Genomic DNA, 57,671 nt, shown 5'->3' on the forward strand with positions numbered 1-57,671 from the left:
GAAATTTGAGAACTCAAAGGTGCATCAAGAGGAAGGCCTGAAACGATGATAAATGATAAAAAAACCTGTTGACAAATGATAACAGAACCAGCGGGGGAAATGAAGAAATGTAAAGCAGTGATTTTTATTTTTTTGCTGCCTGATGGCGAACCCGGCTGAGGGTTTCCTTAGTAATGCCAAGATAAGAAGCAATCATATGCTGCGGAAAGCGTTGCAAAAATTCGGGATAAGTATTTACGAAATCGGCATAGCGCTTTTCAGCCGAAAAACTAATTGAAGCGGACAATCTTTTTTGAGCAGCGAAAGCATGATGTTCGTCTAAACTTTGTCTCCATTGAGTCAAAACCGGAATTTGATTAAACAAGTCCATTGAATCGGATTTTGTAATGATCAGCACATCGGTATCTTCCCAGGCATCAATATTATAAACCGAGGGAGTGAGCATCACAAAACTTTCGCGATCCACGGCCAACCAATTTTCAATTAACAAGCGAACAATGTGTTCTACACCTTTGTCATCAACAGTATATTGCCGCATTGCACCTTTAACTATAAATGCACTGTATTTACAGACCTGACCTTCCTGCAAAAAGTATTGTTTTTTCCTTATTTTTTTGGGTACAAAAGTATTTTTAATCAGTTCTACCTCGCTATCAATAAGCGGTGTTGAAGTGTAACTGTTAATATATTTAATAAGCGAATCGTGCATTAATTTGGTAATAAGGATTCTTTACAAAGATAGCGTGCAGGCAGACAACTACTCCCTGAGCAGTAAATCGGTTAAAAAATACTCTTTTGTTTGTAGAAATGGTCATTTCCCATCTAATTTTAATGCATAAGGAGGCAGGTTATATAACTCAAATTGACTTTCCCGGGCGTAAATGACTATAAATGAAAATTATGAAATAAATCATATTTTATTTCAGATCATTCACTCTCTGTCTCACATATTTTGTCGCTTTTATTTCTTCCGCGTTCTGAGGTTTTGCATTTCGGAGATAACGACTATAATATTGTTTAGCCTTTGGGATATTTTTTAAATCTGCTTCATAGATTCTTCCGCTATTGTAAAGTAATACCGGGTTTTTGAAAAGATAGTAGCCCGTATCATATTGCGCAATGGCCGGCTTATATTGTTTCATCGCTTCGTAATTCTCCCCAAGTTTATAATAATATAATTCAGCTGTTTTTGAAATAGCAGAGTTCAGGCAGATTTTTAGCAATTGATTGCTTTTTTCAAAATCAAGCAGTTTAGCATAGGATCTTGCCTTGAAATAATAGATTGATTCCGTAACGATTTCTTCTTTTTCTGTGTATTCGCAAACCCTGATGCAATCCTGGAACCTGTTAAGATTATAATAGCAGAAAATTAAATGTGTGATTGTTGTAATTGAATTCTCACCCAGGCTTAGCAATTTTTCACCGGGATCAACTGCCTCTTCGAACCGGGATACTTCGTACGCAGATTTAACCCTGAGTCGTAAATATGAATCATTCATTGAATCCGCTCTCAAACCAATATCAAGAATGCTGTCTGCCAGCTTATATTCTTTTGTAACAATTAATAATCCCGCGAGCCCTGCTACATTTTTGTAATCAGCGGGGGCCATTGCGTAAGCAGCTTCAAAATAAAAACGTGCAGAATCATTGTTGTTTTTTCTTGCCCATAATTCACCTAAGCGACGGTTATGAGAAGCTTTCTTTGGCTCAAGCTGGCGTAGACGCTGATAAAAGTTAAGCGATTTATCGGCTTCGGTGCCGTAATTTATTATTGCCAGGTATTGGTTAGCGGTAATACTATTCGAATCGAATCTGTGAAGCAGTTCGTAATGGCGCCTGGCCTGGGGATATTCTTCCTGCATAAAATAAGAATAGCCCAGGTAGGTATTAACGAGCTGGCCGGTTGTGTCATGATTAAACAAAGGTTTCAGGTAGGCAATTGCTTCTTCAAATTGCTGATTCTGAAAATAATCGTTGACGGTATTTTTATCAACGGCATTGACCTGGGAGAAAGAACTAATAGAAAACAAGGTTAATAAACAAGAGATAATCAGTGTTTTCTGCATAGATAAAGTGTTGGATTATGGTTTTGATGGTAAAAGCCATCAGCATAGATGCAAACCGGCACTTATTCCATACGCTTCATGCCATTTGATCATAATGGTTATATTTGAAACCTACCAAACGACATCTTTCATTCATTATGAATTGTAAATTAATACTGGCTTTAGTGTTATTGCTTTCAGGCGAAGCTGGAATCAGTCAACAATTGAATCCCGCCCTGGACGTAAATCGTGCACCGCTTCGTAAAAATGCTTACAGCGAACTTCCCATCGGTGCCATAAAACCCGAAGGTTGGTTGCTTGAAATGCTTTTGCGACAAAAAACCGGCGCAACCGGTAACCTCGATACTTTATACCCGCTGGTAATGAATAAACGGAATGGATGGCTAGGTGGCGATGGGGATCAATGGGAACGCGGACCTTATTGGATCGATGGCTTATTGCCACTGGCATATATTCTAAATGACAAAGAACTTATCAATAAGGTAAGGCCCTGGATAGAATGGACAATCAAAAGCCAGCAACCGGATGGTTATTTCGGGCCATCGAAAGACTATCCCCGGGAAAGGGGTTTGCAAAGAAATAACAGTCATGACTGGTGGCCGAAGATGGTAATGCTGAAAGTGTTAAAGCAATATTATTCAGCAACAGGCGACAAACGGGTTATTAGCCTGCTCACGAATTATTTCCGTTACCAGTTGAAAGAATTGCCTTCCAAACCGCTTGATCACTGGTCGTTCTGGGCCAGGTATCGTGGTGGCGATAATTTAATGGTAGTATACTGGCTTTATAATATTACGGGTGACAAATTTCTACTTGATCTTGGTGAATTGATTCATAAACAAACTTTTGATTATACCGATGCATTTCTCAATACAGATTTACTCGCCCGTACGGGAAGTATACATTGCGTGAATCTTGCCCAGGGTTTTAAAGAACCGCTCGTTTATTATCAGCAACATCCGGAACTACGATATCCCGATGCTGCAAAAAAAGGGCTTCGCGATCTGATAAAATATAACGGCATGGCACATGGGCTTTATGGTGGCGATGAAGCTTTGCACGGCAACAATCCAACCCAGGGATCGGAACTTTGCAGTGCCGTCGAGATGATGTTTTCACTGGAGACAGCATTACAAATTACCGGTGACATCACTTATGCAGATCAGCTTGAGAAAATTGCATTTAATGCGCTACCGGCACAAACTTCAGACGATTATATGGGCCGCCAGTATTTTCAACAGGCGAACCAGGTTATGATAAGCCGTCATACACGCAATTTTGACGTGAACCACAGCGGCACAGATCTTTGTTATGGTTTGCTTTCGGGTTATCCCTGCTGCACATCTAATATGCACCAGGGTTGGCCTAAATTTGTGCAAAACCTTTGGTATACTACAGCTGACCACGGAGTTGCTGCCCTGGTTTTTGCACCTTCGGTTTTAACAACTGTAGTTGGCAAAGGCACCGAAGTTTCGATAAAAGAAGAAACCGGCTACCCGTTTCGTGATAATATAAAATTCACTATAAATCTGCCGAAGAAAACCAATTCAATTCAGTTTCCTTTTCATTTGAGAATTCCATCCTGGTGCACGGAAGCGTCACTGACTTTGAATGGAAAGGAATGGAAAAAAGTCAAAGGCAACCAGGTTATCGTTATCGATACATTATGGAAAACAGGAGATGTGATTGATTTGAAATTACCCATGCATCTTTATTCTAATACCTGGTATGAAAACTCTAGATCCATTGAAAGAGGTCCGTTGGTTTATGCTTTAAAAATGGGTGAAGAAACCCGCCCGGTAGTGAATGATAAGGATCCGATAGAATATGGCCGCTATTATTATGAAGTGCGTCCGACTACAAACTGGAACTATGGCTTACCCGCACCTGCGATGAAAAAAATGGATGAAGCTTTTATCGTAGATGTAAAGGAAAACCTGGCTTCATTTCCGTGGAACCTTGAAAATGCTCCCATAATCATAAAAACAAAAGCCCGGCGAATTGATTCATGGCAGTTATATAATGAGATGACGGGCCCGATTCCTTACAGCATGATACACGGACTTGAACCGGAGAAAAATGAGGAAGAAATTATACTTGTCCCATATGGATGTACTCAATTAAGAATTTCACAGTTTCCTGTCACTGGCAGATAGAAAAACAGCGCTTATGGATGGCTGATATCAGTAAATAAATCGAGGTAGATGAAGAGCTGATTCGCAAACAACATGAGCTCCTTGACCTGGAAGAAGAAAAAATATCTGTGAAATTCAAAAATAATGAGCTGAGATGAAGACAGTATTTCAAACACAGTATCATTTGATTTGCTTCAACGCAAGCCTTGTATTAGAAACGAATCTTATCTTTAAATATGTTTGATAAGATCAATGCTCATGTCTCCAGGTGTGCCTCGTTCTCCAATGCCGAACTCGAGGTTTTCAATACTTTGCTTCAGGCAAAATCTTATCCCAAAAAAACGATGCTTTTGCAGGAAGGTGACATCTGCAATTTTGAAGCTTACATAAATAAAGGATGTATACGGAGCTACTATATTGATGAAAACGGGTTTGAATTAACTATGCAGTTTGCCGTTGAGGATTGGTGGGTTAGTGATGTTACCAGTTTTCATGAACATCAGCCTTCAAATATGTTCATTGAAACCCTGGAAGATTGCGAAGTCCTTGTTTTAAATCCTGGAACAAAAGAACTACTCTTACAACAAGTGCCTGCTTTCGAACGCTTTTTCAGGATCCTGATCCAGCGGCATTTGACGGTTGTGCAAAACAGGCTTTTTCAAACAATAGCATGGCCGGCCCAGGAACGATACCTGGATTTTCTAAAACATTATCCGGACATCCCTCAACGGGTTGCACAGCATTATATAGCCTCTTATCTCGGCATATCCCCTGAATTTCTCAGTAAGATCCGTACCAAGCTGGCAAGAGGTTGACCACTGCATCATTCATGTTTATTATTTCAATATTTCTTAATCCAGTTCAATGGACAGGTCTTTGGGTAATCTGATATTTGTGGAGTAAAAAATAAAGATATGAACACAAGGATAAAAGGCTTGCACCACATAACAGCGATTGCGGGTAATGCAAAAAGAAATTTTGATTTTTACACTGAAGTGATGGGCTTAAGGCTCGTTAAAAAAACCGTGAATTTTGATGATCCGGGTACCTATCATTTTTATTTTGGAAACGAAAATGGAACACCGGGAACAATTCTTACCTTTTTCCCCTGGGAAGGTATACGCCAGGGACGCGCCGGTACCGGGATGGCTACTGACATCGGTTATTCTGTTCCCGCCGGCAGTCTCGAATTCTGGCAGGACAGGTTTAAACAGTTCAAAGTAAAAACCGATCCACTGGAAGAAAGTTTTGGCGAGCAGTTTTTGCCTTTTCGTGATCCTGATGGTTTGAAGCTTAGATTAGTTGTTCCAAAAGAGAACGATGATCGTACACCATGGCAATCAAATGAAGTAAAAGCAAATGTGGCTACCAAAGGTTTTCACAATGTGGTTTTAACACTTCAGCGTATCGAACCTACCGCGGAAATATTAACTGATATACTTGGTTATACCTTATTATCGCAGGAAGGCAACAGGTATCGCTATATAACTGATGCCGTAAAAAATGCCTCAATCGTTGACCTCTATGCATCACCGTCTGAACCAGCAGGCATAAATGCGGGTGGAACAAATCACCACATCGCCTTCCGGGTTGAAAATGATGAGATCCTGATGCAATATCGCGAGAAAGTACTTTCAAAGGGACTTGGAATCACACCGAAGATCGATCGCGATTATTTCTTTTCACTTTATTTCCGGGAACCGGGTGGGGTTTTGTTTGAAATCGCCACTGATAACCCGGGATTCACCATCGATGAGCCACTTGATCAACTCGGTTCGGGTCTTCGTTTGCCAAAACAATACGAAAGTGCAAGGGAAAAAATTGCGCAGATGCTACCTGCATTGTAAGAAGTGGACTTTTAGGGTATAGGACTTTTGGAGTATAGCTTAATAAAAGTAACATCATCTATAAAACTCAATCAATGGAAAAACTAGTGGCCGGTATCCATCATGTAACGGCAATTGCCTCTGATGCTGCAAAAAACATAGATTTCTATGCTGGTATCCTTGGATTGCGGATGGTTAAAAAAACGGTCAATTTCGATGCCCGGCAGGTGTATCATTTTTATTATGGCAACAGCCATGGATCTCCGGGAACTATACTAACATTTTTTCCTTACCAGGGACTGACAGGGGGCAGGCATGGCAAAGGTATGTTGAATACCACAACATTTTCCGTCGGCATTGATTCAATAAGCTTCTGGCAGGAAAGACTTGATCGTTTCAAAATCGCGCATAAGCCACCCAGTGAGCGTTTCCGTTCTGAGGTAGTAATATACCTGGAAGATGGTGATGGTCTTGGCCTGGAACTGATTTTCAACGACCGCGACACGAGGCAAGGTTATGCAAATGGAAACATACCTGTTGAACATAGTCTTAAGGGATTTTACAACGTCGAGATCTGGCATGAGGGCTATGAAAGAACAGCTGCTATACTCGAAGAACTGGACCACGAACTGCTGTCACAGGAAGGCAACCGTTTCCGCTTTGCAGCAACCGATCATCCTGGTAACTATGTGGACGTACTCTGTTCACCTGAATCACTAAAGGGCCTGAAAGGCAGTGGAACAGTAGATCATGTGGCTTTCAGTACTCCTGATCTGCAAACACAGGCAGCAGTAAGGGAACGCCTGGTAAACCGAAACATTGAAGTAACACCGGTGAAGGACCGAAACTATTTCTCATCCATTTATTTTCGCGAACCGGGTGGAGTACTTTTCGAGATTGCCACGGCAGGCCCTGGTTTCCTCACAGATGAACCTGAACAGGAACTTGGACTGAATCTAAAGTTGCCTGCTCAATTTGAAAGTGACCGACTTGCTATAGAAGCCGCACTGCCACCGGTAAATTTTAATCCGGCATTATACAGATAAAAGAATCAGTATCGAGTCAGTTGCCGAAACCCCGACAACCATAAGATCAACAACCATAAAATCAATTTATCAGAACACCGGTCTATAAACATAATATCAATCATCAGAACTCTGATCAACAACCATAACATTGATCAATCAGAACTCTGATCAACAAACATAACATCAATCAATCAGAACACCGATCAACAAACACAATATCAACAAATACAACATCGATCAATCAGAACACCGATCAACAAACATAACATCAACAAACATAACATCAATCAATCAGAACACTGATCAACAAATTCAAAAATTCAAAATGCACACAAAAAAAATATTAACAGGTGGCAAAAAATTGTCAGAAGCAAAAAAAGCCCTAATCATGATCCATGGCCGCGGGGCAGACGCAAATGATATACTTGGTCTCGCAAAATACCTGGCAGTATCAGATTTTGCATTGCTGGCACCTGAAGCAACCAATAACACCTGGTACCCGCAATCTTTCCTTGCACCTAAATCTCTCAATGAACCCTGGTTGAGTTCAGCGCTTTCAATGATCAAAGAAACAGTAAAAGAGATAGTAGCGGCTGGCATACCAGAATCATCTATATATTTTCTCGGGTTTTCTCAGGGCGCCTGTCTTACCCTCGAATACGTAGCGCAGAATGCCACAAAATATGGAGGAGTCGTTGCTTTTACCGGTGGACTGATAGGCGATAAAATTGATCGTAGTATCTATAAAGGTGATTTTGCTAAAACACCGGTGTTTATCGGCACCAGCAATCCCGATCCACATGTGCCCGTAGAACGCGTGAATGCCACAGCTAATATTCTGAGCGAAATGAACGCCTCAGTTAGCCTTAAAGTTTATGAAAATATGGGACACACCATCAACAACGATGAAATCCTGCAGGCCAACAGCCTCATATTCGCGGCCTCATCGACTGTCAATAAATAAATAAATAAATTTAATGATCTATTACACAAATAATTCTAAAGCAGTTTGGAAACCAAGTCAGTGGTGTGCATGCTCACAATCCACTCATAACTCATAACTCATAACTCACTCATAACTCATAACTCATAATTCATAATTCTCTTGAACTATTCCATTACGATTACTCGCCCACTCTTAACCTGCGCTTCCCCATCTTTATTTTGAGTATAGGTATTTGCGTTATTTTTTAGCTCCTTTGATGAATATGCTTCCAGGCCATAAGCACCATTGAACTGTATTCGGTTATTGCTGACCGTTATACCGGAAGAACCCTTTGATAAAAATTCTACCATAATACCACTGCGGTCATTGCCTTCGATCAAATTCCCTGAGACCGCTATGTCACTGCTTTCGGCAATCTGAACCCCATAGTACGCATTACGCGCAATTTCATTGTTGCTGATATTAACCTCTTTACTATGTGCAAGCGAAATGCCGCTGCCAAAAGGAGAAGTGCCAAGGCGACTATTCGTTACCGTTACCTTGTCGCAGTGCGTAAGTAATATATTATGTTGCAATTTAGGACCAGGTACGGCATTGCCGCCATTTTCAGACAGATCGCAGGCTTGAATGTTAACATTGCTTGCGCCACTTATGAATAGCCCGTTGTATGTGCAATTAAGCAAGCTCACATTTACCAGGTTTATATTTTTCATATGACCCTCTTTCAATGCACGCAGTATGATACCTCCGCGGTTGTAATTGCCCCGGTAAGATCTTGTACTGTTTGGGTCACTGTGTACTTCCGTGCGGTTGGATCCCTCGATTTTCAAATCCCGGATGGTAACATCATGCATATCATAGTGATCGTTAACCATCGCATCACGCATTCCTTCGGCGGAAGGATCGAGAAAGACAATTGTTTCAATTCCCTCTCCGGCCAGGGTAATTCCTGAAGGCAGTTTCAGGGTAGCTGGTAATTTATGAATACCCGTTTTTAACAATACCCATTTCCCGGTGCCTGCAGACTGGTTCAGGGCAGCCTGCACAGATTCGCCGGGATGCACGATGATTGCATCCTGTTTTACAGTCCCAGGTTTATAAACCTGTGCACCGGCTATATAACCTATACCCACCGGTTTCAACTGCAACTGATTTGTAGTCTTATTCCCATAGTCGCTTCTTACTGCTGTAAGAATGCTCCTGGAACTGCGGGATCTAGCAGAATCAGCAGCCATTTTGGTATATGGCATATCGATGCCCCTGGCTGTATAATGACGGTATACATATTCGTAATCATCACGAAGGGCCTTCGCTCTTTCAGAAATCGGTCCATATGAATGAGGTTTTTCACCCATCAGGAACCTGGCTGTGTATTCGTATCCGAGGGCAAGGCGATTATCTCCCGCAGACAAGAGGTCTTTACCCTGTGTATATGCGATTTGGGCTGCTCCTGCAAATTCTCCCAAACCTAGTTGGACATGCCCCTGATCGCGGGTGCTTTCCTGGCATTGACCGCTTGGATAAACATATTTAAAAACACTTCCGTTTACCGGGCCGTAGAGGTAATGCTCGATGGCGTTATTAAACATCTTCCGGTTGTCTGTAAAAATGGAAATAGCAAGGATAGAATGAATGATTGCCCCATCCCAGTTACCATTGGCCTGCGGATAATAAAAACGGAACAAAGGATAGTAAGCTGTCAACAGCATATTAGTGAAACTATCAACATCCTTTTGTTCCCAGCCAGCATCAGTATATCTTAGTATTTCAGCAGCGTTACATAGTTGGTGACCCGTCCAGGCTGCCAGCAGCTTGGCATCATTGTAATCAAAATCCCATAATACCGGTGACCAGGCATTCAGGATCTCAATGGCTTTCTGTGCATATTTTTTATCACTTGTAAGATACCACATCAAAGCATAGTTGTATGCCATGGACGCGCTTCTTGACAGGTCATCACCGCCGATGTTTGGTTTGCCATAGGGCCCGCGTAATACATGCGTATGTGGATTGACTTTAAAAACAGTATCAGTTGCTGTTTTCAATCGGTTAAATGCACTCTTGTAAGGCTCCTCTCCTGCCTGGACCTTTTTCTTCATCAAAGCAAGATCATTTGAATTCTGATCGATGCCCGGATGTATAAAAGCCTGAGCAGAGCCGGATATTGTGCATAGGTTAAAAATGAAAAACAAAAGGCAAATGGCAATCGCTTTGTTCATATATAATTGATAATTCTTTGAGAAAATCATAAAGCGGTAAATGGAGTCGTGAAGAGCCTCTTTACCGCTTTACGAATAGAAAGAAATTCATAACGCGCCTGGAAAGATAATAAATTACGACGCGATAATCATATGCCGGATCTGGTCGGGATTATACCGGAATTAAAGCGCATATCTTTTAATACTGATTTCGGCTGTGCCAGCTGCGTTTACTGAATTGAGAAATACATAAGCACGGTATTTACCATCGGCTGTTTCCACCCATACACCCGCTTCAGCTCTCAGGTTGATAGCAAAATTTGGCGAATCAGCCAGGTTTATCTCCTGGAAATCCCTGTCGTCGATATAAATTCCGAATTGGAGATTCGGAGCGAGCTGATTATCCTGAAGATTGAACACCTTACGCATTTTTGTGCTGCGGTTTACCCCGACAGGCAAGGTAACACCAGGAAGATAGGCCGGATCGGCACCGGGTGAAACCAAAGCATGGTTGAAAGCGCTGGTAGTGGTATTCCTGAACAAGTAAACAAGATCGATTTTGCCGGCATTTGCAGCTGCATTGACACTATTATATACAGCCATATTTTCAATAGAGATATAAGCCACATTGTTGTTGCTTACTTTCAGGTAATTGACCTTATCCATTTTTGAAATGGTGTAAGGACCAAGATTATATGTTGCCGTCTGACCATTACTACTGGTAACACTGAATTTAAAGGAAACAGTCTGGCCTTTTGCTTCAGGCGGTATCTTATAGTAATACCGAAGTGTGGCGGCCGAGGTATCCTTGTTAAAGGTGACCGTAGTGGTATTGCCAGTGGTAACGGCAGCTGATCCCACAACTACACCCACGTCAGCCCCACTATTACTGGTGTAGAAGGATCTATTTTCCAGGTTTGTTCCTGTAGCCCCGGCAATGGTTGCTTCTACCTGTGCCGAAGCAAGTTTACCCTGTTCAGGCTTAATAGCCATTGCATAGGCGAAATTAATCGTATCCCCGACAATGTTAGGACCCAGTGTTCTTTTGAGCGCATCATTCTGAAGTACGTCTTTTGCAACGGGTAGTTCATAGGTTTGCTTTTTACAACCGGCCAGGATCAACATTGCTGCAATCATAAAAGCCGAATACTTTGAATATATTGATTTGCGTAACATCGCGTCGATTTTAATTGGTGAACTACTATTTGGGTTGAACAGTTATATAAACAGTATAAGGCTTTTTTACCTGGCGGTTTCCGCTTATGACGGTCCAGATTTTTGGATTAGCCAGGTCAGAAAAATCTACTTTCCCGGGAATTTTCGGATCCAGTTTTGCATCTGTGATCAGGGTGAACTGCGGATAAAGATTCTTAAGATCAGTACCGTATTGTACTTCCACCCTTATTGTTTGGGCCAGTGTATCAATGGCTGCTGTTTTAGTTCGAACTGTTACGAAGTCAGCACCAAGCAATTCGAAATTACTAACATAACATTCGGATCTTGTTGTGATGAGCAGGCCATCTTCATCAATCGGCTGGTCTTTTTTACAGGAAGTCCAAACTGTCAGCATCAATAGTGCTGATAACAACAGGCTGGTATTTTTTATTTTTAATTTGTGTTTCATGATTTTTAATTTTTCAGATGGTCAGTATGATTATCTCCACGGAATGTTTTGAGTGAGATTAGGATTGCGGTTCCGTTCACTTTCAGGTATTCTGAAAATATAATTTTGAGAATAAGTGATATCAGAAGTGTTTTGATAATAACGTTGCTGATTCGCACCCCAGGTATCCTGGCGCCAAATTCCAGCGCTGCCTGGTCCACCCCAAACTCTTTCAATTGCTCTCCATCTACGAAGATCATAACCTCTTTGACCCTCTGCAGCCAGTTCGACAATTCTTTCCTGCTCAATCGCATCGAAAAAAGCAGCTTTACCTGCAGTCTTTGCAGCACCAAGTGGTGGCAGATTACCACGATGACGTACCTGGTTCACTAAAGCAATTGCATCTGGTTGAGGACCTGATACTTCGTTGGTGGCTTCGGCATACATCAGATACACATCAGCAAGGCGAACCACTGGCCAGGCAAAATCACCCTCACTTCTGCCTTGCCCCGCGTAATTGCGGACAAATTTCCTGAACACATATCCTGAATTGACACCATCTGTGTTATAAGTGGTATAGGTGACACCGCCAATCACAACCTTGGCGGCCCAGGTCTGATAGATAAATGGAGTCCATCCTGTAGAGGCAAGTGAAATCATACCAATGCTGGTTTCATAATCCCACTGGATAGTAGATTTCATCCGGTAATCCCTGCTCCTGTAACTGTTAGGGTTAACCGAAGAATTTAATGTTGTTCTTGCAGCTGTATTTGTTGTTGGATTCAGCTGAACAAGTTTTGGTGCAAAATCACCGGTTGTTGTCAACTGGTACCTGTCTGCAATCTCATATCTCGGCGCAACCCAGCACTGTGAACCTTCGTGTGAGCGACCTGAAAAGTCACGCATCAGTTCTTCGCCCTGGTCAGTGCCGATACCGCCGTGTGTAAATACCATTACCATCTCAGGATTACCATTCGCCTTTGGCGTAAACAGGTGATAATAATTTGGTAATTTTTCCGCAGCGCCCAGTGAATCAATTTCACCGGGATCACCATTCAAATAAAGCGTGTGTCCATAATCATTTATCACAGATTTGAAGTCGACTGCTGCAGCCGTGAAAGCGGCAGTAGCTTCGGCAGCATTTTGTGCGAAACCTTCCAGCTCGGGCCAGCCATTCTTTTTCCAGCTTGCCCAATAAAGGTTTAATTTTCCTCTGAGCGCCAGTACGGCCGATTTGGAAGATCTTCCCAGGGTTGAAGCTTTGGCAGGAAGTTTTTCGAACGCATAAGCGTAGTCGGCGAGTATAGAATCTCTGACCTGTTTAATTGGCAACCTTGGAAGCAGTGCTACATCATCGTTAGATTCTGCAACCTTTGTAAAGTAGGGAACATCACCCCACATGGAGATCAGTTTGAAATAAGACAGGCCCCTCAGTAAACGTGCTTCGCCCATTATCAGCTCCATGTTTGCAGCTGAACCGGTACCTTCGGACTGCATCTTCTGGGCATTAGTGATAACATAGTTAGCACGGTTAACAGCTCCATACAGGAAACGGTACATCTTGTCGAAAGAACCTCCATAACCTGAAGGATCATAGTTCGCTCCGTTATATGCATCTCCAAGCCTGAGATTGCCACTGGTAGTACTGGTACCACGGACGCGTGTATATTCGCCATGTCCATCCATATAATAGTCACGGTCAAAACATGGTCTTACCGCGGCATAAAGTCCGTTCAAAGCTGCCTGTGCATCTGCCTCTGTAAGCCAGAAATCTGATACTGCCACCTCTGTTGTCGGTGCCTGGTCCAGCAGGTTCTTACGACATGAACCGATGAGTAACACACCTAATCCGCATGCGGTAATAAGAAAAGCGTTTGTTATTATTTTCATTTTTTTCATGATGGCAGCTTTTAGAATACAAGTTGGATTGAAAGAGAATAAGCTTTGTTAATCGGATACATGTTGTTATTGTTTCCGGCTTTTTCTGGATCAAGTCCGCGGAATTTTGTAAAAGTGAGAAGGTTTTCCATCGAACCTGCTATCCGGAGATTAGTAATATGTGCTCTTCTTGTTATTGAAGCAGGAATATTATAACCAAGCTGAATGTTTTTTAAACGGATATAACTCATATCATCCAGCCAGAAAGTAGTAGTGGTAGTGTTATTACCACTTCCACCGAGTCTTGGCCACTCACCTCCCCGGTTTTCCAGGTTCCATGGATTGTTCCAATGTTCCCAGGTAGATGCATATCGGGAAGCTCCGAAATTCGGGTTGTTGAACGCGTTGATCCAGAAATCTTTTCTTCCGGTTGCACCCTGAAGGATGAAGGCAAAGTCAACTCCCTTATAAGAAACAAATCCATTCAAAGAAGCAAATGTGGTTGGCCTGTCTTTTTGAAATTCAGGTACCGCTTTCATATCATTTGCATCGATACGGCCATCGCCGTTAAGATCTTTCCGGATCAGATCACCCGGCTGAATTCCCTGTGGTGTATTTTTATAAACATCTTCCCAGGTTTGGGCGACGCCGATATCCTCATAAGTATAAAGGAAGTTATAAGGCAGGCCGATAAAAATATTATTACCGGAGTTCTGTGCGCCCCTGCCTATGAACTCATTCCACTCTTCAAGCTTGGTCTGGTTATAAGATGCATTAAGTGTAACGCCGTATGCGAAACCTCCGAGATTTTCCTTCCAGGTGATATTAGTTTCAATACCACGATTGCGCATGTTACCGATATTTGTTCTTGGTGCATTAATGGCACCAGTCAGTAAAATGGAGAATTCTGAAGGCCTGTTCATGCCTTCGGTCAAACGATCATAGTAATCTACCTCGACCGTCAGCCTGTTGTTAAGAAATCCAAGTTCAAGACCTGCATTAATAACACTGGTTTCTTCCCAGGTAAGAAATGGATTCACCAATTTACTGTTTACAATACCTCTTGCAACGGCACCGCCAAGCATATAATGATTACCATTGAGCGTTTGTTGTTGCTCATATCTTCCTACTCCACTATTATTACCCAGCGTACCATAAGATACTCTCAACTTACCGTTGCTGAGCCAACTGCTGGTAAGTTCCTTCATGAAATTTTCTTCTGTAAATCTCCAACCCAATGCAACTGAAGGAAACAAACCAAACTGACTACCCTTCAGAAACTTGGAAGAACCATCAACCCGGAAGTTTCCTTCGAACAGGTATTTTCCGAAGGCGGTGTAGTTTATTCTTCCGATATAAGACTGCAGCCCTTCTGTAGTAGAACCACCACCAGTACCCTGAACTCCAGTCAGCGCAGCATCAACTTCACTAAGTGATGGATGCAGGCGATCGTTTCTAGAAGTGAATTGTGTCCGATCGTACCAGTACTCTTCACTATATACAAACAATGCACTAAGATCATGATTGGTTCCAAAAGTCTTGTGATAGTTCAGACGGCCATTCAGCAAAGTTTTATATCCTGTGAGCGTGGTGTTGCTGATACCGGCATTTGCACCCACGTATACACGGCTACCGAATGAGTTTGTCTGGAAGTTAAAAGCCTGGTTAGGTATGTTTGCATTGTATCCAAACTGGTTATAATAGTTAAGACCAAAGTCAACAGTAGCGGTGAGGCCTTCAATCGGAGTCCAGTCCCAATACATAATAGCATTTGCCTCCTGCCTTTCCTGGCGTGTCAGCATGTTCACGTATACGGTATATGGGTTGTAAGCCTGCGGATCTTCACCATAAGCCATCACCCCGCCAAAGTTTTTTGAAGCCGGGTCATAAGGTGTTAAGCCCGCAATGGCATACTGCATATCAAAGCCAGCAGTATTCGTTGGAGCAGGATCGGTAAAACCTTCTTCCAATGCATAGGTAATGTCAGACCAGTTACCGTTGAACTTGATGCCGGTATTCATATTATTCCGGATCTTATAATCGAAGTTGAACCTGGCGTTGTATTGTTTATAGGTATTATTGATCTGTAATCCAACTTCATCTTTCATACCAACTGAAGCAAAAAAGTTCGATTTATCATTGCCACCTGTTGCAGATAAATTATAGTTCTGGAATGATCCGTTTTGCATAATCACGTCCCACCAGTCTGTATTTGGATAACGAAGCGGATCGATCATTCCAAGCGCCATCCACTGATCAACGGTACCATTCTTAAAAAGCTGGTTACCCTGCAATGTATTAACCGCCGCACGACGCTGATGTAAGGTTAGTGCCCGGGGATAATCAGCCATGAACTGATATCCTTTTGTTGGAACTTCCAGTGCCAGGTTGGTTGTAAAGTTTATTGAAGTCTTTTTCTGCCCCCTGCCCGACTTGGTTGTAATCAGGATTACACCATTTGCCGCACGTGAACCGTATACTGAAGCTGAAGTCGCATCTTTTAATACCGAAACTGACTCAACATCATTTATATTGATGCGGTTGATGTCTACATCAGGCATACCATCCACTACCACTAGAGGTCCGCTGTTGTTCACCGTACCCAGGCCACGGATCAGCAATTGCGCATTATTGCGGCCAGCCATACCCGAATTCTGGACAGCAGAAAGACCAGGTACCAGGCCGCTTAACCCCGCCGAAATGTTTGGCAGCGCCCTGCCCGTAATTTTTTCATCAACATTTACGGTTGAAACTGCTCCTACCAGGTTAACTTTTTTCTGCCTGCCATAACCGACCACCACTACATCAGTCATTGACGTCACTTTTGATTGCATACCGATATTGTATTCGTTACGCTCATCTACTTTTTCCGTCGTTGTTTCATGGCCCAGGGAAGAAAATACCAGGGTTGAACCTATTGCAGCGTTAAGCGTGTAACGCCCTTCGGCATTGGTTGTGGTACCAGTTTTGGTGTTTAAAACCGTCACAGAAACGTCCGGGATCGGCGCACCCAATGAATCCTTCACCACCCCTGAAATCGATTTCATTTGTGCAAGTGAAAAAAGAGGGGAAAGAAGGATTAGAAAAACAATGGAAGACACGAATAAAGGGACCTTTATTCGCAGATGGTGAGTCTGTGGCATAAGCAATCAGTTTTGATTTTGTTTAATATAGCAAACTCAAACTTGATAAAAAAAGCTGGAATCGTTTTCATAAACGGAACATTTATTTACTGAAACGTTTTCGTAAATATCCCGGCTTAACATACATATGTAAGATATTGATAGAGAAATGCTGAGTAAAGAGACTAAGTGTTTTCGTTTAAGCTGGAACAAAACGGAAATCTGGCAAGTACCGGCGCCAGGGAGCTGCGAAAAAGTCAGTTTTCAACAGATTGTCAAAGACTGGCAGCAGGAAATTTTAATCTGCTCCGATTGGCATTAATATAGAAAAACTTATATTTTGTGGCTTTCTATTACTGACCCTTCGACCCGGCTCTATGATCATTAAACGTTTGCAGCTGTTTATTGCCTGCCTGTTACACTTATGCACCTCATTTGGCCAGGGTTGCCCTACCAATATAGATTTTGAGATGGGCACATTAGATGGTTGGGATTTTTTTGTTGGAAAAACTTCTCTTGACAGTAATAAGAATGTAATTAGCCTGGCACCTTCCGCACCGCTTCCCGGCAGGCACGAACTTATCACCACTTCATCAATCGGCATAAAAGACAAATATGGCAACTTCCCTATATTATGCCCCTATGGTGGCACATCATCCGTGAAACTTGGTAATGACCTGACAGGTGGCGAGGCGGAGGGGCTATCCTATACATTTACGGTTCCCAACCTGGTGGATACATTTAGTTTTACTTATTATTATGCTGTGGTTTTCCAGGATCCGAATCACGTGGAAGTTTCACAGCCAAGATTTTTTGTAACGGCATACGATGTCGAGAGCGGTGAGTTGATTAACTGCGCTTCTTACGATTACATTGCAACCGGTGGTATACCCGGTTTCAAAAAATCGACTTATCAGACCGATGTCCTCTACAAAGAATGGTCGCCAGTCTCGATCCAGTTCGCCGGTCTTGCGAATCGAAAAGTGAGACTTGAATTTAAAACAGCAGATTGTACATTAGGTGGACATTTCGGTTATGCATATGTCGATGTCGGCTCGGGATGTTCCAATATATTAGCTACTGCCCCATATTGCATTGAATCAAATTCAATCATCCTCAATGCGCCCTATGGCTATAAAACCTACACCTGGTATAATGAAGATTTTTCGCAGATAATAGGCCATGAACAATCACTCACTTTAAGTCCACCACCTGCAACAACCGGGTCGTTCCACGTTGATATTGTTCCCTATCCTGGTTACGGCTGCAGGGATACTGCCATTGCTTATGTGTTACCAAGACCAATTCCCAGGCCGCCGGCCCCTGAACCAACGATCGTATTTTGTCAAAACCAGGCAGCAGATGATTTTAAAACAAGACCCGAGCCAGGAAATGACCTGGTCTGGTATAGCGAAGGAACCGGGGGGATCGGTAAGTTCGGCAACCCCGTTCTTTATACTGGTGCGCCATTGGATACTACATTCTGGGTTTCTCAAAAGGAACTATTTGGTTGTGAAAGCGAGCGCACCCCTGTGAATGTAAAGATACAACCCTCACCAGAAGTTTCATTTACCACGAACGACGAGTTACAATGCCTAAGCAACAATAATTTTACTTTTACCAGCACCTCTGATAACCTTAGCAACAGCAATTATCTGTGGGAGTTTGGCGATGGTAATATTGACACAGTTTCTGGCAAAGGAGTTAATTATAAGTTTGACAATTATGGGAACTATACCGTGAAGCTAACGGTGATAAATGAGCGAACCTGTTCACAAGAGTCGGTCGGATTCGTATCTGTTGGCGCTAAACCTGTGGCTTCTTTCCGGCCCCCGCCCGTCATTTGTGAAAACCAGGCTTCTGTTCAGCTCATCGACAACTCAGCTGTACCGGGCGGCGGTTCATCACTGAATTCCTGGTGGTGGGAAATTGACAAGAAAATATACAACGGGCAAACCCCTGCTGCCTTTTCCACTAAAGGTCCCGGGAACCTGAGTGTAAGGTTGGCGGTTAAGAGTTCTATTGGTTGCGAATCGGATACTATCCTCCGTATACTTCCTGTTCGTTATCTGCCAATAGCTAATTTTAGTTATTCATCACCGTTATGTAACAATGAACCGGTTAAATTTCAGGATCTGTCCCAGATGCCAGCCGCTTCCCCTGACCTTGTATCGCGCTGGTACTGGCAACTTGACAATGGTTTTTTAATCAATAATAAGAATCCCGTGATGCATATCAGCAGCGGTATCCACAATGTGAAACTATTTGCTGAAAGTAACATGGGTTGTAGAAGCAAAGTAACGGATACCAGCTTTTTTGTGCATCCTAAACCTTTTATTGCATTAACCATAAATGATTCCTGTGTAAGGACACTGGTAAACTACCAGGCAACGGCTCAATTGCAAAATGTAACAAAATGGCTATGGAATTTTGGAAACGGCCAGTACAACGCCGGAGATAAACACTCAAGAACTTATGCAACTGAAGTTTCATTTCCGCTCACTTTAATTGGTCAGACCAATGAAGGATGTAAGGATACCGTATTCCGTCAGTTCCGGATCTTTGAGAATCATGCTAACGCAGGACTTGACACCATAGTTGCGAAAAATGAACCTGTTCACCTTAATGCCAATGGCGGTACCGGTGTACGATATCACTGGAGTCCCCTTACCGGTCTCGATAACGCCTCCGCGGAAAAACCTGTGGCAACACTGGATAAGGACCAGCTATATAAACTTTATTCGATCTCGGAACAGGGCTGTGAAGCATACAGCGAGATTTTCATAAAACGTTATGCAGGACCCGAGCTTTATATTCCCAATGCATTTACGCCAGACAACGATGGCAAAAACGATTTGTTGAAAGTGTTCCCCGTTGGTATCCGTAAATTCAATTATCTGGCGGTTTATAGCAGGAATGGACAATTGCTTTATCGTACCACGGATTATTCAAAAGGATGGAACGGTATCTTCAACGGAAAGAAATTGGAGGGCGGAACCTATGTTGCCGTGGCCCAGGCCCAGGATTATCGCGGCAAAGCGATGATGAAAAAAACTACGGTTATATTACTGCGTTAATGAGTTTCGTTGTTTGAGGGATCCTAATTTTATGCTATTTGTTAAATGGGATTATAACACTGCTTCCTGCCATTCCCGCTTTTGGTAATGTCACTTCAAGCCGGGAAAGCTTTTTTGACTCCTCCCAGGTCGCCGTGAAATTTTCACCGTTTGCTTTGAATTTCCTGTTAAGGCTCAAGACAATCTTTTCCAGTTTCTGAGTAGGGTCAGCAATCGTTATTGCGTTTCTATCAACCATAGCAATAGAAGGCCGGTCCACGGATAAATTAAGCCCGGCTGTTCTCAGTTCGGCTGGCGCATGGAAAACCATTTGTATGACTTCTGACTTCCTGTTGGCTACAGCCTGCGCGAAATTGGTGTTAAGCAAGACTTCAATACCTGCAGTCTTCATATAACTGTCAAGTATATCCGAAGTTGCATTGGGAACAACGATATACATATAAGACGCATCTTTTGCTTTTTTTCCATGATCGATCCAGGCAGCAAACACTTCTTTTTTTACCGGATCCGACGTGGCCCATGACTGGTGATTGATCTGCCTCCAGTTACCGGTAACTTCGTGGTTAATTACATGGAGATCCACGGCTACCGGGAAAAGGTAGCCAACGCTGTCATGGAGAACCCATTTAACTTTTTTAAGATTGTGATCACCTTTTTCCAGGGTTGATTTACCATTGGCATCACTGACTATTACGTTGGTTTTTAGTAGAGTCTGATTCAGCGTGGTGTATACCGGTAAATCAGCATCGGTGTTAATACTTGTTCCAAGGCAAACATATTCATTATCGAAAAGGAACCATGCCTTTTTTGCTTTTAACGGATCATGCACGCTTGTAAGATCTATCGCTGCGACACCATAAATGCCATTACTTATACCACCTGAAAATTCTGAGAGCCCTTTTTTGGCCAGTTCATTCCAATGTGCAACATCTGCCTTTTGAAGAATGGTAGTGCCCGGAATCTTTTGCCAGTCCCAAACGGGATAAATATTTAGATATTCATCTCCCCGCCTCGATATAAAGTTTGACCCATCGCCAAAATGATGCATTTTAAGGCCTTCTTCGTTATGTGGTTGTTCCATATTATTTGCCCGGGAAGAGTGCATCCGTACTGATGCAAAATAGGTTGGGCGCTGATGAACGAGGTAAGACGAATGCCAGAAAAACCGGTCGCTTTTTAGTGAAGGACGTACTAACCCCTTCCGGAGTTTAATAATTTCATCCAGTTCCCCGGAACGATAATCAGAAATTTTCCGGAGGTTTTCCGGCAATTCACTACTGGCTGCTTTCAATGCATTCATTCTTGTCATATCCCGGTTTTCCGCGCCAGGGTCGGGATAAATTCCATAGACCATCGACTTACAGATTCCATCAAGAAAATAGTCGATTAATAGCCTGGTTGCTTCCTGTGGTAATTTGAAACGGGTGCCTGAAATTTTCACTGCCCAGTATGCAAATGAATTAGCGAAGCTTGTGCCATATGTGAGGGTAGATATAACATTATCTGTACGATGGTGAAAACTCAGATCAGGTTTAATGCCGCGATCAGTGGTAATCTTGATTTCGGAAGCCATAACCTTGATCACCCTTTCGAGTACAGCTTCATCACGTGAAAACAAAGCCTGTTTTCCTAACATGCCGGCAATTGGTAAAAGGTCACCACCCGGCCTCGCACCAAAAGCTTCGAGGTTTGCGCGGTTGGCAATTTTAAGACCCGCAGTTTTTTGAATTTCCGTAAGATTTGTATCCATCAGCATCAGGATGTTGATCATTAACTGTGGTGTGCCCATTTCGTTCCACCACCAGTTCTGACACCGGAAATCGTTCTTCAGCCAATAATCAAGCGCTGCACTTAAAGCTTTTTTTGCCAATGCATCGTTCAGAAACGGGGAACCCTTTTTACTGGTCGCACGGGCAAGTGTCAGCATATTTTCAAGGTGAATTCTATGCTCAAAACCTGTGCGCGAAGTATCAACATAGTTTATACCCGGCCAGGTACCATCTTCACGAATCGTTTTGACCAGGGTCCCGACCTCGTCTTTGTTTACTGCCGGTTGCTGCAGGTCCGTGATAATTCTTTCCCTGATGATTTCCAGGTCGCTGTCAGCAACCCTTATCGCCTTTAATGGTTCCTTATTTTTTTCTCTGCCAGTATCAGCCGGTCCTGCCGACACAAGTAAAACGACGAGAAAAGCGAGACCAGCTATTTTTATATTATTAAACATGGGGATTGAGTTGTGAGTGGTGAGTGGAGTTATTGAGTGGAGTTATTGAGTGGAGAAGTGGTAAGTGTTGATTTCTGGGTGGTGTGACGAAAGTTTATTCATTCATCACTGATTCACTCAAACTCACCACTCACCACTTACCACTCACCACTTGTCTTTAACCTTTTTCCGCTATAACAAATTTAATCGCGTCTTTTGTTTTTGGTGCTATTACTTCGAAGTTGATACGATAAATATTATCCCCCCATTTTTCAATGATGCCTTTATCTTCCATTGCAGTCAATGGAATTTTTTCTACCGCTGCATTCATTTTTTTCGCATCATAAACAACCTTGAAGTCCTTCAGCTTGCCATCCTTGTCTTTGAAATGAATAATAACTTCTCCGCCTTTAGTGACCTCTGCCGGATAACAGGTCATCAGGTGTTGCTTAAGTTTTTCGGCTTTGTTAAGAATAAGATTATCATATACAGTAACATTTCTATTCCTGTTGAGTTGTACCGAACGTTGCCATGATTTGACACCTGCTTCTGCGGGGTAAGACGCCGCAATTTCCATACTTATCGCGGGTGCATTTTTTTCACTGGTATACTTCACGTTTCCAGCCCTGAACTTAGATCCGGGAGGTTGGGTGAAACCATTGATGGTTGGAACATTATGATAGTCTGAACAGTTGTACCAGATATCGTAACGTTTATCGCTGAATGTCTTCCTCGTATAAGTTCCCCGGCCAACATCAATCAACAACGGTAACCCGTTATAATAAACAACATAGTTCCCGATATCATTGTGATTATGGCTCTCGTCATTATGCCCGCCTTTTGCAGCAACAAAAAATCCATCTACGCTACCCTCTTTGTCTCTTGCCAGCATAACCTGGATATCGGGTAACCAAACATCTGCAGGAAGGGGCAGCCGCTGCTCAGCCTTTTGAAATTCATCCTGCAGGAATAAAGAATAGAAGTTCCTGAAATAGTGAAACCTTCCTAGTTTATTGTCTTCATCTTTCCGGTAGAAGGCACCAAAATTCATCATATCACGATCATTGATGTCTTTACCAAAGCGGTAAATCATACTCGCTGCCATCGTGGGCTGCGGATCTGCGTCAGCAAAATTCAGGAAATAATCTTCGCCTATCTGGGCCCGGTAAATGAACCTTGCCATGTTTTTTATCTTCTCATCATCATAAATATATTTGAATGCATTGTTGCTTGCCAGGTTCAACATTGAGATATTATCATAAAGAGAAGCCGCTGCTGCACCCCAATAGCCTGGTCCTTCGTCACAACCGCCATCTTGTGGATAAGGATTTACAAATTCATCAAGCACCTTCAATACTTTTTCAACCATTGCGGTACGTTTATTTTCATCTTTTTCCACAAGCAAAGCCGTGTTCAGCCAATTGGAACAGATCCAGGGATTCCAGTTGTTTGGTGGCCGGCCATTGGCATTGGTAGTCATCCATCCATGCGGTTTATTCATCAGTGGTTCAAAAAGCCGCTTGTTTGTTTCGACGTATATTCGTTTTCGGATCTGTGGCGATACAGCATCCAGTTTATCACCCATATAATAATCTACCCATGCCAGGAAAGTACCTGTTTCAGCTGCAAACAAATCCACAAAAGGTACCGTTACATCCATCAACCCTGAATACTCTTTTCCACGGGGAAGATGGGCAGGGACACCCCACCAGGATTCTTCACAAATTGACCAGACACCATTGATGATTGCATCTGTAAACCTGCCTTTGTTTTCATAGATCTCTGCCATCAGCAGGGTACCGAGCACATTTCTTTTCTCGAAACTGACAGACTGATATTCATTCCTGTCACCTGTCCGCTCAATCAACAGGGATTTTGTAGCCGGGATATATGGCCATTGATAATCTTTAAGTGAATCAGCCTGCCCGAGAAATCCCTGCAGCATTTTCTGATCAGCTTTTGACCACCCTTCCCTATCGGTGATCTTTGGAAATGGCTTCCAGTCTGCATATGGAATCAGCACGTTTTTCAAGGCAGTGCCGCTGTATTTGCCACTAAGCAGGTTTTTGCCCTGCCCGAATGCGATTGAAAAGCCGCTTATAAAAATCACCGAAATCAGCAGCAGTTGTTTTCTCATATAATACAGTTTATTTGATTCTTCCGGTCACCATTGCCGGCCTTTGAAAGGGCGATTTCATATCATAAGGCAGTTCATAAACAGAACCTCTTGAGTCAGCAAAAAATAACTTTGACACAGACATAGTATCAGCATTCCCATCTGCCCAGATTGCCTGGAAATCGGGGTGCATCACTGATGGACGGCGGGCATAAGAATGATTTCGTGTGCTGTTTGACGTTAGTATACGTTTCTTTCTCCAGGTGTAGCCTTTATCCCTGCTCTCCCAAACTGCCATCTCTCCACCTGTGCCATTTGGTTGCGGGCCTTTTTCGGTTGGCCCGATGACTTGCCATGAATTGCCGTCGATATATAAAGACCCCATATCATAATTGTGGGAAGACCGGCAAACTGTGTTTATCTCCCACTTGTTTTCCTTCCGCTGTATTACCACCCATTGGCGAAGATTTCCCGGTGGACCCGGTTGAAAATTATTACTAATCACTGCCAGGACTATCGGGTTACCTTTTTCATCAAAGTTTATATCATTTAGATAAACCAGCTTACCTTCTTTTTCATAGTCTTTTACGAGCGCCTCATTTATTTTGTTTGTCAGGGGTGGCATCATTTCAATACCGGAGACCGAAGTCCAGGTTTTTCCCATATCGCTGGTCTGAAGCAAATAGACATTGGTCCTTTTATCTACATTACCGCCCGGATGATAGTTAAACGCCGTGACAATTTTATCGTGCCATTTGTTAGAAACCTGGTAATGTCCTCCCATGCCTGCTAGCTTATGATCCTCAGACCATGATATACCATCATTACTTGTTGACCAATACAGTTCCCTTCCATTGGTATATTTTGTGAAAAGGTAAAAAAAGCCCTTGCCCTTAACCCACCATGGTTGCGGGTAAGTCATATCAGCCTCACGAATCTTTTCAAAATCCCCAATCTCAAATGGCTTACGGCTTTTAAATAACAAACCCAGTCTGCTGGTATTACGACCGCTTACGAAAATCCAGATAAAACCCTTTTCATCTATGGAAATAGAAGCGTTATCATGTGGATCATCAACTCCCATCTTATCATACACTATAACGGGTTGGGGCACCTGCTTTTTTGAATGATCAAAATATGATACCATGATCAGCAGATGTTTTTCATCTGCTTTTGTGGTACCACCATACACAAAAAAGGTTTTATTTACTTCCGGCGAATAAATGGCGATGGGGATATGACTTGAAGTATAGGTTCCTAGTCCACCCGAATACTTATCTCCATACCGGAAAAACTGGCCAAGAGTGAACCAAATGCCTTTATAACCTTCCGCTGTCGGAAGTTGAGCAATAGTCTGCCGGAAGAAAAAAATCGCCAGTAAAGCAAAAAATGATCTTATTAATATAAATCTTGTCATCTTATTCTTCCTTCTTATTCTTCCATCCTATTCTTCCATCCTATTCTTCCATCTTATCCTTCCATCTTATCCTTCCTTCTTATCCTTCCTTCTTATCCTTCCTTCTTACTTCCACGACACAAGCGCAGCTGATTTCTTTATTGGCGTTCTGTTTGCCTTTTGCGGTGCCAGCGTAACTTCCAGGACATTTTCGCTGTTTGGAGGAAGTATAACTTCAAATCCAACGAGGATGGTTCCGGGGTTAGGAGCATCATAGCTATTGGGAGGATCTGTGGACCAGGTTTTCATGGTTACCTTACCCGTCGTATTAACCTGCAGAATCAATTTTTTGCCATCCTTCGTGAGTTCGGCTGAATTTGCGGATATCATCTTCACATCTGCAGGTGTGAGCATGGTCCAACGCACTTTAGTTGATCTGTCATTTGTTTTTATTTCGTCTCTCACTACAACATAAGATTTGTCAACAATGGCCACGCCTCTCAGTGATTTCGCAACCATTCCTTCATATACTGCTGATATATCCGTGACCGCATTCATATTTTCTGACGAGGTTCCTGAACTGACAATGGGTGCATAACCTTTTACAAGCTGGTGCTGACTGTCGATAGCAAGCGTATTGTGAACAAGGTTAGTATAACGGAACACCGTCCATCGCTGTGCATCCTGTGTTCTTCCAAATAACTGGATGCCCTTTGATTCCAGAGATTCATAATTCTGCATACCAAAATCCATTGCCCATCTGACCCCGGTTGCTTCCATCACAAAGGAACCGATATCCATATGGGCATGGTTAACACTTACTGATCCACCCTTGAGTCCCACATAAATTGCATTCGAATCCGTCCAGGATGTACGCATTAGCGCAACAGGATTTTTACCCTTACCCACCCACATTGTTTCTTTTGGTGGTTTTATATTGTTGATGGCTACACCGCTGCTCCATAACAAGGCTCCAGGCAACAAACGATCGCGTACAAGTTGAGCTGCTGGTGTTGATTGCAGGCGGCTTCGTTCCACCCATAATAGCGACGGGTCTTTTAGTTTAGACGCAAACCAAAACATAGCCGGTTGAAAGCCGCCTTCGTTTCCTGCGTCAGAAAAATTAAACGGTTTACCGGAAGGTCCTGTCATGTTTTCAAGGAAACCAGCTGTTTTCAAAAAGCCAGGTTTAGCTGTCAGACCGAAGTCTTTACCAAACAGTTTTTCAATCGCGCTGACGAACATCACGTTAAAACTGGTACCGTATCCCCAATAGCCATAGCCTTCAGGGTAAGCACCATCCGGGCCGTAATCAGCCATGGATATAACGATTGTTTCGAGCGCCCTGTTAATTATTTTACGGGCCAGTTCAGGATTATCTTCATAAATCGCCATCGCTCCATAAGTCATACCGGCGTTACAAACCTGGTTCCAGTTGTGTTCGGCCCTCAGGAATGAATTATTCTTTGAATCGAGTGACGGTTCAATCCCCTTTTTTATAATAGCTTCTTTTATGATTGTTTTGGATTGATCTGACAAATCTGAATATAGCCAGTCGTAGCCGATAGCTGCGGCCATAGTCATTTCAGCCACATCAAGAAAATGTGAGGGATTCCAATCACTGAAACCGGAAATAGCAAGCAGTTCCTGCTCCGCTCTTTTGAGGATCGCGGGATCTTTGGTCATCCGATAACCGTAAGAAAGCATGAATATTCTCCTCAGCGCTTCGCGGGATTTGTCGAGGAGTCTCCTGCCTATCTGGATACGTTCAACGGGTGGTTCATTTATCAGTCTCCTGCACTCATTAATAATTGCTCCCTGCAGGGTTTGCCAGGTCTTGTCACTCTCGATTGTTTTCCTGATTTGACTTTCCTCATCTTTGGCAAGCAGTATCCTTGGATGTTGAGGTAGTTTGAAATCGGCACCTATATAATCGGTTTGACCTATAACTACACCCAAATGGCAAAAAAAAGCAAGAACTAACACAGGTAAAGTGCAGCGTAGTTTCATATAGCAAATATTTCTTCCTGTTGCAGGATCGCAATCTGACAATTAAAAAAGAGCCTTAACCAAAGGCAGAGCAGTGATTAGCACCACTTAAAAAAAGTAAATTAGGTATTAAGACCCATAATTCATTTAAAGCAGGTTTATTTGGGACATAATTTTCTACGAAAACGTTTCAGTAAATAAATCGACAATTTCTGAAAACGTTTCCAGCTTTTTTTACCAAGTTTGAACTCGTTGTATTTAAAACCTAAAAACGAATTGCTTATGCCTACTCAAGCTGCCTGCAGACTTGTCCCGTCGTGTTGTTATGATCTCGCCTCTTGCTCCCATATAACAAAAATGCTTTAATTGAAAACGATTTCAGCAACAATTCCTGAAATCAACGGGTCAACAACGTGCAAATGAAAAAAAAGCTCGACAAGAAAAACGGCATCCAGGATATAGCAGAAGCACTGCAGTTATCGCCTGCAACTATATCGCGTGTTCTGAACAAACATCCCCATGTACATGAAGCTACGCGAACAAAGGTGATGGCCATGGTAGAGCAGATCGGCTATCGCCGAAATGTAATGGCATCCGGTCTCCGAACCAATAAAACGCATACAATTGGCCTGATTGTTCCAAGAATCTCCATGTTTGTGCATGCAGAAATTATTACTACTATCCAGAATGGTCTTCATAGCCATGGGTATAATCTGATAATCTGCCAGTCTAATGATTCTGTGGAAATGGAAAAGGAACTGACTGAAACGCTGTATGCAAGCCGGGTCGATGCAGTAATTGTAGCCTGTACGCTTTATACTTCCGATTTCAGCCATTTCGATATATTGATGAAAAACGATATCCCTGTAATATTTTATGATAGGGTACCGGTGAAACCTTATCCTGGCTGTATCATTAAAGGTGATGATTTCAGGGGAGCATATCTCGGCACTTCGCATCTGATTGAACTGGGATGCAAAAGAATTGCCTATATATCCGGTCCATTGGTTTGCAGTATATATATCGACAGGTACACAGGGTTTAAAAAAGCCATGGCTCAGCATGAAATACCTGTAGACAAGGATATGGTTTTTTACCAGGAACTAAACGCAGACAATGCGCGTAAGGCTATGCATATGTTGTTTGCAAAAAAGCCATATCCTGAAGCGATTTTTGCGGCCAATGATGTAACAGCCCTGGCTGCACTGGGCTTTGCCAAAGAGATTGGCATCCAGGTTCCGAAAGAGCTGAAGATAGTAGGATATTCAAACGATCCGCGGTCTGCCATTGTATCTCCTTCTATTACTACCATTGATCAGTTCCCTACCCAGATTGGTAAGATCATCGTGCAGGAATTATTAAAAATACTGAAAAACGGTACGGGCGGAATCGCTATAGATCCGAGTCCGATTATCATGCCGGTCGAATTAATCAGACGAATGTCGACCTGAAGAAGTGGTGAGTGGTGAGTGGTAAGTTGAGTTATGAATGATGAATGATTAAAAGGGTCACCCATAATTCATACACTCATAACTCAACTTACCACTCACCACTCACAACTCATAACTCATAACTCAAATACGTAGCTAATCCGAAATAAAAAGAATAATGAAAAGATTAATTGTAAGTGTATTCGCGCTGTTTGTAGGTGTAGTCGTTATGGCACAGGCTTCGAAAAAAGTAATGAAGCAGCTTATAGATGAAAACATGCAATTTGCAGCTCAACAGTACAAGCTGCTGATGAAAAACACGCCTGATACTGTAATGCCAAGGTCATATAATGCTGCAAAACAGCAGTTGATTACAAGCAATACAAAATGGTGGTGCAGCGGATTCTATCCCGGCACATTATGGATGATCTATGATGAAACAAAGGATCTGGCAATTCGCACCGAGGCGCTTAAAAGACTGGCCTTGCTGGAACCTACAAAAAACTATACAGGCAACCATGACCTGGGCTTTATGATGTATTGCAGTTTTGGTACCGCTTATGCCATTACTAAGGAACCAGCGTATAAAGATGTAATCTTTACAGCCGCTTCATCACTTGCCACGAGGTACCGCCCATCAATCAAGGCAATTCAAAGCTGGAACAGCAGCGAGAAATTTAAATGTCCCGTTATCATTGATAATATGATGAACCTGGAGTTACTTGAGTGGGTTACTCAGAATGGCGGCGACAAAAAATTTCATGAGATAGCTGTTAACCACTCTAACACAACTATGAAAAACCAGTTCCGTCCCGATTATAGTTCCTGGCATGTTATCGACTATGATCTTGAGAAAGGAGAAGTGTACAAAAAATTAACACATCAGGGTTACTCTGAAGAATCGGCCTGGGCAAGGGGCCAGGTCTGGGGATTTTATGGATATATAGTCATGTACCGTTTTACCAAAGATCCTGCTTATCTCAAACTGGCCAGAAACATTGCTAAATTTTTGTTGAATCACCCAAATCTTCCTGCGGATAAAGTTCCCTATTGGGACTTCAATGCTCCCGATATTCCAAATGCAAAACGTGATGTATCTGCGGCATCTATTATGGCTTCGGCTTTACTTGAACTTTCACGTTACACCAGCGGCAAGGAAAGCAAGAACTATGTTTCATCGGCCGCCGATATACTGCAGGTGTTATCCACTCCTGCATACCGTGCCAAGCCCGGTACCAACGGCGGTTTTATCCTTGAACACAGCGTTGGCCATCTACCCGGCAATTCAGAAATTGATGTGCCTTTGACCTACGCTGATTATTATTTCATTGAAGCACTGCAGCGATATAAGAAATGGGCCTTATAGAATTATGAGTTATGAGTTATGAGTGAGTTAGGAATTATGAATGAAGTAAACAAGCTATTTGATCACAAGTTCATTAATAACTCGATCTCATCACTCACTCATCACTCATAGCTCATCACTTATAACTTATCTTGTGGATTCCCGCTGAATTAGGGTGGAATGAAGAACTATGTTTTCGTCTTTTAACTGGAACATCTTTTTATCCAGCGCCTTAAATAACATGGTTGCTGCTTCGCGTCCCATTTCATAGGCGGGTTGTGTGATGGTCGATAGTGAGGGATTCAGAAAGTCAACTGTCTCAAGATTTGAAAAGCCAATAACTTTCACATCATTGGGTATGTTTAGCTTAAGTTCACGGCAAACTTCGTAGGTAGTTATCGCGTACTTTTCAACTGAAGCAAAAATACCATCCGGGTGTTGCTCATTAAAAAGTGCCTTTATCAGATTGAAATCATTGAGATGTTCATTTGTACATTCTATGATAAGGGAATCATCAACAGGGATATTGTAATCGCCAAGGGCCTTTAGATAACCACGCAATCTTTTGTTCCCGATAGAAAGATTCTTTGAAATCGCCAGGTGAGCGATCCTCTTACATCCCTGTTCGATCAGGTGCCTGGTAGCAAGCTGTCCACTTTCATAATCATCGGTAGTAACTTTTACCGTATCGAAATCTTCACATACCCTATCAAAAAAAATTATGGGCAGACCTTTTTTCTTCAGATCATGCAGATGGAGAAAATCCTTATCATTATGAGCCACGGAAATCAACACTCCATCCACCCTTCCACTGTTTAGATGACGGGTGAATGCAATTTCGTTTGCAAAATCTTCATGCGTAAGATAGATCAGCACATGATATCCCTTTTCACGGGCAACAAACTCAATTCCATTGATAGCAAGAGCAAAAAAGTTATTGGCTATTTCAGGTATAATAACGGCGATCGTTTTACTTTTGTGTTTTCTTAAACTGCTGGCATGCGGATTTGGCTGATAATTCAGTTCATTGGCCAGTTGCAACACCTTCTCCTTGGTATCTTTTCCAATATCGTGGCTGTCCCGCAGCGCTTTTGAGACAGTTGAAATGGACAAGCTGAGAAGTTGAGCAAGTTTCTTAATATTTACTGATTCCATATTAGGGCCTTAACGGCTTCAATATAATTAAAATTCAGGCAATTGGAAATGTTTTTGTATAGCAGTAGCTGGTCATGTAAGAGTTGGCATCCATTGACCGGAACGTTATTTTTGCGCCATGGATTACTTTAAAAAGCTGGAAGAGTTATTGAAGATTGAGCGAAATGAAGACCAGCAACAATTTAGCAGGCAGTCTCAAACGTTGTCAATAGCCGAAAAACGTGCAAATGGTGTTGCCTGGTTCCCCATAGCAATCAGGGATACCGAAATCGGCCGTGGTGATTATCTCACCGTTGAAGTTGAGCGCACAACTCACCAGGAATTACCTCATCAACTAAGATTCGGCTCTGCAGCTGTATTGTTTTCCAACCACAACCGGGCTGAATATAATATAGAAGGTGTGATCACATACCAGGGAGGTAACCGCCTGAAAATTTCATTGCGAACCGATGAGTTACCAGATTGGTCAAGAGATGGTAAACTTGGCATAGACCTGTTGTTTGACAATAACAGCTATGAAGAAATGCAACAGGCGATCCGGCAGGGAGCTTCAAGATTTGAGAAAAATGAAGATGCCGCCCTGATCCGCATCCTCACCGGGGAAAAAGAACCAACATTTTCAGAGAGCAAAACTGCCTTCAGTTATCCAGCCCTGAATTCATCCCAACAAAATGCCGTTAAGAAGATAATTGATGCGAACGAAATTGCAATCGTTCATGGACCCCCTGGTACAGGTAAAACCACAACGCTCGTGCAAGCTATTAAGGCCATGTACCAGTTAAATCATGAACAAATACTTGTTACAGCGCCGAGTAACACTGCGGTGGATCTGCTAAGTGAAAAACTTGCAGAAGAAGGACTGAATGTGTTGCGTGTAGGTAATCCGACACGTGTGTCTGAACGTCTTTCTTCATTGACGCTTGACAGCAAAATGCAGGCACACAGCAGCATGAAGGAAATGAAAAAACTCAAAAAACAGGCAAATGAGTTTCGCAACATGGCACACAAGTACAAAAGAAATTTTGGCAAAGCAGAACGGGATCAACGAAAGGCGCTGTTTGATGAAGCCCGGAACATAATGAAAACGGTTGAAAGAACCGAACAATATATTGTTGAAGACCTGGTATCCCGGGCACAAATTATCACGGCAACTTTGGTCGGTACCAATCACTATACCGTTAAACATCTCAGATATAATACGGTTGTAATCGATGAAGCCGGACAGGCTATGGAACCCGCTTGCTGGATACCTATACTCAAGGCTAAGAAAGTTGTACTTGCAGGCGACCACTATCAACTCTCTCCCACCATCAAATCTGAAGAGGCGGCAAAACGTGGCCTGAGACAAACTTTGCTGGAAAAAAATGTGGCATTGCATCCTGCCGCAGTCACTTTACTGGAAGTTCAATACCGGATGCATGAAATGATAATGTCCTATCCATCAAAAGTATTTTACGAAGATAAACTTAAGGCAGATATTACGGTAGCAGGTCATCTGCTGTTTGACGAAGATCAGCCTTTTCAATTTATCGACACGGCCGGATGTGGTTTCGATGAAAAATCTGCCGGTACAAGCGTAACGAATCCCGAGGAAGCGAATTTTATGTTAAGGCATCTTGCAAACTTTGTTACAAGGCTCAATGATATTTATCCTGGGAATTCCTTTCCCACTATCGGTGTGATATCACCTTATAAACAACAAATTGAAATATTAAAAGAGCAGGCTCTCCAGATCCCGATCCTGGTTGAACACCTAAACAATATATCTGTAAACACGATCGACAGTTTCCAGGGACAGGAAAGAGATATCGTTTATATCAGTATGACCAGGAGTAACACAGAAAACATAATCGGATTTCTCAGTGATATCCGGAGAATGAATGTAGCCATGACAAGGGCGAGAAAAAAACTGGTTATAGTGGGCGATAGCAGCACCCTTGGACAGTCAGCTTTTTATGGGGGTCTTATTGATTATGCGGCAAGTATTGACAGCCATATAAGTGCCTGGGAATTTATGGAAACCTAACAAACTGTTAATAGCAATGTCTTTCCAGGGCTCGCCACGCGAACCTTTGTAGTTATTGCATGGTTATTGCATCGGGTACATTCCAGATCATATGACCACTAAAATTTTCAATCCAAACGCCGGCATCGCAAGTCGTGGTAAAGAGACAGCTCTCATTGTTCTGACGGGTATTTTCTTTTTCACGTTTTATTTGCCCGGATCTCCCCTGATCAATAATATTGCTATTGTATCCCTGGTGATCTTCTGCGGATTCTTTAACACCGGTATTGAAAAATTAAGACTGCTCAGGCAAAGACCGGCATTGTTATTTATAGTCTTGTTTTATATTCTGCAGATTTTAAGTTTGTATTTATCACGGGACAAGGACAGGGCCTGGTTATACCTCCAGGTCAGAATACCCTTGTTGCTTTTCCCGATTTCCCTTGGCCTGATTTATATCAGGCATGCGTTGAAAGTTCGGATCTATTTTGTCTATGCTTTAATAACTACGCTGGCCGCCCTCGTTTGCCTGGTTTCTGCAATGATTATATTTAATCGGACCGGGGATTCCGGCTTTATTTATAATGATAGTCTTTCTGATGCGATTGGCAAGCAGTCGGTTTATTTCGCATTGATGGTGAACGTCGCAATCTTTAGTTATGCTTATCTGGCTATAAATAATTACCTCGCACCAGGTTTCAAAAAGCTCGCTATTTTTTGCATCGCATTCCTGATGTTAATTCATTTTATGCTTGCAAGCAGGATGGAGATAGTTTTTCTATATACTTCAGCAATCGTTTTTGCCCTCTATTATTTCTTCATCAAAAAGAAAAATCGAAAGGCAGGTTTTATCATGATCGGGGCGCTGGTTTGTTGCGGGATAGCATTCGTTCAGTTATTTCCGAAAACCTTAAATCGTTTTAATGAATTAGTGTACCCGACCTATGATTTCAAAAGTGACGCCGTTGAGAGCCATTATAATATGCAACTTACGCCTGAGCAATGGAACGGGCTTAACATAAGACTGGCAATCTGGAACTGCGGTTTTGAAGTTGTGAAACGCCACCCTGTTATGGGGGTTTCTATCGGGGACAAGGACCAGGCATTACTCGATGTTTTTAAAGAAAAGGAATTCAAGTTTGGAATCAGAACTAATAAAAACATGCATAACACCTATCTTGATATCCTGGCCAGCATGGGAGTAGTTGGGTTAATTGTTTTCCTCACAGGGTTTATAATATTACCATTAAAATCCTGTGTCAGGTCCAGGGATCTGATCGGCTTATTGGTGATTATAGATTTTATTTTATCATTTATCACAGAGACCTATCCGGACCGCAGCATGGGTTGTATCATCTTTAGCTTTTTTATAGCCTTCATCATTAGCACCAAAGACCGTGAATATCTAAAAACTAAAAACCCCATGTCCGTTCAGTCTGAATAGTAAATCTGCAAAAACAAGTCTGAAACAATAAAACTGTAATATCAATTTGGAAACAACAAGTCTGAAATCTAATTTGATAAGTTACTATTCCAGAATGTTTCCCCTCACAACAAACTCACCACTCACCACTCACCACTCACTCATACTCATCACTCATAACTCATCACTCATCACTCATAACTATATTCACTTATTATCGTTCATATAGTGCTCAATAGCCTGAGTCGTATCTCCAAAAAATACTAGCCGGCCTTGTTTCATATATGCTGTTTTCGGGCAATATTTCTGAACCACATCCAGCGTGTGACTGACTAGTATGACTGTTTTCCCATTGATCCAGCTTGATTCAAAAACGGCAACCGCCTTTTGCTGAAACTTCATATCACCCACGGCAAAAATCTCATCAAGAAACATGATATCGGCGCCGCCGTTAACTGCAATGGAAAAGCCAAGCCTGGCGACCATACCGGATGAAAAGTATTTTATCTTAGTATCTACAAAATCACGCAATTCGGCAAAGTCGATAATCTTATCAAAGATTTCGTCGATCTCTTTAATTCTTAAGCCAAGGATGGACCCGGATATATAAACGTTCTCCCTTGCTGTCAACTGGTGGCTCATACCAATACCCAGGTTCATGAGTAGGGTTGAACCATAAATTTCAATGGTACCCGTATCGACCGGGTATACACCTGCAAGCAAACGAATGAGGGATGATTTACCGCTGCCATTTCTGCCAATGAGACCGATACACTCTCCTTTCTGCACATCGAAATCCATTGTTTTGATAGCCTCTACTTTTTTCGAACGTGGCGGATTAAAGAGATTAAATAACCGGTGCTTAACCGTGTTATGACTATCCTCAGCGATTGTGAAAGTTTTGCTTATGTTCCTTGCCTTAATGGCTAATGAATGTTGTTCCATCATAACTTTTCAGCTGCTTTAGCTCCCAATTTGTTTAATAAAAAAACGCCAAGAATTAAAAAGGCGAAACTGTATACGAGATCAAATCCGAGCAGGGCTGGGTCAGGACCCTTGCCTTCCATCATTACGCGTCGCACATTAATGATAATACCTGCGATCGGATTCAAATAATCAAAGAAAGGCAGCGCTTCTTTGAAAGTACTGAGTTTATAAAATATTGGTGAAAGGAAAAATAAAAAGGCTGTAAACACCTGCCAGATCTGGGTTATGTCTTTCGCAACTGTATAAATAGTTGAAAGGATCAATGAAAATGCAAGCGACAAAACAAACAGGTTCATAAATAAAACAATGATCCATAAATTATTCCAGGACAATCCGCCGGAGTCTTTTTCTACCAGGTTATAAAAAATAACGAACATCACAAAATTGAAAAAGAAGCCAATGGAATTGCTCATCAGCGTGGAAATATAAATTTCCATCTTATTCATATTACTGTATTCGTAGAGATACTTTTTTGTTTGAAGGATCTGGACTGTTCCGGAAGTGGATTCAAGGAAAAAATTCCAGCAGATCAAACCGGTAAACAGGTAAGATGCAAAGGCCGGAATATTCTGATTCAATATTACTTTGAAGGCGATATAATAAATGCAGATATCAAGTACAGGCTTCAACAGCGCCCAGAGCAGCCCAAGCCTGTTTTCGTAATAACGCATTTTAAATTCAATCTTAGCGAGTAGCCAAAGGCGTTCCAGCTTGTTAGATTTTGGGCTCCAGTCTGATATCAGTTTTGTAAACATATTGGGTTTATTGCTATAATTTCATCATTGCCTTAGCCTGCAACAGGACTTTCTTCAAGGCCGGGTTTCTTTTAACAAACATTTTAAGATTATTAATCATGCCACTGTTACCTATAACAGTGCTTGTGACACGGATCCCAAATGAGGGATTATCATAAGCAAAGGACGGGCCATTTGCGTTCATAAGGCTGAATATATCAGTTGCATATTGCCGGTAAAGGCCGGGATAGGTTGTGGCAAGATACTGATGAGAGTACATTGCTTTATAACGTGTAAGAGAACGGTACATTGAATCAGGGCGGATGCGATAGTTGAACAATGTCTCTGGCAACACAACTCCCCTGTAGCCTGCATTTAACAGGCTGATAATGCTACCATAATCTTCCAGGCCATAATCTACTTTTTTATCATTAGTCCCTGCCTCCAGGAAAGCAGCCCTTTTATAGACAAGTGCACTGCTGTTCATCGTATTGTGTAGCAGGATATAAGGTGGTTCCGGGTTCCAGGTGGGCCAGATATCCGATTTTGTTCCAAAAAACTGCACCCAGCACCCAACAAAACTAATGTTTTCATATTCACTCAGCACTTTCAATGCCTTGCTATAATATTCAGGTGCAACGGTATCATCAGCATCAAGAAAGGCAAGATACTCTCCTTTTGCTTTTGAAGCTCCGTAGTTACGCGTATGCGCCAGACCAGCATTTGATTTTGTTTCAACAATAACACGTGAATGTTTGCGCCATTTATCCAAAGCAGTTTTACTTTCATAGTCTGTACTTCCGTCATCAACAATGATAATTTCGGTGTTGGTGTAAGAGCCTTCAAGGACAGATGCGATGCAGGCGTCAATAAAATCACCCATGTTATAATAAGGGATCACAACAGACAAAAGGCCACCCGCCGTCTTCACCGGCAAGGATTTATCAGGGATTGCCAAAGGCCTGGTAAATGGAAACTGATGCCTGATTCGATTTTTGTCGAGCCCGAAAAGCAACGCTGATTTCAACTGGTAAATGCGTTTATAAGCCAGCTGTTCCCTTATAGATCTTGCGGCTTCCATTCCGATTTCATTCAATCTTTTATCTTCAAGTGAAAGTATCAGTTTAAGCTTTTCAGCAAAAGTCTCCTGGTGCTCATGATCAAATAAAAATCCATTCACATTGTCTGCGATCAACTCAGCCTGGCCGCCCTGTACAGAGGCAAGGATAACTTTACCGAGGCCCATGGCTTCAATTGCTGCATATGGCAGGTTATCATTGAGACTAGGGATCAGAACCACATGTGCATCGGACAGTACAAGATCCTTTACTGCGGGCGACACTTTACCAGTGAACTTTACCAGGCCTTTACGAATATAAGAGGCATAACGGTCTTCAATTAATTGCCCCATTGTTTTCATTTCAGGATAATACACTTTTTCAGTTCCCCCAACAACATGGAGTATATAGCTCTCTCCCGCATCCCACAAATGTTTGAAGTATTCAAACATTTCAAACACTCCTTTTTGCGGCGATAACTTCCCGTAGAATACAATCCTTCCTCTTCTGATAACACTGGGTTTCGGCAAATCAGGAGACTCAGCTTTTGATGTCTGAACTGCATTATCGGATTCAAACTGATACGGGTTTCGTATTACACTAACATTTAACCCATCCAGCGATATATGCTTTTTAATTTCATCTACTATGTATTGCGAGGGGGCTATAATAAGATCTGCTGCCCTTATACAACTGATCTCCAGTTCACCGGTCCAGTAATTGGGAAACTCATAAACTCCTTCCCTGTTATAATACAGGTATAAAAACGCCGGAGAATGCAATACAAGAATCACAGGTATTCCCTCAAACGATGGATACTTCAGGAGCTTGAATTGCAAAGTGTAATAAGCAATAGCAAGATATTCCTGTGCTTCAATATAATCGGGTTTGCCTTCAATGTCGATAATCTGTTTAAGGATTGCTGCAAATTCAAAGCTTAGCCTGGGAACATAGCCCAAATGATTAGCAAGTTTGGATCTGTTTGAATTAAATGATATAACCCTGACACCTGAAGATGTCCTCGATTCATAGTCAGCTACCTTATCGTCTGGGATGAATACAGTAACCTCATCACCAAAGTTGGTATGCATCCTGGATGCCTCAAAACAGTAGGTACTGATACCGCCGCCAAAAAGAGGCGGGTATTCAGTAGTAAGTATCCAGTATTTCAATTCTTATATTTTTTTACATCATCAGAAAATAGTGACCTGAACGACCGCCTGCCCAAAATGACCTTAAGGATATGCCCAAATCTTTTATACCATAGAGGCAGGATCTCATACTCGTTATGATACCATTTAAAAAGATTCTCATAGTCATCTTTATATTTGGACCTTATAACCCCAATCGTTTTTTCTGCACCCAAAAAACGTTCACTTATTTGTTGGTGATCTGAACTGAGTTGAGCTACCCTGTTCTTCAGTGAAAGATAGTCATTCAAACTATTAGCAATTACGGGCTGACTTGAAAGAAAAGATTTACAGGCATTGTCAAGTAATTGTTGTTTTTCGACAGCTTCAGCCTTAATGTCAAAATCAAATATAAAATGGTTGGTCAAAGAACCTAGATCTCTGAACAGATTGGTTTTCAGCCAATCGTCCCCGATCCGGGTTACAGAATTGATAAAAACCGGCTGTGAAAATCGCTCAGTGCCTTTTGTTGTGTTATCATTACGCCATAAAAGTAATTCATGAAAGCCTTGTAAAGTTATTTCAGCTGCCAGCCGTTCCTGGAGTAAATCTGCAGCTGGCGCCGATATATCGGTACCAATTATTACCACCGGCCTGTTATTGATAAATTGGTAGTTGGTAGAAAATAATGAATGTACCAGAAGTTCAGACAAAGCTTCATCAAAATAGTCTTCATCCCAACAAATAATGAAATTCTTAGTCAATGCATTTATGCGGCCGAATTCATTGCGAAACGAATCAGCCGTTCCGGATGATAGCCGGAGGCATGGTATAACGCCTGGAGGCAAATAATTAATTTCCCCCGGTAAAACGGTCATCACCGTTTTAAACGGCCTTCTGTAAACGGCGATAATATCGTTGGTGGGATTCATTAAGTTTATTAAATACCTGCAAGTTTATAACCTGCTGCCTGTGGAATAAAACAAAGTAGACGCTCCCACGAATGGGTATAGGTGCCATGTTCCAGGTCCAGCACATTTCCATCTTCCAGTTTCTGACGAAGTTGCAGCGGACGATACTTTTTGAAGAATTCGTTCATTGCATCGGTTCTTGCCACGAAAATGGTACCACCGATATAATCGTAAGTGGCAGGACTGAGGTCATATGCAACTAACAGCTCGTGCAAAATCTCATCATTTGTTGTATCAAACCTTTTTTTTGACTTTGAATATTCATTTTTCAAAAAGGCCTTTGAACCTGCAATTCCAATATTTTTTGTTGATTCAAACAAAGAGACAATTTTTGAAAATTTCTCAATGCTGAATATATCGTATAACTGGTCGAACCAATAACCGGCATTTAAAGTTTGTGGACTGATTTTATCATGGAGGAAAGCAAAATAGGTTGTTGGTTCACAAAAATTATAGTAATAAGATAGCGAAGCTAACTTCCCTCCTATATCCTTGCCCTTATTTGTCACTTTCAGTATAATAACCTCCGGGGTCAATGACCTGATTTCTTCAATCACTTCATCGTGGCAGGCGCTGACAATAATTTGTGTTGCTTCCTTAAAAAGGTGTCCACATTTACCCGTTATCAATTTCCATGAACCAGGATAATAGACATGTATAAAAAAACTCAGATCAGTCATTCTTTTTATTTTCTTATAATGGCTATACATACTCCATTGCCATTCTTAATCACAGTTTCCAGGGTCGCAAGATTAACTGCGCAGAATTGCGTCAGGAAATTTTCGTAGCTGGTCGGTGAAAAAGTGTGATAGTGAATATCGTAGACCCGGTTTATGCAGTTAATATGTGCGCTAATGATATCACTATAAGTATCAGCAGCATTAAACGCCACTACCAGTTTTTGCATGAGCTTAACATGAAGTTTATCATCCAATCCCGGCGCTGCAGGTTCAATATTATTCATCGTCCGGATATTGGCACCACTGATTGCGATAAACTCTTTGAGATGAGATGCTGTTGTCTCAAGAATAGCATCTTTATCCAGGTTCATAAAAGCATAATGATCATTTGCCAGATGTGCCATTGAAGTGAGCGGTCTTCCTTTATCATAGCACTTTTCGGCAATAGGAACTGTAACATAAATAACTCCCCCTATCTTTAACCGGCTGAGCCATATTTCGAGTGTGCCATAGGGATCAGGAGAATGTTCAAGCGCGTGATTGGCGATCACAAAGTCAACCGAATCCGGCAGCAGCGAACTCAGTATAAATCCGTCGTCTATAATAGCTGTTTCAACAATGTCTTCTTTTGCCAATTCCGGGTATCTTTTCCGGTTTTCTTCCATCGTTTTATAATCTAAATACCGCACTTTCGCCATCCGGGTATCAATGGCCAAAGGCTTATGTAATGCACCTATTTCTATCCCTTCGCCCCTGATATATTTTTTGGCAATAGCCTCACGGTTGCAGACCTGTTCAATCCCTTCGAATTCATCATTGACGATAAACCTGGCCCTTGCCGGGCCCTTTATTGTTTGTAAAAGATAATCATTCATATACTGGGTTTTGGGGTGATGAATGAATTGCTAGATTGTCTGAAAAGTTGTCCCTGTTTTTTTATAAGTCACTTTACCTTTTCTTGTTTGTTTCAGTGTGGGGTCGGCTAAGGCCTCGAGATAAGGTAAAAGTCGTTGCTCAAGTACGGGTATGCTGAGTTCTTTTAAATAAACTTCCCTGGCACTTCGACCGATCGGATCTAATTCAGAAGAACGCAATACAATATTTCGCATTATATCGGCAAGTTCTTCAGCATCTTCGGAAGCGAATACAAATCCATTTTCTCCATGTTCAATCAACTCAGCAAAACCGGTCGCATCTGAAACAAGACAAGTCTTTGACATGCAAAAGCCTTCTACCAATACAACCGGGAACGGATCATCCCTGGAAGGACACACAATAACATCTGCTCCGGCAACCAATCTGACGGCTTCTGCATTCGATATTTCACCGGTAAAAGTTATAACCGCTTTAGCGGGTATTTGCTGACGGATCATTGCGTCAAAATTGGGATCAAGCACTCTTCCAACGACCCGCACTGCAAGACGGTCAAGTATCTCTTCTTCAAGGAAACCAAGAGCCTTGAACAAGACATCATGTCCCTTCCTGCTTTCTATGGAACCAACAATTGTAAAATTAATCCTGGCCGAAGGATCTTTGTCGTGTTTAGCAGGATCATAAAAATCGTAACATGCGTTATAAATCTTGCGGTATTTACTATTATATTTCCTGATCATTCCAAGCGAATAATCACTAACTCCAACAATATTGTTAGCTGAACCCAGCGTTGAAATGAAATCCTGCTCGTTAATAAAATGGTCAATTACTTTTGCTTCCTGCAGCCACCAGACTGTTTTAACTTTATCCTGCATCTGCCTTACAATAGGCCAGTTGACAACTGTGTTACAGATAATATAATTGAAGTTGATCGCAAACTTTTCAAATGAATGATGATTCGTCAGAATAAGCGGGTCTATGAAAACGGTAACTCCAATCTCATTGTACATTGACTTTAACGGACCATCTTTTGCACAGTACACCACCACAAAATATCCCTGCCTCAATAATACCGTACATATATTGTACAACATAATAGGCGCCCCGCTTCGGGTTAGGTCATGGCAAACCAGTATCACATCTTTATCTGAAGCCTGGTAATCACTCTGCCGGCCCGGATAGATTTTTACCGGTACAGGAGAATCATGATACAGGAGGTCACGCATCGGGTAAGGAAAATATGGGTCAGAGGCAACATAGGTTGGCCATCTGTGCAGCAGGAATATATCAGCCTTATCTTTTTTATGAGTTGTATTTTTCTCTTCGTATGATTTAAGCGAAAGATGCCCTATATGCCTGAGTTCGGCATATGGAGTGTACACACATCTGTACCCCGCTTCAATAATCCTGAATGACAGATCAACATCTGAATGTGCACTTGGTGTATTAATTGCATCAAAGCCGCCGATTGATAAAAACAGTTCTTTTTTCATCGCCAGGCATGCACCGGATAAAATGGATACATCACGGGTGAGCTGCGGAAAATTTATATAAGCTGTTGAATTTGCAGGATAACAATGAAAAGAGGTCCCGGTTAGATTTCTGACGCCGGTTACCATGCCTGCATACTGAATGCTGTCATCCTCATAAATAAGCTTCGGTGATACTCCTCCAACTCCTGGTAACAACAGGTACTCAATAGTATTTTCGATCCAGTCGTCCTGCAATGGCCTCACATCATCATTTAAAAAAATCAGTACCGGGCCATTTGAACCGCTGGCCCCGACATTACATTTATCTGAAAAATTATATGGCTTATCATATCTCACATAATTCAGGTTCAAATCCTGGTATCGGTTTGCCAACTCAGAAATAACTCCCGAATTCGTAACAGGCACAATTTCATAATTTGCATACTTTGTTATTTGAGCGATGCTGTCAATGGTTGCCGCCAGATTAGGAATTGAGTCGGTAGGTATGATAATAGAAACCAGTGGCTTTTCTTCCAGGTTCATTCTCACACGATTTGCTGTTGGAAGTCCGATAATTCCTGCATCGATATTCCTACGTTTCATTGCATCTGCCAGTGCATTGAGATTACTTTTCCTTGCATAAGGTTTCTCACCCTGGGCAGCTGAGCCCGTCGTCTGTCTCCAATAATAAAGGACCCTGGCAATGTGCCTTATTGCTGTTGTTTTTTCTGTTGCGCGTAAAATAAGATCATAGTCCTGCGAAAAATCAAATGCTGACCTGAACATACCAACCTTTTCAAGAAGAAATGACTTTTTATAAACAGTAAGGTGCCCGACATACATCATGTTAAGCAGCAGTTGCGGGCTCCAGTCTGGTTTTAGAAAATAATCACTAGTTGCTCCTTTCTCATCTTTCTTGCATTCATCAGAATAGATGATCTCAGTATCAGGATATTCATTGAGTTCCCGGCAAACCCAGAACAAGGCATCAGGTGTAAGTTCATCATCATGATCAAATAAGGCGACTAAATCACCTGTGCTCATTTTTATTGCATGGTTGGATGCTTCGGAAATTCCGACATTCCTTTCAAGGAATGCTATTTTTATACGGGAATCAGTTTCATAGTTGAGCAAATATTCCTTTGTTTCCGGAGAAGTGGAACCATCATCCGTGATACAAAGTTCCCAGTTTCTATAACCCTGGCTCCTTATCGAGTCAATTGCTAATTTTAAAAGAGCCGGACTGGTATTATAAGTTGGCATAATAACAGAGATCAATGGCTTAAGCCGGAAACCCTGAATGTCCTTTTTCATTTTTTCCGGGGGATAGATTTCTTCTATTGAAGGTTCTGCCGGCCTTGGTGCTTTAGCAGCAGCGGCCCTGTTCATGGCTTCGAGGGCTAGTCTCCGGGCACTTGTAAAAGTTTTGAAACCGTGCTCACGGATATTTTTGATTACAGAAGAAAAGGCATTACGCAAGCCGTTATCTCTTGTATATTCAAGCATATAATTTATGGCGTACCTGTTCCTAACGAACCTTGTACCCAGGAGAAAGTTCAGTATTCTCAGGTAAATTCTCTTCAGGAAACTTTTTAGCCTGGTACTAATGATACCTGCCAGCGACCTTTTTTCATAAGTATTCTGATACCATTCTATCGTTTTCAGGAGACGCGCATTTTCTTCTTCCATAGAACGTGTGGCGGCAATGTGTCCTTTAAGTGTTTCATTCATTGAATGTTCATCCTTAATTTCAGACTTTAGGTTTTCCAGCTGTAGTTCCATTTCCACCAAACGTTTTTCAAGATCCGTCCTTGCATTTTTTGAAAGTCGCTGGGTCATGGAAGCGAGCTGATTTCTAACCGGCTCGTGATATTGGGCATCGGAAGCAGCATGCTTTTCAATAGACAGCAGGTTGGATAATGATTGTCTGAGTTCAGCATGTTCGTTGGTAGTCGCCCGGCTTAGTTCGATAATTAAGTCGAGAAATGATTGTTGCTCTTCAAAATTGTAAGAAGGAAAACTTATCTCTAGGGACGGTTCTCCGGCAAACATAATAAATCCAAAATGTGGTTCATGGCCTTTGCCTTCAACTGAGATAATATCCCTCAACTGCATTGGGCTGGTCTTAGCTGCAATACCTGTTGCCAGTTTATTTCCTTTATTGTCTTTTACCTTGTAAGAATAAAAGTTTATCAATCCTGGTTTGTCAGACAAACAGATCCTGATCTTATTAAAAGAACGCGATTGAACACTGGTTGATGAATTTGACTTTGAGCTCTGGTATAAGTTTGATTGCGGGTTGCGCAATGAATCCTGGGGTCTGCTAAACCGGAATGTATAACTTACTCTTTCCTCTACAAGTTCAAGTACTGAACTGATTGAATTAATTTCTAAAAATTCTTCCTTTTCAACACCAAGATAACATTTAACAGCTACTTCTTCAAGTTGCGGAATGGGTAGACTGGTTAACTCATCCGAAGGAGAAAGTGTATCTGCAAAAAGATTGAGCTGGAAGTTAACAGGAACATAGTCAGGATCAACGCTCACTGGTCCGAAATACTTGTATTCGAGTCTGCAGAATTCATCGGAAGCATCAACACTGCCCGGCTCAAAAGCAGAGATGATCCTTGTTATAAGTTCAAAAGCATTTAATGGTGTTCCTGATGCGGGGGGCATGAAATACAGAGGACGTGAAAAACAAAAGTATAGCCCACGGAATATGATATAACGTAGTGGCAATTCGTCATTTGTTACCCATTCCTGGTCAAAGTATTTCAGTTCTCCATTTGGTGTTCTAATAATATTAAAGGGAGTCAGATCGAGAAATGAACCATTGATCATAGATACCCGTCCAGACTGGGTACCTAACTTCATCGCAAATCTGTAATATGGCGCACACCAGTCAACCAATTGTTCTATTGACCATCCTGTTTTCGAAATGATATCCTGGAATTCCAGGAAATAAATCGATCCGGGAATATAATCTTCATCTTCGATCACCTGTGACAACAAAGCATTGTCCCGCGCCGGATAACCTGCATTAATCAGGGTTCTCAAAATACGTGTTCCGGCTTCTGTCTGAACAAAGGTATTTGCCTTTCTATAGGATGGATACCTGCCAGAGCTATAAATATAAGCGAATGTTTCATCCGGTAACAAATCGACAGGTGAATGCGTAGAGGCCACTACCAGGAATGAATTCGACATGTCAGGTGTCAGTTCGTTATTGATAACTTCTTTCCAGGCTCTGTCGGTTACGAAGTTTGGATAATATGATTTGAACTGTGGATGATCAGTTGCAGGAATAATCAGGTTTGAAGGTTCAGGCACATTTGCCTGCATCGATTTTTCTCTTAGTATAATTGATGGAAGTTTATAATCCGGAAAGGGATATAAAAATTCACTATGAATAAGTCCGGCTGAATGAAGCAGGTTTTCAAGTTCGACACGGCCATAAGTTTGCGGGGTGTGATCGTCATACCTGTTTTCAATGCCGAAAAAAGGTTTGCCCACATGGTCTTCCGGTGCGCCGGCCCAATATTTTAATCCGAGTTTATTTTCGATTCCTATTATCAGAGAACCATTTGGACTGAGCATGGTTTTAGCCATATGCAGCAGTTCCACGGCGGAGTGAACACCATCTATAAAAATGTTGCTATATTCAAGCACACCAATCAGAATTATAAGATCATATTTCTCTGTTGAATGAAACTCTTGAAAATTATCACAAACAACATGGACATTAGCCAGATCACGGCAACGTGCAGCCGTAATTCTGCATCGGCGTGCACTACCTTCCAACGCAGTGACCCGCGCGCCTGTTTCTCCGAGGAACCTTGTGATAGCTCCACAGCCACATCCGATTTCCAGAACTGATTTATTTTGAAAACTATGTTGGAACGGTCGCAACAAATCTGCACGCTGAGGCGACAAATGATATTTGGTTGGCCAATCAATGATATGCTGGTTCCAATGCGGAGATGAAATGGATAGGTCAGCTGCCTCTTCAATTATCCTGAGAAGATAATTCTCAGTCTCATCACCATCGCTATAATTAAAAGGATCTGTTCTATCGCTTCGTTGAAAAAATCTGTCTTTTTTTGTATAAATTTCATTCATCAGCATTATTCAGGTTTTTCTGGTGGGAGGTTAACCTTCGCAAGTTTTTCCTTCATTACACCCCACAGACTCCTTTTTTCGTAGGTACGTTTGTACCACTCAATGTCTTTTTGGTAATGACTAATATCCCCAAGCAGTTTATTAATAAGCTGACGATTGCTTTCTGCCTTTTGCTCTATCTCAGCTACACGTTCCTTCATAGCTTGTACAAGGTCTGTTTTTTCTTCTATGACCCCACGCATTCTAAGGATTTCTGCGGCCTGGTTTTCAATAACTTTTTGTTTGCCCTGCAATTCATTCCGTAGGTAAAGAAGTATGTCATCAAGCTTCTCAGTAATCTCACCTAGATTTTCAGTCTCTGACTGCAAACCGAGCTCCGCATCGGTTTTCATAAATCCGTTTAACAACATATCGTTTTCCATAGTTTATTTAAGAACTTTGATAGCTATAATTGAAAATGCCGTTATAGAGATTCCTGTACATCAGACTGGTTGAGTTAATATTGAAATCCTTCCTGCAAAATTCATTCGAATACTCTCCCATCAATGGCAACATATCGGGGTTATTCGCATACTGCATAATTTTTATCACTGCACCTTCAGCAGTATCAAAAAGATCGCCATTCAACCCGCTTTTTACCATATCCTTATTTCCAACACAATCTTTTAATAACACGGGTTTTTTTAGCGCCAGTGCTTCGAGTACAGAAAACGATAATCCTTCGAAGTTTGAAGTTGAAATGTAGACATCAGCATTGCTGATCAGCTTTTTTGAGGTAACCGGTGCTACCCAACCAGTAATAGTGATATTAGATGCTGTTAATATATCCCGGTCCTCTCCGTCGCCTATCCAGATGAAACGGAACTGCTTCAGGTGCTCAAACTGTTTAGCTATCTCGTTAAATAAACCTGGATTTTTCTGGTTTGTAATCCGCGCACAGGTTACTACCTGGAAAACTCCTTTTTCTTTCCTTATTTCAGGAAGAGGAGCATTTGGTTTAAGTGAAACGCCATTATTAATATTGATTGCGTCTATGCCAATCTTGCGATAAGCAATCATTTCCGACAATGAACAACAAACCACTTTGCCTCCAAAAAGATTTCCAACCTTTTCAAAAATTCTGTAAAAAAAATTCTTTACTTTTTTTGTGCTCACCAGGAAAGGTGCACCATTAGGTGTATAAACAACATTGTCGATATCCGCAAGTTTGCAGGCAAGTCTGCCCAGGAATCCACTTTTTGACGAATGCAGATGTACAGCGTCAACATCACCATCACTCTTCAGTTCTTTAAGTATGCGGTACAACTCCAAAAAAGCACGCAGATCCTTACCCAGACTGATTTCTCGCTGAGCATGATTCCATCTGATGAAACGGACGTTTGCACCGGTAAATGATTTCCTGACGTCAACTGCCTTCATCACCGACTCACGTTCACCATGAATGATAATATGAAAGTCATCTTTCATATTATCCACCAATGATTTTACAAATACCGCAATTCCCGATGCAAAAGGTTCAACCACATGTACAATCTTCATGACCTATCTTTTTATCTTTTACCATTAATTTTTACTTTGACCAAGTAGCATTTTTTTCATTTTAAAAACGAGGGGGTATGGAATCGCCATCAAAGCCCACAATTTCATCACTCCCAAAGCTCTCAATACCCTGTTTTTTCCAAATGTCCTGATCACACTAAGCCTGCTCTTTAACTGACCCTTTCGGTTTGTAAGCGATAATCCTTTTGTGTTTATCCGGCAGGTGACCAATTCTTCAGGTAATACTGCAGTTTTTATATCTGCATCCATCCATTTATAAAAAAGACCGTAGTCTTCAGCGTGTGGAAATATTTCAGGATAACTGTTGTTCTTTTTTAAAATCCGTGTTCGCCACATGACTGTCGGATGAATAAAAATGTTCCTGAAATACATCGCCCGCCTTATTTCCTTATCCTCCGTTGGTGTTGTATAAACAAATTTGTCGCCAGTTTCAAAATTTTCGAATACACACCAGGTTCCAAGCAGATCTATATCATTATTTTCTTCTAAAAAATTCACTTGTTTACTAAACCTGTTCTCATCGCAAAGGTCACCACAGTCCAGCCTTGCTACATATTTATAGTCAATAACATTTTTTGTAGGATCGAGGATCCAGTTCAAGCCCGCATTTAAGGCTTTTGTTATTCCAACATTAGGTGACAAGCGTATTAATTCAATCGTTGTAGAGGGCGGGAAAACTGGCGTTATATCTTCCCTTTTTATCGGCTCCGCACTTCCGTCATCAATTACCAGGATCGAAAATTGCCTGTCATATTTAACAGTAGACAGCGCTTTAAAAAGGCCGGTCAAATCATTATAACATGGAATGACCACGATAAAATCGCTAGTTGTGGCCTTTGTATTCATAGTGTGATCTACTGGTTCTCCTACACTATACTATTATTGTGCCTTGAATTGGAAATGGAAAAAAAAATTGATAAAACAAAGGTTTTTTCAGAAATAATTAAGAAAAAGAGAAAGTCAGAAAAGAGCATTTTCAGGTTTTAGAGGCGACTTAAACTTCTGGAAGATTGAATAACAATTAATTATACCGCAAACTTACCCGGAGATTTTCTTGTCCAAAAGTTTCCACAATGATCCTGCCAAAACACAACGATCTTGCCAAATTGAAAAATTGGATTGGCAAACAGTGAAAAAACTTTTAACAAAATAATAAAACAATATAGTTTTAAAAGAAATCGGTAATGGTTTCATATCAGGTTCTTAAAACCACCTCATCTGGCAATACTTCTGCCTGGTAACCGAAACTTCGGATGATAAGCAAAACGTGGTAAACATCAATGCTTCCCGGGGATTTGATGCGAAGAATATGGTCGCAGTCACTGAGATCAAAATTCGCCTGGTACACAGGGAAACGCGCATGTATTTTGCGCAACAATAGTTTGGCATAATAGGAATCACAGACCGTTGTTTTGAAAACTTCCACCATAAAAAACTGTTTATAATTTCACAACCCGGGGTTTATGGCAAATTTAACCATAACAGGGTTCCACAAGGGGGGCTTTAAACGTCAATCTACGGGGTAAGTTGCGCCACTGAGGGTATTGAAACAGCCAGGAGTGACTATGATTTCAATTCGGGAATTTCCTTGTTAGTGATGCTTTCGTTGTCAGCCACGTTTTCGTTGTCAACGATGTTTTCGTTGTCGGCGTTTCTTTCGTTGTTCCCGATGCTTTCGTTGTTAGCGATGCTAAGAATCTGTTCAAGCATACGTGATGATTCCGACTCGGAATTAACCAGGTTATGGAGAGTAATCTGGTTGAGCAATTTGTCCATTGTGTATTGGATCATTTGCCATAGGGACCGCGCCGAGCAATCAACTGAGTTATTGCATAATCTGACGCTCCCGGCATGTGATTTACAAAATGCCTGGTCAAACAATGCACCGCCAAGCGCTTTCAGTACATCATTAATTATGATCTCCTGCGCAGGACGTGCAAGAACATATCCACCCTTTAAACCTGGGGTAGAATTAATAAAGCCGGCCATACGAAGATTACGCGTAAGTTTAGCAACATAATGACTCGTGAGCCCTTCTGCCTCACTTAACTGGGGGATGCTCATACCTTCTTTGTTCCGGCATCCTGCGATACGGATTAACACCCGTAAACCATATTCTTCCTGAGCGGTAATCTTCATGTTAAGTTTTTATAACATTCCTAATTCAAGTTGTGCCGCTTCCGACATCTTGGATTTATCCCAGGCTGGTGTCCAGGTAACCGACACATGTACATCATTCACTCCTTCTATTTCCCTCACTTTCTGATCCACTTCTATTGGAAGTGATTGTGCAGCCGGACAATTAGGGGCGGTTAAGGTCATTACTATCTGTACATTATTAATAGGCAGTATCTCTACTTCATAAATCAACCCGAGTTCATAAATATTAACGGGGATCTCGGGATCAAAGATGGTATGCAGGGTATCTATAACCTTTTGTTTCAATTCAGTTGTTTCCATGATTTCAATTTTCAGTTTTTGCTTTGAATGCCAGGGCATAATTTTTCATTTGCCTCACCATTGAAAGTAGGCCGTTCGAACGCGTTTGTGCCAGGTGTGATGTCATGCCAATCTTCTGAATAAAATCCAGTTTTGCATCAAGAATTTCATCAGGAGTATGATCAGACAATACCCTGATAAGCATACTGATCAAACCTTTTACGATCACCGCGTCACTCTCGGCTTTGAAAGTGATAATCCCATTGTTGTAAAATGCGGCCAGCCAAACTGTAGATTGGCAACCTCTTACTTTATTATTATCGGTCTTATATTCATCATCCAGCACTGCCAGTTTTTTTCCCAGGTCAATAATGTATTCATACTTATCGTCCCATGAGTCAAAAAGCGCGAATTCGTCAATAATCTCCTGCTCCGTCTGCGGTATGCTCATTGATCCACTCATTGTAAAAATTATAACAGCACCCTGAGTGCTTTGTTGATACCTGCAATCAGGGCATCAACTTCCTCAACTGTGTTGTAGACAGCAAATGATGCACGAATTGTTCCGGGTATTTTGTAACAAGCCATTAATGGTTGCGCACAATGATGACCGGTCCTCACCGCTATGCCGTTATTATCGAGCATGATACCCATGTCCTGCGGATGAACACCTTTAATAACAAAAGAAAGTACACCGGTTTTGTGAGCAGATCTTCCTATTACAGTAACACCCGGGATCTGCTGTAGCTTTTCGGTAGCATAGGCAAGCAAAGCATTTTCATGTCTTGCTATATTTTGCTTACCGATTGTTGTAATAAAATCAAGTGCTGCCTTGAAGGCAACTACATCCGCGATATTTGGAGTACCTGCTTCGAATTTATAAGGAAGTTCATTGTAGGTAGTATTCTCAAAAGTTACATCCTTGATCATTTCGCCACCACCCATGTAAACGGGCATGGCTTCAAGAATTTCTTTTTTACCATAAAGCACTCCGACACCTGTAGGGCCGTATACTTTATGTGCAGAAAAACCAAAAAAATCACAATCAAGATCTCTGACATCGATGTCGAGATGTACACTGGACTGAGCTCCATCTACAAAAACTACCGCACCGGCCTTATGAGCGATCTCAATCATTTCTTTAACCGGGTTGATGGTACCCAGCGCGTTTGATACATGTACTATCGAAACGATCTTTGTTCTTGAATTAACCAGCTGTTTGAAATCATCGAGAGAGATTTCACCTTCATCATTCACGGGTATCACTTTCAACAAAGCACCTTTTTCCTGGCATAACAACTGCCAGGGAACTATATTGGAATGATGCTCCATAGCTGAGATAATGATCTCATCTCCATTTTTCACATTTGCCCTTCCCCAGGTAGCCGCTACGAGGTTAATGCTTTCGGTGGTACCTTTTGTGAAAATGATCTCTTCCCTTTTCTCGGCGCCTATGAATTGTTGAACCGTGTCACGGGTTGCTTCAAATGCGGCCGTTGCTTCTTCAGCCAAAGAATGGATACCACGATGGATATTCGCGTTAAAACCGGAATAATAACCGACAAGCGCATCTATAACGACCTGAGGCTTCTGTGAAGTCGCGGCATTATCAAAATAAACAAGGGGCTTGCCTTTCACCGTTCTTTTCAAAACCGGGAATTGATTCCTGATAGATTCTATATCCAAAACGGGTATTGCCTTTTGTGCTGTGATCATAATACATCTGCTGTTAAACGTTGTGCAATCAAATCTTCAACATATGCACGGATCGGGGCAGGTTTAATTTTTTCAAGGATGTCAAGTGCAAAACCCTGTAGCAAAAGGGCCATCGCCTGGGTTTTTGGAACACCTCTTGACTGAAGATAAAAAAGACCTTCTTCGTCAAGACTTCCAATGGTACAACCATGAGAACACTTTACATCATCTGCAAAAATTTCCAGTTGGGGTTTGGTATTGACATTTGCATTTTCAGATAACAAAACATTTTTGTTTGACTGGAATGCATTTGTTTTCTGTGCATCTTTCCTCACGAATATCTTACCGTTAAAGACACCGGTTGAATTATTATCCAGTATGCCTTTATACAATTCATTGCTTTGGCAATCAGGCATCACATTGTCGACAATTGTATGATTATCGATATGACTTTGCCCTTGTTGAAAATACAAACCATATAAATGTGCTTCAGCGAAGCGGGCTCCCAGTACAGCATGCAGGTTATTTCGAACGATACCACCATTTAATGAAACGGTAACTGTATGAACCACGCTTTTACCAACCTGCCTGATATGTGTAGTACTTACCTGGCTGGCACTGCTTTGATCGTTTTGTATTTTGTAGTATTCCAATATCGCGTCCTGTTCTACAACTATCTCCATCACTTCGTTTGTCATACTTTCGGAGGTGCCAAGCGTGATATAAGTTTCAACCAGTTGAACCTGCGCTCCCTGCCCAATATGAATCAGGCTGCGTGGTTGCGACAAGACCGATGCTACTCTTGCATCCGTGATATTATATATGTAAACGGGATATTTTACAAACTTCCTTGGTTGTACGTGCATGAAAACCCCACCATCAATGAAAGCAGTATTTAAGGCCTGAACACCATCAGTAAGGTATTTGCTGCTATGATTAAAATGTTCACTTACAATTTCACTATATTGATTAGCTGCAGCTTCCTCTAATGAAGTTATGCCGAATGCGGAAGCCTTCAGATTGGAAAGGCCCGGTACATACATGCCATTTACAAACACAAGTTCACTGGCATCTTCATGACCTGGCAATCTCAGGGGTGCAAACTCAGCTGCATTAAGGGAAGTGGGGTTCTGAAAAGAAACCTGGTATTCTTTATTAAACAAGCTGCTGATCCTTGTATACTTCCATTCTTCATGACGCACAGTTGGTATGCCCATAACGTCAAAAGATTTGAATGCAGCTTTCCTGATAGACGAAAGTGGGCTGCTGCCCGGCAGGTTGAGCCTGTCGAATGATTCTTTAAGATATGTATTGTTGTTCATGCGTACTTTCCTGATTTATGATACTTCCTCTTCCTGATGCATTTCGTTCCTGATAAAATCATATCCTTTTTCTTCCAGCTCAATTGCCAGTTCTTTGGTGCCGGATTTCACGATCCGGCCATTGTATAATACATGAACGAAATCAGGAACCAGGTAGTCGAGCAGACGCTGATAATGCGTGATGGCCAATACAGCGTTATCTTTATTACGCAATTTGTTTACACCATTGGCTACTATACGGATCGCATCAATATCAAGCCCGGAGTCAGTTTCATCAAGGATCGCCAGCTTCGGCTGAAGCATAGCCATCTGGAAGATTTCATTTCTCTTCTTTTCTCCACCGGAAAATCCTTCATTTAATGAACGGCTCAGCATAGTCTGTTCCATTTCCATCAAACTCATCTTTTCTTTCATCATCTTCAGAAATGCCACCGCATCCAGGGGTTCAAGACCACGGTACTTTCTCACTTCGTTCACTGCAGTCTTAATAAAGTTTGTTGTACTCAGACCCGGAATTTCGACAGGGTATTGAAAGCCAAGAAAAAGTCCTTCGCCGGCCCTGTCCTCGGGGGAGAGCTCCAACAGATCTTTACCAAGAAATTCTACAGAACCACCCGAAACGGTATAATCCTGCCTGCCTGCAAGAACAGAAGCGAGCGTGCTTTTACCGGAGCCGTTTGGCCCCATAATAGCATGTACTTCACCTGGCTTGATATCCAGGTTAATACCTTTTAAAATCTCTCTTCCTTCTATGCCTGCCTGCAAATTTTGAATGCGCAACATATTATCTACTTGTTTTTATTTTTTGATGATTAACCTACGCTACCTTCCAGACTGATAGCTAATAATTTTTGGGCCTCAATGGCAAACTCCATCGGCAACTGGTTCATTACTTCTTTTGCAAAACCATTGATGATCAGTGCTACAGCAGTTTCGGTATCCATACCGCGTTGATTGCAGTAAAAAATCTGATCTTCACCCACTTTGGAGGTAGTAGCTTCATGTTCAACTACTGAACTGTTATTTTTAACCTCTATATATGGAAAGGTGTGAGCACCGCATTTATCACCAAGTAACAATGAGTCACACTGCGAAAAATTTCTTGCATTCGTTGCCTTACGGCTAACGTGCACGAGCCCGCGATAACTATTATTGCTGAAGCCTGCTGAAATACCCTTTGAAACAATACGACTCCGGGTATGTTTGCCCAGGTGTTGCATTTTCGTTCCGGTATCTGCCTGCTGGCGGTTATTTGTGACTGCGATTGAATAAAATTCTCCGGTTGAATAATCACCTTTCAGAATTACGCTGGGATATTTCCAGGTGATGGATGAACCGGTTTCAACCTGGGTCCAGGATATCTTGGCATGCGCCTGGCAAATACCTCTTTTTGTCACAAAATTGTAGATCCCACCCTTACCTTCCTTGTCACCAGGGTACCAGTTCTGCACAGTTGAGTATTTTATCTCTGCATGATCCTGGGCAATCAGTTCAACCACAGCTGCATGCAATTGATTTTCATCACGCATGGGTGCTGTACAACCCTCCAGGTAACTTACATAGCTACCTGGTTCTGCAACAATCAAGGTACGTTCAAACTGGCCGGTATTTTCGGCATTGATCCTGAAATATGTTGAAAGCTCCATTGGGCAACGAACCCCTGAAGGGATAAAACAAAAGGAACCATCGCTGAATACCGCGGCGTTTAAAGCAGCAAAATAATTATCCGTTGCCGGAACTACGGAACCGAGATATTTTTTTACCAGGTCAGGATGCTCACGTACTGCTTCGCTCATGGAACAAAAGATAATTCCCTGCTCCGCCAACTGTGTTTTAAAAGTTGTGGCAATAGAAACACTATCGATTACTGCGTCTATAGCAACACCGCTCAATCGTTTCTGCTCGTTCAGGGAAATACCTAATTTTTCAAAAGTCGCCCTTAGTTCAGGATCGATATCATCCAGGCTGTCTACCGTTACTTTCTGTTTTGGGGCAGAATAGTAGATGATATCCTGGTAGTTGATAGGCGGATAATCGATATTTGCCCAATCCGGCTCTTTCATATTCAGCCATTGTTGAAATGCCTTCAGCCTCCATTGAAGCATCCATTCCGGTTCATTTTTTTTGGCAGAAATAAACCGTACGGTACTCTCATCAAGCCCTTTCGGCGCCTCATCAGACTCAATATTGGTTACAAAGCCGTATTTATAGTCGCTGAGAACGGTTTGTTCAATACTACTGAGCTTTTCATCCATATTATTCAACTTTTTTTATACTGATTTTTGTAGCCGCAAAGGTACAAATCTATTTATACAAAAAAGTATAAATAGCCTGAAATCTTGGATTTTTTGAGACCAGCACAGGTATGGCAGCTTAAAAGGTTATTGACTATCATTAGATTATCTTAACCCTGGGTTTCCCGGCAGGTGATTTTAACGTTTTTATGATCCGGCTTTGCGGAAAGGCAGGCAAGCGTGTATGCAAATTTACAAAATAGTCAGGAAGCCCGGTGCCCCGTTATCTAAAACTGCCCTATCATAACCAGTTTTTCTTTTTAAACCAGATATAGATAATAATTACAATTCCCAGCATAAGGAGCATCACCCCTGGATAGCCCCATTTCTCATTGAGCTCCGGCATAAATCTGAAATTCATTCCGTAAATACCTACTATGAAGGTGAGTGGCATAAAAAACACTGAAAAAATGGTCAAAACCCTGATGGTTTCATTTGTACGTTGGGACGAGATATTAAAATAGATTCCAACGAGGTGGTTGGTATTTTCAGCAAGTGCATCGAATATACTTTGTTGCTTAACATACAAGTCCCTGATATCCCTGGTATATTCATTTGAGTTGGCCTGGGGATCAATATGATCGATTATATCGTTTGATAATAACAAAACACGCTTTATTACATCCACTTTTCTTTTCAGAAAATACATGCTTTTCAGTAACGGAGAATTTTTGTTCTTCAGAAAAACCCGTTCTTCCAGGTAATCTATTGTTCTGTTCAGTTTTGCGCCCGGTTCATCAAATGTCAGGAGTCCATATCTCACTATCTCGTTAAATAAATGAAAGGAGTTTTTACATTCACCGTTTTTCAAAAATTCCTTGTCTATTGTTTCAATATCTTTCCATTCGTGTTTGTGGACGGTCACAATAAAATTTTCCGAAAAAAATATCGCGAGTTTGTTGGTTAGTTCCTGCACCGTATCCGCCTCTGATTCCCTGCCAACAGCATAAACCCGCATAATTACAAAACTGTAGGTTTTCAGTTTTTCAAATTTGGGCAAATGGTCGGGTTGAAGGGCATCTTCCACTGAAGCCTCATGTAGCCCAAACTTCCTGGCAACTTCCTGCACTTCCGATCGTTGGGGGGCAACCATGTCAATCCATTCAAAGCCTGAATCTGAACTGGATGTATAGCTTTTTATCATAACCTGCCTGAAATTTCAAATATTCTTTTTTTACCAATCGAGGGTCAGCAGTGAAACTCCCTGCCTTGCCAGCGAAATCTGTAACAGGGAATGGCCGTTTTTTGTTTGAAGTTTTTTGGGCCCTCCAGGGCTTTTCAACATGCCTGCGGCTTCAAGCTCCTTCACCTGTTCTGCCCCCGGATTCTGGGGTGATCCCATTTTTTTCCAAACCTCATAGGCATTGCTGTATTCATTATCAATCCTGAATTCGGT

Annotated in this window: 42 protein-coding genes (1 of these 42 running past the window's edge); 10 read left to right on the forward strand and 32 right to left on the reverse strand. The window is 41.8% G+C overall.

Going from position 1 to position 57,671, the window contains the following annotated elements; translation table 11 throughout:
• Nucleotides 1-124: 124 nt before the first annotated feature.
• Together VK664_RS23585 and VK664_RS23590 are read right to left on the reverse strand one after the other, a co-directional pair.
• Nucleotides 125-709, reverse strand: coding sequence for a Crp/Fnr family transcriptional regulator (locus tag VK664_RS23585; RefSeq protein ID WP_461401174.1), 585 nt, complete (start codon nt 707-709; stop codon nt 125-127).
• A 208-nt stretch (nt 710-917) separates the two neighbouring features.
• Nucleotides 918-2,066, reverse strand: a complete 1,149-nt coding sequence (locus VK664_RS23590; protein WP_461401175.1) for a tetratricopeptide repeat protein — start codon at nt 2,064-2,066, stop codon at nt 918-920.
• Between the two features lie 137 nt (nt 2,067-2,203).
• Here VK664_RS23590 and VK664_RS23595 point away from each other — a divergent pair, with 137 nt between their 5' ends.
• The 5 genes from VK664_RS23595 (at nt 2,204) to VK664_RS23615 (ending at nt 8,019) form a co-directional block, all read left to right on the forward strand.
• The gene (locus VK664_RS23595; protein WP_461401176.1) at nt 2,204-4,222 is read left to right on the forward strand and encodes a beta-L-arabinofuranosidase domain-containing protein; all 2,019 of its coding nucleotides are present in this window, start codon (nt 2,204-2,206) and stop codon (nt 4,220-4,222) included.
• Nucleotides 4,223-4,437: 215 nt separating this feature from the next.
• Nucleotides 4,438-5,016 (forward strand): Crp/Fnr family transcriptional regulator, encoded by a 579-nt coding sequence (locus VK664_RS23600; protein WP_461401177.1) that lies wholly within the window; start codon nt 4,438-4,440, stop codon nt 5,014-5,016.
• A 99-nt stretch (nt 5,017-5,115) separates the two neighbouring features.
• Complete coding sequence (locus tag VK664_RS23605) at nt 5,116-6,048, forward strand: ring-cleaving dioxygenase (RefSeq protein ID WP_461401178.1); 933 nt, start codon at nt 5,116-5,118, stop codon at nt 6,046-6,048.
• 74 nt (nt 6,049-6,122) lie between these two features.
• Complete coding sequence (locus tag VK664_RS23610; RefSeq protein ID WP_461401179.1) at nt 6,123-7,073, forward strand: ring-cleaving dioxygenase; 951 nt, start codon at nt 6,123-6,125, stop codon at nt 7,071-7,073.
• 307 nt (nt 7,074-7,380) lie between these two features.
• Complete coding sequence (locus VK664_RS23615) at nt 7,381-8,019, forward strand: alpha/beta hydrolase (protein ID WP_461401180.1); 639 nt, start codon at nt 7,381-7,383, stop codon at nt 8,017-8,019.
• A gap of 146 nt (nt 8,020-8,165) precedes the next feature.
• Here the strand turns inward: VK664_RS23615 and VK664_RS23620 are convergent, their stop codons facing one another.
• The 5 genes from VK664_RS23620 to VK664_RS23640 form a co-directional block, all read right to left on the reverse strand.
• Nucleotides 8,166-10,220 (reverse strand): right-handed parallel beta-helix repeat-containing protein, encoded by a 2,055-nt coding sequence (locus VK664_RS23620; protein ID WP_461401181.1) that lies wholly within the window; start codon nt 10,218-10,220, stop codon nt 8,166-8,168.
• Between the two features lie 162 nt (nt 10,221-10,382).
• Nucleotides 10,383-11,375, reverse strand: a complete 993-nt coding sequence (locus tag VK664_RS23625) for a DUF4466 family protein (RefSeq protein WP_461401182.1) — start codon at nt 11,373-11,375, stop codon at nt 10,383-10,385.
• Between the two features lie 25 nt (nt 11,376-11,400).
• Complete coding sequence (locus tag VK664_RS23630) at nt 11,401-11,823, reverse strand: hypothetical protein (protein WP_461401183.1); 423 nt, start codon at nt 11,821-11,823, stop codon at nt 11,401-11,403.
• Nucleotides 11,824-11,853: 30 nt separating this feature from the next.
• Nucleotides 11,854-13,701 (reverse strand): RagB/SusD family nutrient uptake outer membrane protein, encoded by a 1,848-nt coding sequence (locus VK664_RS23635; protein ID WP_461401184.1) that lies wholly within the window; start codon nt 13,699-13,701, stop codon nt 11,854-11,856.
• 11 nt (nt 13,702-13,712) lie between these two features.
• Nucleotides 13,713-16,823: a SusC/RagA family TonB-linked outer membrane protein gene (locus VK664_RS23640; RefSeq protein WP_461401185.1), complete on the reverse strand. Its 3,111-nt coding sequence runs from the start codon at nt 16,821-16,823 to the stop codon at nt 13,713-13,715.
• A 356-nt stretch (nt 16,824-17,179) separates the two neighbouring features.
• Between VK664_RS23640 and VK664_RS23645 the strand changes: the two genes are divergently transcribed.
• A complete protein-coding gene (locus VK664_RS23645; protein ID WP_461401186.1) occupies nt 17,180-19,879 on the forward strand; it encodes a PKD domain-containing protein in 2,700 nt (899 codons plus the stop codon).
• A gap of 34 nt (nt 19,880-19,913) precedes the next feature.
• Here VK664_RS23645 and VK664_RS23650 read toward each other — a convergent pair whose 3' ends face one another.
• The 4 genes from VK664_RS23650 to VK664_RS23665 form a co-directional block, all read right to left on the reverse strand.
• A complete protein-coding gene (locus tag VK664_RS23650) occupies nt 19,914-22,103 on the reverse strand; it encodes a polysaccharide lyase family 8 super-sandwich domain-containing protein (RefSeq protein ID WP_461401187.1) in 2,190 nt (729 codons plus the stop codon).
• A 157-nt stretch (nt 22,104-22,260) separates the two neighbouring features.
• Nucleotides 22,261-24,219, reverse strand: a complete 1,959-nt coding sequence (locus VK664_RS23655; RefSeq protein ID WP_461401188.1) for a heparinase II/III domain-containing protein — start codon at nt 24,217-24,219, stop codon at nt 22,261-22,263.
• A 10-nt stretch (nt 24,220-24,229) separates the two neighbouring features.
• Complete coding sequence (locus tag VK664_RS23660; protein ID WP_461401189.1) at nt 24,230-25,615, reverse strand: BNR-4 repeat-containing protein; 1,386 nt, start codon at nt 25,613-25,615, stop codon at nt 24,230-24,232.
• A 105-nt stretch (nt 25,616-25,720) separates the two neighbouring features.
• On the reverse strand, nt 25,721-27,604 hold the full coding sequence (locus tag VK664_RS23665; RefSeq protein ID WP_461401190.1) for a heparinase II/III domain-containing protein: 1,884 nt from the start codon (nt 27,602-27,604) through the stop codon (nt 25,721-25,723).
• Nucleotides 27,605-28,002: 398 nt separating this feature from the next.
• Between VK664_RS23665 and VK664_RS23670 the strand changes: the two genes are divergently transcribed.
• Nucleotides 28,003-29,034, forward strand: coding sequence for a LacI family DNA-binding transcriptional regulator (locus VK664_RS23670; protein WP_461401191.1), 1,032 nt, complete (start codon nt 28,003-28,005; stop codon nt 29,032-29,034).
• A 157-nt stretch (nt 29,035-29,191) separates the two neighbouring features.
• Complete coding sequence (locus VK664_RS23675; RefSeq protein ID WP_461401192.1) at nt 29,192-30,379, forward strand: glucuronyl hydrolase; 1,188 nt, start codon at nt 29,192-29,194, stop codon at nt 30,377-30,379.
• A 126-nt stretch (nt 30,380-30,505) separates the two neighbouring features.
• Here VK664_RS23675 and VK664_RS23680 read toward each other — a convergent pair whose 3' ends face one another.
• Nucleotides 30,506-31,513: a LacI family DNA-binding transcriptional regulator gene (locus tag VK664_RS23680; RefSeq protein ID WP_461401193.1), complete on the reverse strand. Its 1,008-nt coding sequence runs from the start codon at nt 31,511-31,513 to the stop codon at nt 30,506-30,508.
• 118 nt (nt 31,514-31,631) lie between these two features.
• Here VK664_RS23680 and VK664_RS23685 point away from each other — a divergent pair, with 118 nt between their 5' ends.
• Together VK664_RS23685 and VK664_RS23690 are read left to right on the forward strand one after the other, a co-directional pair.
• On the forward strand, nt 31,632-33,539 hold the full coding sequence (locus VK664_RS23685; RefSeq protein ID WP_461401194.1) for an AAA domain-containing protein: 1,908 nt from the start codon (nt 31,632-31,634) through the stop codon (nt 33,537-33,539).
• Nucleotides 33,540-33,630: 91 nt separating this feature from the next.
• Nucleotides 33,631-34,962: an O-antigen ligase family protein gene (locus VK664_RS23690; protein ID WP_461401195.1), complete on the forward strand. Its 1,332-nt coding sequence runs from the start codon at nt 33,631-33,633 to the stop codon at nt 34,960-34,962.
• A 186-nt stretch (nt 34,963-35,148) separates the two neighbouring features.
• Here the strand turns inward: VK664_RS23690 and VK664_RS23695 are convergent, their stop codons facing one another.
• From VK664_RS23695 to VK664_RS23790, 20 genes are all read right to left on the reverse strand, one after another.
• Entirely contained in the window at nt 35,149-35,889 is a 741-nt protein-coding gene (locus VK664_RS23695) for an ABC transporter ATP-binding protein (RefSeq protein ID WP_461401196.1), read from the reverse strand.
• Nucleotides 35,886-36,683, reverse strand: coding sequence for an ABC transporter permease (locus VK664_RS23700; protein ID WP_461401197.1), 798 nt, complete (start codon nt 36,681-36,683; stop codon nt 35,886-35,888). Before VK664_RS23700 ends, VK664_RS23695 begins: the two co-directional genes overlap by 4 nt.
• 13 nt (nt 36,684-36,696) lie before the next feature.
• Nucleotides 36,697-38,892: a glycosyltransferase gene (locus VK664_RS23705; RefSeq protein WP_461401198.1), complete on the reverse strand. Its 2,196-nt coding sequence runs from the start codon at nt 38,890-38,892 to the stop codon at nt 36,697-36,699.
• The gene (locus VK664_RS23710) at nt 38,889-39,782 is read right to left on the reverse strand and encodes a hypothetical protein (protein ID WP_461401199.1); all 894 of its coding nucleotides are present in this window, start codon (nt 39,780-39,782) and stop codon (nt 38,889-38,891) included. The genes VK664_RS23705 and VK664_RS23710 overlap by 4 nt, the downstream gene beginning before the upstream one ends.
• A gap of 8 nt (nt 39,783-39,790) precedes the next feature.
• Nucleotides 39,791-40,501 carry a rhamnan synthesis F family protein gene (locus tag VK664_RS23715; protein WP_461401200.1) on the reverse strand — a complete coding sequence of 237 codons (711 nt, stop codon included), beginning with the start codon at nt 40,499-40,501 and terminating at the stop codon, nt 39,791-39,793.
• Between the two features lie 5 nt (nt 40,502-40,506).
• Entirely contained in the window at nt 40,507-41,376 is an 870-nt protein-coding gene (locus VK664_RS23720; RefSeq protein WP_461401201.1) for a hypothetical protein, read from the reverse strand.
• Between the two features lie 30 nt (nt 41,377-41,406).
• Nucleotides 41,407-46,965, reverse strand: coding sequence for a glycosyltransferase (locus tag VK664_RS23725; RefSeq protein ID WP_461401202.1), 5,559 nt, complete (start codon nt 46,963-46,965; stop codon nt 41,407-41,409).
• A 5-nt stretch (nt 46,966-46,970) separates the two neighbouring features.
• Nucleotides 46,971-47,387, reverse strand: coding sequence for a hypothetical protein (locus VK664_RS23730; protein WP_461401203.1), 417 nt, complete (start codon nt 47,385-47,387; stop codon nt 46,971-46,973).
• Nucleotides 47,388-47,394: 7 nt separating this feature from the next.
• Nucleotides 47,395-48,504 carry a glycosyltransferase gene (locus VK664_RS23735; RefSeq protein WP_461401204.1) on the reverse strand — a complete coding sequence of 370 codons (1,110 nt, stop codon included), beginning with the start codon at nt 48,502-48,504 and terminating at the stop codon, nt 47,395-47,397.
• A gap of 24 nt (nt 48,505-48,528) precedes the next feature.
• Entirely contained in the window at nt 48,529-49,371 is an 843-nt protein-coding gene (locus VK664_RS23740; protein ID WP_461401205.1) for a glycosyltransferase family 2 protein, read from the reverse strand.
• A 349-nt stretch (nt 49,372-49,720) separates the two neighbouring features.
• Complete coding sequence (locus VK664_RS23745) at nt 49,721-49,954, reverse strand: hypothetical protein (protein ID WP_461401206.1); 234 nt, start codon at nt 49,952-49,954, stop codon at nt 49,721-49,723.
• A 134-nt stretch (nt 49,955-50,088) separates the two neighbouring features.
• Nucleotides 50,089-50,664 carry an RrF2 family transcriptional regulator gene (locus tag VK664_RS23750; protein ID WP_461401207.1) on the reverse strand — a complete coding sequence of 192 codons (576 nt, stop codon included), beginning with the start codon at nt 50,662-50,664 and terminating at the stop codon, nt 50,089-50,091.
• Between the two features lie 9 nt (nt 50,665-50,673).
• On the reverse strand, nt 50,674-50,985 hold the full coding sequence (locus VK664_RS23755; protein WP_461401208.1) for a DUF59 domain-containing protein: 312 nt from the start codon (nt 50,983-50,985) through the stop codon (nt 50,674-50,676).
• 4 nt (nt 50,986-50,989) lie between these two features.
• Nucleotides 50,990-51,427, reverse strand: coding sequence for a SufE family protein (locus VK664_RS23760; protein ID WP_461401209.1), 438 nt, complete (start codon nt 51,425-51,427; stop codon nt 50,990-50,992).
• Nucleotides 51,428-51,435: 8 nt separating this feature from the next.
• A complete protein-coding gene (locus VK664_RS23765) occupies nt 51,436-52,680 on the reverse strand; it encodes a SufS family cysteine desulfurase (RefSeq protein ID WP_461401210.1) in 1,245 nt (414 codons plus the stop codon).
• Nucleotides 52,677-53,981, reverse strand: a complete 1,305-nt coding sequence (gene sufD, locus VK664_RS23770) for a Fe-S cluster assembly protein SufD (protein WP_461401211.1) — start codon at nt 53,979-53,981, stop codon at nt 52,677-52,679. The genes VK664_RS23765 and sufD overlap by 4 nt, the downstream gene beginning before the upstream one ends.
• A gap of 15 nt (nt 53,982-53,996) precedes the next feature.
• Nucleotides 53,997-54,764, reverse strand: coding sequence for a Fe-S cluster assembly ATPase SufC (sufC, locus tag VK664_RS23775; RefSeq protein WP_461401212.1), 768 nt, complete (start codon nt 54,762-54,764; stop codon nt 53,997-53,999).
• Between the two features lie 29 nt (nt 54,765-54,793).
• Nucleotides 54,794-56,236: a Fe-S cluster assembly protein SufB gene (gene sufB, locus VK664_RS23780; protein WP_461401213.1), complete on the reverse strand. Its 1,443-nt coding sequence runs from the start codon at nt 56,234-56,236 to the stop codon at nt 54,794-54,796.
• A gap of 280 nt (nt 56,237-56,516) precedes the next feature.
• Entirely contained in the window at nt 56,517-57,419 is a 903-nt protein-coding gene (locus VK664_RS23785; RefSeq protein WP_461401214.1) for a magnesium transporter CorA family protein, read from the reverse strand.
• Between the two features lie 30 nt (nt 57,420-57,449).
• Nucleotides 57,450-57,671, reverse strand: the final stretch of a protein-coding gene (locus VK664_RS23790; protein ID WP_461401215.1) for a GH39 family glycosyl hydrolase. 1,494 nt of this gene lie beyond the right edge of the window; the window shows 222 of its 1,716 coding nt (coding positions 1,495-1,716); its start codon lies off the right edge, out of view — the gene reads right to left on this strand; it ends in the stop codon at nt 57,450-57,452.

The sequence above is a fragment of the Flavitalea sp. genome, assembly GCF_035489435.1.
GTDB lineage: Bacteria > Bacteroidota > Bacteroidia > Chitinophagales > Chitinophagaceae > DATHKG01.

What these genes read in the sequence shown, in the direction of transcription:
- VK664_RS23585 (WP_461401174.1), bottom strand. Translation starts at nt 709, where the DNA reads ATGCACGATTCGCTTATTAAATATATTAACAGTTACACTTCAACACCG.
- VK664_RS23590 (WP_461401175.1), bottom strand. Translation starts at nt 2,066, where the DNA reads ATGCAGAAAACACTGATTATCTCTTGTTTATTAACCTTGTTTTCTATT.
- VK664_RS23595 (WP_461401176.1), top strand. Translation starts at nt 2,204, where the DNA reads ATGAATTGTAAATTAATACTGGCTTTAGTGTTATTGCTTTCAGGCGAA.
- VK664_RS23600 (WP_461401177.1), top strand. Translation starts at nt 4,438, where the DNA reads ATGTTTGATAAGATCAATGCTCATGTCTCCAGGTGTGCCTCGTTCTCC.
- VK664_RS23605 (WP_461401178.1), top strand. Translation starts at nt 5,116, where the DNA reads ATGAACACAAGGATAAAAGGCTTGCACCACATAACAGCGATTGCGGGT.
- VK664_RS23610 (WP_461401179.1), top strand. Translation starts at nt 6,123, where the DNA reads ATGGAAAAACTAGTGGCCGGTATCCATCATGTAACGGCAATTGCCTCT.
- VK664_RS23615 (WP_461401180.1), top strand. Translation starts at nt 7,381, where the DNA reads ATGCACACAAAAAAAATATTAACAGGTGGCAAAAAATTGTCAGAAGCA.
- VK664_RS23620 (WP_461401181.1), bottom strand. Translation starts at nt 10,220, where the DNA reads ATGAACAAAGCGATTGCCATTTGCCTTTTGTTTTTCATTTTTAACCTA.
- VK664_RS23625 (WP_461401182.1), bottom strand. Translation starts at nt 11,375, where the DNA reads ATGTTACGCAAATCAATATATTCAAAGTATTCGGCTTTTATGATTGCA.
- VK664_RS23630 (WP_461401183.1), bottom strand. Translation starts at nt 11,823, where the DNA reads ATGAAACACAAATTAAAAATAAAAAATACCAGCCTGTTGTTATCAGCA.
- VK664_RS23635 (WP_461401184.1), bottom strand. Translation starts at nt 13,701, where the DNA reads ATGAAAAAAATGAAAATAATAACAAACGCTTTTCTTATTACCGCATGC.
- VK664_RS23640 (WP_461401185.1), bottom strand. Translation starts at nt 16,823, where the DNA reads ATGCCACAGACTCACCATCTGCGAATAAAGGTCCCTTTATTCGTGTCT.
- VK664_RS23645 (WP_461401186.1), top strand. Translation starts at nt 17,180, where the DNA reads ATGATCATTAAACGTTTGCAGCTGTTTATTGCCTGCCTGTTACACTTA.
- VK664_RS23650 (WP_461401187.1), bottom strand. Translation starts at nt 22,103, where the DNA reads ATGTTTAATAATATAAAAATAGCTGGTCTCGCTTTTCTCGTCGTTTTA.
- VK664_RS23655 (WP_461401188.1), bottom strand. Translation starts at nt 24,219, where the DNA reads ATGAGAAAACAACTGCTGCTGATTTCGGTGATTTTTATAAGCGGCTTT.
- VK664_RS23660 (WP_461401189.1), bottom strand. Translation starts at nt 25,615, where the DNA reads ATGACAAGATTTATATTAATAAGATCATTTTTTGCTTTACTGGCGATT.
- VK664_RS23665 (WP_461401190.1), bottom strand. Translation starts at nt 27,604, where the DNA reads ATGAAACTACGCTGCACTTTACCTGTGTTAGTTCTTGCTTTTTTTTGC.
- VK664_RS23670 (WP_461401191.1), top strand. Translation starts at nt 28,003, where the DNA reads ATGAAAAAAAAGCTCGACAAGAAAAACGGCATCCAGGATATAGCAGAA.
- VK664_RS23675 (WP_461401192.1), top strand. Translation starts at nt 29,192, where the DNA reads ATGAAAAGATTAATTGTAAGTGTATTCGCGCTGTTTGTAGGTGTAGTC.
- VK664_RS23680 (WP_461401193.1), bottom strand. Translation starts at nt 31,513, where the DNA reads ATGGAATCAGTAAATATTAAGAAACTTGCTCAACTTCTCAGCTTGTCC.
- VK664_RS23685 (WP_461401194.1), top strand. Translation starts at nt 31,632, where the DNA reads ATGGATTACTTTAAAAAGCTGGAAGAGTTATTGAAGATTGAGCGAAAT.
- VK664_RS23690 (WP_461401195.1), top strand. Translation starts at nt 33,631, where the DNA reads ATGACCACTAAAATTTTCAATCCAAACGCCGGCATCGCAAGTCGTGGT.
- VK664_RS23695 (WP_461401196.1), bottom strand. Translation starts at nt 35,889, where the DNA reads ATGATGGAACAACATTCATTAGCCATTAAGGCAAGGAACATAAGCAAA.
- VK664_RS23700 (WP_461401197.1), bottom strand. Translation starts at nt 36,683, where the DNA reads ATGTTTACAAAACTGATATCAGACTGGAGCCCAAAATCTAACAAGCTG.
- VK664_RS23710 (WP_461401199.1), bottom strand. Translation starts at nt 39,782, where the DNA reads ATGAATCCCACCAACGATATTATCGCCGTTTACAGAAGGCCGTTTAAA.
- VK664_RS23715 (WP_461401200.1), bottom strand. Translation starts at nt 40,501, where the DNA reads ATGACTGATCTGAGTTTTTTTATACATGTCTATTATCCTGGTTCATGG.
- VK664_RS23720 (WP_461401201.1), bottom strand. Translation starts at nt 41,376, where the DNA reads ATGAATGATTATCTTTTACAAACAATAAAGGGCCCGGCAAGGGCCAGG.
- VK664_RS23725 (WP_461401202.1), bottom strand. Translation starts at nt 46,965, where the DNA reads ATGAATGAAATTTATACAAAAAAAGACAGATTTTTTCAACGAAGCGAT.
- VK664_RS23730 (WP_461401203.1), bottom strand. Translation starts at nt 47,387, where the DNA reads ATGGAAAACGATATGTTGTTAAACGGATTTATGAAAACCGATGCGGAG.
- VK664_RS23735 (WP_461401204.1), bottom strand. Translation starts at nt 48,504, where the DNA reads ATGAAGATTGTACATGTGGTTGAACCTTTTGCATCGGGAATTGCGGTA.
- VK664_RS23740 (WP_461401205.1), bottom strand. Translation starts at nt 49,371, where the DNA reads ATGAATACAAAGGCCACAACTAGCGATTTTATCGTGGTCATTCCATGT.
- VK664_RS23745 (WP_461401206.1), bottom strand. Translation starts at nt 49,954, where the DNA reads ATGGTGGAAGTTTTCAAAACAACGGTCTGTGATTCCTATTATGCCAAA.
- VK664_RS23750 (WP_461401207.1), bottom strand. Translation starts at nt 50,664, where the DNA reads ATGAAGATTACCGCTCAGGAAGAATATGGTTTACGGGTGTTAATCCGT.
- VK664_RS23755 (WP_461401208.1), bottom strand. Translation starts at nt 50,985, where the DNA reads ATGGAAACAACTGAATTGAAACAAAAGGTTATAGATACCCTGCATACC.
- VK664_RS23760 (WP_461401209.1), bottom strand. Translation starts at nt 51,427, where the DNA reads ATGAGTGGATCAATGAGCATACCGCAGACGGAGCAGGAGATTATTGAC.
- VK664_RS23765 (WP_461401210.1), bottom strand. Translation starts at nt 52,680, where the DNA reads ATGATCACAGCACAAAAGGCAATACCCGTTTTGGATATAGAATCTATC.
- sufD (WP_461401211.1), bottom strand. Translation starts at nt 53,981, where the DNA reads ATGAACAACAATACATATCTTAAAGAATCATTCGACAGGCTCAACCTG.
- sufC (WP_461401212.1), bottom strand. Translation starts at nt 54,764, where the DNA reads ATGTTGCGCATTCAAAATTTGCAGGCAGGCATAGAAGGAAGAGAGATT.
- sufB (WP_461401213.1), bottom strand. Translation starts at nt 56,236, where the DNA reads ATGGATGAAAAGCTCAGTAGTATTGAACAAACCGTTCTCAGCGACTAT.
- VK664_RS23785 (WP_461401214.1), bottom strand. Translation starts at nt 57,419, where the DNA reads ATGATAAAAAGCTATACATCCAGTTCAGATTCAGGCTTTGAATGGATT.